At 58.6% G+C, this 41527-nt stretch carries 36 protein-coding genes and 2 pseudogenes (1 of these 38 cut by a window edge); 29 read left to right on the plus strand and 9 right to left on the minus strand.

Annotated elements, in window-relative coordinates; all coding sequences use genetic code 11:
- From A3H92_09320 to A3H92_09330, 3 genes and pseudogenes are all read left to right on the plus strand, one after another.
- Positions 1-257 (plus strand): annotated as a pseudogene (locus A3H92_09320) (hypothetical protein).
- An 80-nt stretch (positions 258-337) separates the two neighbouring features.
- Entirely contained in the window at positions 338-589 is a 252-nt protein-coding gene (locus tag A3H92_09325; GenBank protein ID OHC74111.1) for a hypothetical protein, read from the plus strand.
- A complete protein-coding gene (locus A3H92_09330; GenBank protein OHC74186.1) occupies positions 586-885 on the plus strand; it encodes a hypothetical protein in 300 nt (99 codons plus the stop codon). Before A3H92_09325 ends, A3H92_09330 begins: the two co-directional genes overlap by 4 nt.
- 116 nt (positions 886-1001) lie before the next feature.
- On the opposite strand, the gene A3H92_09335 is transcribed toward A3H92_09330, so the two are convergent.
- The 4 genes from A3H92_09335 to A3H92_09350 are packed head-to-tail and all read right to left on the minus strand — an operon-like array spanning position 1002 to position 5384.
- The gene (locus A3H92_09335) at positions 1002-1763 is read right to left on the minus strand and encodes a hypothetical protein (protein OHC74112.1); all 762 of its coding nucleotides are present in this window, start codon (positions 1761-1763) and stop codon (positions 1002-1004) included.
- Complete coding sequence (locus A3H92_09340) at positions 1763-2245, minus strand: hypothetical protein (protein ID OHC74113.1); 483 nt, start codon at positions 2243-2245, stop codon at positions 1763-1765. The genes A3H92_09335 and A3H92_09340 overlap by 1 nt, the downstream gene beginning before the upstream one ends.
- Before the next feature lie 21 nt (positions 2246-2266).
- A complete protein-coding gene (locus tag A3H92_09345; GenBank protein OHC74187.1) occupies positions 2267-2713 on the minus strand; it encodes a hypothetical protein in 447 nt (148 codons plus the stop codon).
- A gap of 13 nt (positions 2714-2726) precedes the next feature.
- The gene (locus A3H92_09350) at positions 2727-5384 is read right to left on the minus strand and encodes a multidrug transporter (GenBank protein OHC74114.1); all 2658 of its coding nucleotides are present in this window, start codon (positions 5382-5384) and stop codon (positions 2727-2729) included.
- 26 nt (positions 5385-5410) lie between these two features.
- Between A3H92_09350 and A3H92_09355 the strand changes: the two genes are divergently transcribed.
- The 18 genes from A3H92_09355 to A3H92_09440 all read left to right on the plus strand — a co-directional run bounded on the left by A3H92_09355 (position 5411) and on the right by A3H92_09440 (position 28542).
- Positions 5411-6628, plus strand: coding sequence for a hypothetical protein (locus tag A3H92_09355; protein OHC74115.1), 1218 nt, complete (start codon positions 5411-5413; stop codon positions 6626-6628).
- A gap of 22 nt (positions 6629-6650) precedes the next feature.
- Complete coding sequence (locus A3H92_09360) at positions 6651-7880, plus strand: colanic acid biosynthesis glycosyltransferase WcaL (GenBank protein OHC74116.1); 1230 nt, start codon at positions 6651-6653, stop codon at positions 7878-7880.
- Positions 7877-9013, plus strand: a complete 1137-nt coding sequence (locus A3H92_09365) for a hypothetical protein (GenBank protein OHC74117.1) — start codon at positions 7877-7879, stop codon at positions 9011-9013. Before A3H92_09360 ends, A3H92_09365 begins: the two co-directional genes overlap by 4 nt.
- The gene (locus tag A3H92_09370) at positions 9010-9594 is read left to right on the plus strand and encodes a phosphoglycerate mutase (GenBank protein OHC74188.1); all 585 of its coding nucleotides are present in this window, start codon (positions 9010-9012) and stop codon (positions 9592-9594) included. Before A3H92_09365 ends, A3H92_09370 begins: the two co-directional genes overlap by 4 nt.
- Positions 9591-10739, plus strand: coding sequence for a hypothetical protein (locus A3H92_09375; protein ID OHC74118.1), 1149 nt, complete (start codon positions 9591-9593; stop codon positions 10737-10739). The genes A3H92_09370 and A3H92_09375 overlap by 4 nt, the downstream gene beginning before the upstream one ends.
- 50 nt (positions 10740-10789) lie before the next feature.
- Positions 10790-11023 carry a CopG family transcriptional regulator gene (locus A3H92_09380; protein ID OHC74119.1) on the plus strand — a complete coding sequence of 78 codons (234 nt, stop codon included), beginning with the start codon at positions 10790-10792 and terminating at the stop codon, positions 11021-11023.
- A complete protein-coding gene (locus tag A3H92_09385; protein ID OHC74120.1) occupies positions 11016-11330 on the plus strand; it encodes a hypothetical protein in 315 nt (104 codons plus the stop codon). The genes A3H92_09380 and A3H92_09385 overlap by 8 nt, the downstream gene beginning before the upstream one ends.
- Before the next feature lie 167 nt (positions 11331-11497).
- The gene (locus A3H92_09390; GenBank protein OHC74121.1) at positions 11498-15022 is read left to right on the plus strand and encodes a hypothetical protein; all 3525 of its coding nucleotides are present in this window, start codon (positions 11498-11500) and stop codon (positions 15020-15022) included.
- The gene (locus A3H92_09395; protein OHC74122.1) at positions 15019-15789 is read left to right on the plus strand and encodes a hypothetical protein; all 771 of its coding nucleotides are present in this window, start codon (positions 15019-15021) and stop codon (positions 15787-15789) included. Before A3H92_09390 ends, A3H92_09395 begins: the two co-directional genes overlap by 4 nt.
- Positions 15786-17678 (plus strand): ABC transporter ATP-binding protein, encoded by a 1893-nt coding sequence (locus A3H92_09400; GenBank protein OHC74123.1) that lies wholly within the window; start codon positions 15786-15788, stop codon positions 17676-17678. The genes A3H92_09395 and A3H92_09400 overlap by 4 nt, the downstream gene beginning before the upstream one ends.
- Positions 17675-19576 carry a peptide ABC transporter substrate-binding protein gene (locus tag A3H92_09405; GenBank protein ID OHC74124.1) on the plus strand — a complete coding sequence of 634 codons (1902 nt, stop codon included), beginning with the start codon at positions 17675-17677 and terminating at the stop codon, positions 19574-19576. The genes A3H92_09400 and A3H92_09405 overlap by 4 nt, the downstream gene beginning before the upstream one ends.
- A 6-nt stretch (positions 19577-19582) precedes the next feature.
- Entirely contained in the window at positions 19583-20581 is a 999-nt protein-coding gene (locus A3H92_09410; protein OHC74125.1) for an ABC transporter permease, read from the plus strand.
- The gene (locus A3H92_09415) at positions 20578-21732 is read left to right on the plus strand and encodes a peptide ABC transporter permease (protein OHC74126.1); all 1155 of its coding nucleotides are present in this window, start codon (positions 20578-20580) and stop codon (positions 21730-21732) included. The genes A3H92_09410 and A3H92_09415 overlap by 4 nt, the downstream gene beginning before the upstream one ends.
- 87 nt (positions 21733-21819) lie before the next feature.
- Positions 21820-23226 (plus strand): hypothetical protein, encoded by a 1407-nt coding sequence (locus tag A3H92_09420; GenBank protein ID OHC74189.1) that lies wholly within the window; start codon positions 21820-21822, stop codon positions 23224-23226.
- A complete protein-coding gene (locus A3H92_09425) occupies positions 23219-24433 on the plus strand; it encodes a hypothetical protein (protein OHC74127.1) in 1215 nt (404 codons plus the stop codon). Before A3H92_09420 ends, A3H92_09425 begins: the two co-directional genes overlap by 8 nt.
- A 233-nt stretch (positions 24434-24666) precedes the next feature.
- Positions 24667-26148 (plus strand): hypothetical protein, encoded by a 1482-nt coding sequence (locus tag A3H92_09430; GenBank protein OHC74128.1) that lies wholly within the window; start codon positions 24667-24669, stop codon positions 26146-26148.
- On the plus strand, positions 26145-27758 hold the full coding sequence (locus tag A3H92_09435) for a hypothetical protein (protein OHC74129.1): 1614 nt from the start codon (positions 26145-26147) through the stop codon (positions 27756-27758). The genes A3H92_09430 and A3H92_09435 overlap by 4 nt, the downstream gene beginning before the upstream one ends.
- 10 nt (positions 27759-27768) lie before the next feature.
- Entirely contained in the window at positions 27769-28542 is a 774-nt protein-coding gene (locus A3H92_09440) for a hypothetical protein (protein ID OHC74130.1), read from the plus strand.
- Here the strand turns inward: A3H92_09440 and A3H92_09445 are convergent.
- A complete protein-coding gene (locus A3H92_09445) occupies positions 28539-29336 on the minus strand; it encodes a hypothetical protein (GenBank protein OHC74131.1) in 798 nt (265 codons plus the stop codon). The genes A3H92_09440 and A3H92_09445 overlap by 4 nt on opposite strands.
- A gap of 78 nt (positions 29337-29414) precedes the next feature.
- Between A3H92_09445 and A3H92_09450 the strand changes: the two genes are divergently transcribed.
- Both A3H92_09450 and A3H92_09455 read left to right on the plus strand, forming a co-directional pair.
- Positions 29415-29813 (plus strand): hypothetical protein, encoded by a 399-nt coding sequence (locus tag A3H92_09450; protein ID OHC74132.1) that lies wholly within the window; start codon positions 29415-29417, stop codon positions 29811-29813.
- 32 nt (positions 29814-29845) lie between these two features.
- On the plus strand, positions 29846-30406 hold the full coding sequence (locus A3H92_09455) for a hypothetical protein (protein ID OHC74190.1): 561 nt from the start codon (positions 29846-29848) through the stop codon (positions 30404-30406).
- A 220-nt stretch (positions 30407-30626) separates the two neighbouring features.
- On the opposite strand, the gene A3H92_09460 is transcribed toward A3H92_09455, so the two are convergent.
- From A3H92_09460 to A3H92_09475, 4 genes are read right to left on the minus strand one after another with little or no spacing between them, the layout of a single operon-like run.
- On the minus strand, positions 30627-31343 hold the full coding sequence (locus A3H92_09460; protein ID OHC74133.1) for an acyl-phosphate glycerol 3-phosphate acyltransferase: 717 nt from the start codon (positions 31341-31343) through the stop codon (positions 30627-30629).
- A gap of 6 nt (positions 31344-31349) precedes the next feature.
- Complete coding sequence (locus tag A3H92_09465; protein OHC74134.1) at positions 31350-31973, minus strand: hypothetical protein; 624 nt, start codon at positions 31971-31973, stop codon at positions 31350-31352.
- Positions 31974-31975: 2 nt separating this feature from the next.
- Positions 31976-32860 carry a hypothetical protein gene (locus tag A3H92_09470; GenBank protein OHC74135.1) on the minus strand — a complete coding sequence of 295 codons (885 nt, stop codon included), beginning with the start codon at positions 32858-32860 and terminating at the stop codon, positions 31976-31978.
- A complete protein-coding gene (locus tag A3H92_09475; GenBank protein ID OHC74191.1) occupies positions 32860-33561 on the minus strand; it encodes a cell division ATP-binding protein FtsE in 702 nt (233 codons plus the stop codon). The genes A3H92_09470 and A3H92_09475 overlap by 1 nt, the downstream gene beginning before the upstream one ends.
- Positions 33562-33701: 140 nt before the next feature.
- On the opposite strand from A3H92_09475, the gene A3H92_09480 reads away from it, so the two are divergent.
- The 6 genes and pseudogenes from A3H92_09480 to A3H92_09505 form a co-directional block, all read left to right on the plus strand.
- Positions 33702-33968, plus strand: a complete 267-nt coding sequence (locus A3H92_09480; GenBank protein ID OHC74136.1) for a hypothetical protein — start codon at positions 33702-33704, stop codon at positions 33966-33968.
- Between the two features lie 9 nt (positions 33969-33977).
- Positions 33978-34355, plus strand: a complete 378-nt coding sequence (locus A3H92_09485) for a hypothetical protein (GenBank protein ID OHC74137.1) — start codon at positions 33978-33980, stop codon at positions 34353-34355.
- 228 nt (positions 34356-34583) lie between these two features.
- On the plus strand, positions 34584-38912 hold the full coding sequence (locus tag A3H92_09490) for a hypothetical protein (GenBank protein OHC74138.1): 4329 nt from the start codon (positions 34584-34586) through the stop codon (positions 38910-38912).
- A gap of 168 nt (positions 38913-39080) precedes the next feature.
- Positions 39081-39272 carry a hypothetical protein gene (locus A3H92_09495; protein OHC74139.1) on the plus strand — a complete coding sequence of 64 codons (192 nt, stop codon included), beginning with the start codon at positions 39081-39083 and terminating at the stop codon, positions 39270-39272.
- Between the two features lie 134 nt (positions 39273-39406).
- Entirely contained in the window at positions 39407-40381 is a 975-nt protein-coding gene (locus A3H92_09500) for an aspartate carbamoyltransferase (protein OHC74140.1), read from the plus strand.
- A pseudogene (locus A3H92_09505) lies at positions 40381-41527 on the plus strand (dihydroorotase); it runs 170 nt beyond the window's last position. Before A3H92_09500 ends, A3H92_09505 begins: the two are co-directional and overlap by 1 nt.

The following is a 41527-nucleotide window of genomic DNA, read 5'->3' on the forward strand; positions in this document are numbered from 1 at the left end:
AAGAGGCCGGAATCCTGTACGGCAACTATGCCGAACTGGTGATCATGCGCCGCAACCATATCGCCCAATCCATCGCCCGCACGGAAAAGGAAATCGCCGCCGCCCGCGACATCCTGCGCGAGGCCTACCGGGAACTGAAGAAATATCAGGTCGCCCAGGAAAACCGGGAGAAACGCGAAGCCCTGGAACTGGCCCGCAAGGACCAGGCCTTCCTCGACGAGGTAGGCCTGCAAAGCTTCCGCCGCAAACGGGCGTGAAGCCAGTGGCCCCGTCGAAAAATCGTACTAAAAAATAGCATTAAATGCTATACTGCCCTAAACAGGCGGGCGGTTGAATCATGAACTTTACTATTGGCAAACACTTCGAAGAGTACGTTCGCAACAGGGTGGACGCAGGCAAATTCAACGATGCCGGCGAGGTTATAAGAGCCGGGTTGCGTCTGCTGGAAGAACGAGACCAAGCCCTAGAGGCGCAACTGGAAGCTCTGCGCCAGGACATCCAGGCGGGTGTCGCCGACCTCGACAACAACCGACTCGGCAAGCGGACCGTTGCCGACATCATCCGCGATGTCGATGGCGAAACCGCATAAAGGACAGGCCGTTGCGCTATGTTAAATCCCTCTATGCGGAACGGGATCTGGAAGGCATTTATCGGTATACAATCCGGTCATGGGGCAAGCGCCGAGCCGCCCATTATCTCGGCGAGATCGAGAAAAAATTTGAGCGCCTGACTGACGCCCCGGAAATCGGCGCTCCCTGTCCCGAACTTGGCGACGGCGTAAGAAGACTCTCTCATGGGGCGCATGTCATATTTTACAGAATACGTTCAGGCGCCGTCGAGATCATCCGCATCCTGCATGGAATGCGCGATATAAAACATCTGTAGCACTAACTTGGGCCTGTCCTGTTTTTTCTATCTCCCTTACATCTCCATATCCCCTTTTCACATCGGCGCTGTTTTTCGTGCAATAATTAATAGATACCTGATTGGCGTGATGGCCCCTAAACCCGCTTAAGGAACCGTTCCATTCCTGCGGCGTTGTCGCGGTAATAGCGGTGAAATTCCGCCGCCTCGGACATGCCCGCCGTTTTGTCCGCGAACATGGTCAGCACCGGAAACTGCTTTTGAGCGAAGGCGGCCATGTCAATCCGGGGAAGCCGGGACACAATGGCGGTGAAGTTGAGCGCCACAAAGCCCCCTCTCGGCTTATTCGCCGCTTTTTCAAGCGCCGCCGCCACATTGGGGGCGTTGGCCATCAAACCCTCCGCGTAGGCGCGTAAAACAGGCGTCTGATCGCCGAGTTCCCGCCGTTCACGCTCAAAATCCTCACGATGAACTATTTTCTTGTTCCGGTACACGACCGGCGCCTGACCGGATGTTTCGCATAACCATCCCTGTCGGGGAACCAGCAGATCGGATTGGTCCTCCTCTTCACGATAAGGGTAAAAGGGCATGGTCCTGCACCGTGACGGCTTGTCGGCGTGGATGGAGCAGCGGCCATCGGACGCCAACGCCGGGCAAGGAAGCGAAGGCGGCACATAGGAAACCGGAGTGATCTGCACTGCAAACTGCTTGCGTTTCCCCGGTTTCACGGTTGTCCCCAGGCGCGCATTAACCGCAAAGGATTTTGCCCCTTGCCGTATGGTCGTCCACATCATGGCCAAGGGAAACCGTTCGGCGTTGGCAATAGCGTCATTGAGGGTCAGCGGCAACTGGCCGTAGCAGCATTTGCCGCAGGCCGTACAGTGGAAGCGCCGCTCCATCAGGCCCCGCAGCACTTCTTGTATTTCTTGCCCGAACCGCAAGGACAAGGTTCATTGCGGCCGACCTTGACGGTTTGTCGCGGCGGTCCCTTGGGGTCCATCTGTCCGCCTGCGCACATCCAGCGCCCCTGTTCACGGCGGAATTCAGCTAATTCGTGATGAGATCGCTGCTTACCGCGCAACCGGAAGCGGGCTATGAATTCAACAGAGCCGCTTTCATCGCCCTCGCCGCCGTCGGCGACGGCGCGCACTTCCAACCCCTGCCACTTTGCATCGCGGAAGGTGCTCTCGGCCTCGATCCGGTCAAAGTCGCCGCGAATGCCGGGCGACAACGTGTCGGCGAGATAGCCGATATCGCCGAGGACAAAGGCGGTATAGCGCGAACGCAACAACGCTTCGGCGGTGGGCGCGGGCGCGCCGCTGATTATCAGGCCGCAACAAACGTCAAGGTTCTGACCGGAGCCGCATGGACATGGCTTCATGAAAGATATTTCCTTATATGCCTAAGCGCCATCCTTGAGGGCGCGGTATTTTTTATCAAGATCGCCGTAATCATTCATGGCGCGGGCGATTTTATCACTCAACACCTGCATGACGCCCAGCGCCGCGTCCGGGTTTTCGGTGACCATCTTGAGGAACATCGAGCCGTCAATCCGTATCACCTTGAGGCTTCCCCCGGCCTTGACGGTGGCGGTTCTGGTTGAACCGCGAAAGATCGCCATCTCGCCGAACAGGCTGTGTTTGCCCAGGGTGGAGACCGTCATCGCATCCTCGCCTTGTCCGCCGCTGACGACCGCCTCGCCCTCATCGATAATGTAGGCGCAGTCCGCCGCTTCGCCCTCGTAAAACAGAACCTCGCCGTCATCGAAGGTCTGATACTCGCCGGCGAAAGCAAGAAGCTTCAGCTTTGAAATATCCAGTTTCGCAAACATGGGGATGCGCCTGAGCATCCGTACGGATTCATCAAATTCCACGATCCGCCTCCTCTTCTTCCAAAGGCGCCATGAAATGGAGCGGCCTTCCCGGTTGTTTAAGTTCCTTGACGCTTCCCTGTTCGATAATTTTTCCGCCTTCCATGATGACGGCGTAATCAAAGCGGGCGGCCTGATCGGCCTGATCAAGAACCCAGACCAATCCGCGACCATCGACTTCCCTGAACACGTTGTCCATGATCGTTTTCCGGGTTGCCTGATCAAGGGCGGCGGCGGCGGCGTTGACAATCAATATGCCGGGCCGTTTCAGCAGACAGCGGGCGATGGCCAGCTTCTGACGTTGAGCGCCCGACAGGCGGGCGCCGCCGACGCCGACCGGCGAGTCCATGCCTGCCTCCAGGACCATTCCGGTCAGACCCATGGATTCAATTACCTCGCGGATCAATCCGCCGACCTCGCGCTTGCCCTGGGGGCGACCGTAGACCAGCTTGCCGAACAGGATATTGTCCTGGATCGAGGAGGCGGCGTTGTATTCCTTCTCATCGAAAAACGCCACGCTGCCCCTGAGGCCTTCGGGCAGGTTTTCGGCAAACGCCCGGCGCGCCTCCAGAAGCCTCTGTTGCATGTCTTCGTCAATCAGGCCCAGGCGATGGCGCTCCGGCACTATCTTGAATAACAACGACATCAACAAATTGCGTTCCGACGGCTCCAGATCAGCGACCGAGCCGGACCTGGAGCGCGACAGGCAATGCTGAACCTCGGGCAGATCGTCGGCGCCGATAAAGCTGAAGCGTTCAAAGAACTCGTGGCCCGCCTCCATGTTCCGGAAAAGCTCGACCATCAGCGCCGCCAGTTTGACTGCGGTCTTGAGGAAATCCTCGCCTAGGCCGACCTTTTCCAGGGTGGCCTGGACATAGGCGTTCTCGCCGAGACGCTCCAGGTTGAATTCATTGCCGATCGGCGTGCCGAACAGCAGATTCTCGGAAACCGTCATATTGACGTTGTACCTGCTGCGGTCGAAAGGCTCGACCGGCCTGGCCGGCCCAGGCTCATTCAGCCGTCGGCGCAGCTTGGCGCGGGCGTCGAGGATGGCGGCGGCCTGCCTGGGTTTCTCCAGGGGATTAATTGACCCCTGCAAGCCGAAATCGTAGATGTCATCCTTGAGACAGACCGCCTCCAGAACCTGGAATATCCGGGCGGTCAGCTCTTCGGGGCATGAGGCGCCGGCGGCCTGGTAGTCGATCCAGTCGGCATTGATGTCGCGGAGCGAATTGCCGGCGGCCTCGGCTTCGGCCATGAAACTCAGGCGCTTTTCATCTTCGGCGGTTTCGACGGCGGGACGGTGCTTCAAGCCGTAAACCAGATTGTCGCGCACGGTTCCTGCGAACAGGCCGGCGTTCTGGCCGACATAGGCTATGCGCCGCCCGGTGACGGACTCGGGCAAATGGGACAGGTTGCGTCCCCCCAGCTTGATGGAGCCTGCGGTGGGCGACAGCAGACGGGCGAGAAGCAACGCCAATCCGTCGCTGCCCGAACCCTCGGCGCCGATGACGGCGATGCGCCCGTTCAGCTCCAGGGTCGCGTTAATGCCGTCCACGACCTTGATCCCCCCCTCCTCTTCCAGCGTCAGGTTGGTCATGATCGCCGTCCCGCCCGGCGGCATGATGCTGTCCGGCTCAGTCCGCTGCAAAGACTCCTCCATCATGTCCGCCGGCTGAAACTGATCCATGATCTGCCCGTACTTGGTCTTGATGTCCTCCATGGATTGGTAATAGCTCAACAGTTCCCTCCACGGCGACGCCAGGTCCTTATAGGCGGCGAGTACGGCGACCAGGGCGCCGAAGGTGAGATCGCCCTTGATCACCAGATAACCGCCGATTGAAAAGAAGAAAAACGGCGTCACCTGGGCGATGAAGTTGTTGAGAAACTTGATCATGAACTTGCGGCGATAGATTTCGTAACGGATGCCGTAGATGGTCCCCAGCCTGCCGGAAAAATCGGCCAGCTCGAATTCGGAAGTGTCGTGGGCATGAATTTCGCTGATGCCGGTGACCGTCTCGCCGATGCGCTCGGACAGCTTGCGTACGTTCCTTACCCGCTCCCTGGAAAGCAAATTGACCCTCTTTTGCAGCCGGGGAATCAAGTAAATCTGCACCGGATAAAAGGCGACGGCGGCGCCGCCGAGAAAGGGGTCCTGAATGAACATGAAGACCAGAATGGTCAGCAACGTGCCGCCCTGGAAGGCCGGAAGGGCCAAGGCGTCGCCGATGAACCCGCCCAGCGGATCGACCTCGGCGGTAATCATGGAAATGATCTCGCCCTGGGACATCTTGCGGAACCGGGGCAAGGGAAACCGCAGCACCCGGCTGTAAAGCTCATAGCGCAACCGGCGCAACATCCTTTCGCCGAGCTGTCCCTTGGCGACATTGATCCAATACTTGAAGCCGCCGTTGATCAGCACCATGGCGAGAAACATGCCGCACAGAACGAACAGGTATTCTATCTGTTGGAACTCCATGCCCATGAACGGCTGGGGAAAATTCGCGCCGCCGATGGCCTTGTTGATGATTCTTTTGGGCAGTTCCAGCGAGAAATAAAGAAACGGAAACGAGGCCGCGACCAGGAACAGCACAAACAACTGCCGGCGCATGGAATGTCTGAAGATGTATTTGAAAATTGTCGGTTCCATGACTCATTATAGTATACAATCGGGCCATGGGCAGAAAAACCGGACAAACCCGGCTGTTGATATACAGTCATGATTCATTCGGACTGGGGCATCTGCGCCGGTGCCGGGCCATCGCTCATTCGCTGGTCGATCACCGCGAAGATTTGTCGGTGCTGATTCTTTCCGGCTCGCCGATCATCGGCAGCTTCGACTTCCGTTCACGGGTGGATTTCGTCCGCATTCCGGGAGTCATCAAACTGCGCCATGGCGACTATACGTCGCTTAACCTGGGCATCGACATCGACGAGATGCTGACCATGCGCGCCTCGCTCATTCGCCACACGGCGGAGGTATTCGATCCCGACTTCTTCCTGGTTGACAAAGAGCCGCTGGGGTTGCGCGGCGAGGTCAAGGACACCCTGACCATGCTAAAGGCGCGCGGCACGCCGCTGGTTCTCGGGCTGAGGGATATCATGGACGCCCCCCGCCAACTGGCCGATGAATGGTCCCGCAAGAACGTGATGGCGGCGGTCTGCGACCTTTACGACCACATCTGGGTCTACGGTCTCAGCCATATTTACGCCCCCCTGGAAGGCATTCCCATGCCGGAGGCGGCAAAGCGCAAAATGCAATATACCGGCTACCTCCGCCGCGCATGGTCACAACCGAACCTGCCCCAGGCGCGAACGGCGCTCGGCGGCGACCCTTATCTGCTGGTAATCACCGGCGGCGGCGGCGACGGCGCCATGCTGATCGACTGGGTTCTTCGAGCCTATGAGCATGACCCCGATATCCCCCACAAAGCCCATCTGGTCCTCGGGCCGTTCATGCGCACCGTCCTGCAAACGGAATTCATGGAGCGGGTAAGCCGACTGCCCAAGGTCGAGGCCATTACCTTCGACGCCAATATTGAAGACCTGATCGCCAACGCCGCCGGCGTCGTCTCGATGGGCGGCTACAATATCTTCTGCGAGATTCTTTCCTTCGACAAACCCGGCCTTATCGTGCCGCGCACCATGCCCAGGCTTGAGCAGTTCATCCGCGCTTCGCGGGCGCAGGAATTAGGGCTGGCCCGCATGCTTTCCCCCAAGGGCAAGCGCAGCCCGAAGACGATGGCCAGGGCGTTGCGCGAATTGCCGCACCAGCCCAAACCCTCCGAAGTGCGCATCCCCGGCCTTCTCGACGGATTATCGGTCATCAATTCGACGGTTGACGCATGGCTCGGCGATTCGATGTCTCTTTCCGTGGTCAGCCGAGACAATTAACGTGTCTCCATCCCGTCCACGCATGAACGGCGCCGTCGCCTTTGTGGTCAAGGGCTACCCCCGTCTCAGCGAGACCTTCATCGCCCAGGAGATACTGGCGCTGGAGCGGCGCGGCCTTGACGTACGCCTGTTCTCGCTGCGCCGTCCCGCCGACCGCGCCGTTCATCCCGCTCACCGCGAGATATCCGCCTTGCCCGCTTATCTGCCCGAGTATTTATATCGGGAGCCGTTGCGGGTGTTCAAGGCATGGCGGGCGATCAGGCGTCGGCCCGGATATGAAACAGCCCGAAATATATGGCTCAAGGACCTGGCCCGCGACCTCACCCCCAACCGCGTGCGACGCTTCGGCCAGGCGCTGGCGCTGGCTAATGAACTGCCCGCCGGGACGGGATGGATTCACGCCCACTTCCTGCATACGCCGGCCTCGGTCGCCCGCTACGCCGCCATCATCCTCGGCTTGCCGTGGAGCTGTTCGGCTCACGCCAGGGACATCTGGACATCTCCGGAGTGGGAAAAGCGGGAAAAGCTCAAAGACTGCCGCTGGCTGGTGACATGCGCGCAGGCTAACGCCGACCATCTGACCGCCCTGGCGCCCGACCCGAAGCGGGTCGAACTGATCTACCACGGCCTCGATTTTTCCCGCTTCCCCGCCCCGCCGAAACTTCGCCCCGACCGCGACGGCGGCGACGAAAATGACCCGGCAGTCATTCTTTCGGTGGGCCGCGCCGTGGAAAAGAAAGGCTATCGCGACCTGCTGGAGGCCCTGGCCGAACTGCCCGCCGGACTGCACTGGCGCTTCGTGCATGTCGGCGACGGGCCGCTTCTTTCCGGACTCAAGCGTCAGGGGCAAAGACTTGGAATCGACGGGCGCGTCTCGTGGATGGGGGCTATGCCCCAGCAGCAGGTGCTGGAGCAGTACCGCGCCGCCGACCTGTTCGCGCTGGCCTGCCGCCGCGCCGACGACGGCGACCGCGACGGACTGCCCAACGTGCTGATGGAGGCGCAAAGCCAAGGCCTGCCCTGCCTGTCAACCGATGCCGGCGCCGCCGCCGAGTTGATTGCCGACGGCGAGACCGGACTTTTGGCGCCATCCCGCGATATTGACGCTTTGGCGGGCGCCCTTGAACGCCTTATAATTGATCCGCCGTTACGCCGACGCCTGGGCGCCGCCGGCCTGGAGCGGGTGCGCCGGGAATTTTCCATTGAGAACGGCATCGACCGACTGGCCGCCAAATTCGGCATCAGAGCATGAATATCGCCTTCTACGCGCCGCTGAAGCCTCCCGACCACCCCAACCCGTCGGGCGACCGCCGCATGGCGCGGCTGCTGATGGACGCCATGGAAAGAGCGGGACACACGGTGGAGCAAGCCTCCGGGCTGCGCTCATATGACCGCGAGGGCGACGCCGTTCGCCAGCGCAGAATGCGCGATCTCGGAGGCCGCATGGCAAAGCGCCTGATCCGTCGATACCAAAAGCGGCCCGCCCGGAGCCGTCCCCAGGTTTGGTTCACCTATCACCTCTACCATAAGGCTCCCGACTGGCTGGGACCGGCGGTTTCTGCGGCTCTCGGCATCCCCTATGTGATCGCCGAGGCCTCCTTCGCGCCGAAGCAGGAAAACGGTCCATGGGCGGAAGGTCACGACGCGGCGTTACGGGCCATCGCCTTGGCCGACCTTGTGTTCTGCCTCAACTCGAACGACCGCAGTTGCGTGCAACCGATGCTCAAAGACCCGAGTCGCCTGATAGCGCTGGCCCCCTTCATTGATACCGAACATTTCGCCTACGTCGACGGCGCGGACTGCCGTCGGCGCATATCCGAGGTTCACGGCATCGAGCCGAATGTTCCCTGGCTGCTTACCGTCGCCATGATGCGTCCCGGCGCCAAGTCGGCCTCGTATTCTATCCTCGGCGAGGCGCTGGCGAAACTTATGGAGCGCCCCTGGCGGCTGCTGGCCTGCGGCTATGGAACGGCGAGCAAGGAAGTCGCGGCGGCGCTGGCCCCCCTCGGCGACCGGGTCACATGGTTCAAAGAACTGACGATGGAAGAATTGGCTCGCCTTTACGCCGCTTCGGATATTTACGCATGGCCCGCCGTCGACGAGGCCTACGGCATGGCCTTTCTTGAGGCTCAGGCCGCCGGGCTGCCGGTGGTCGCCGGGCGCGCCGGCGGCGTTCCCGATATAGTCAGCGACGGCTTGTCAGGCATACTGGTTCCTGTCAACGATGCGGCCTTGTTCGCCGCCGCCGTCGATGAATTGATCGGCGACGCCGCAAAGCGGCGAGCCATGGGCAAGGCGGCCCGGCGGCTGGCGTTTGATAAACACGACATCAAAACCGCCGTCCGCGTTCTCAACGACGCCCTTTGCAGGTTGACGGCGTCATGATCGAGCTGGCGCTGATCCGCCACGGGCCGACGGAATGGAATGAGCAACGCCGCATCCAGGGCCTGACCGACATCCCGCTAAGCGCCAATGGTCGCGCTGTGGTGAAAAGCTGGAAGCTGCCGGTAGAATTCCACGGCTTCCGCCTGATCGCCGGCCCTCTTGTCCGGGCGATGGAGACGGCCCGAATATTAATCGGCGAGCCGCAACCGGAACCTCGTCTGACAGAGATGAACTGGGGCGAATGGGAAGGCCTGTCATCTAACGAGTTGAACCGACGCTTCCCCCGCGCCGTCAAGGAAAGCGAGCGCCTGGGGCTGAACTTCCGCCGCCCCGGAGGCGAAAGCCCGAGAGACGTGCAAATCCGCCTCGCCCCCTGGCTGGCTTCCCTGAACGAACCAACGGTGGCGGTAAGCCATCAAGGCGTCATCAACGCCGTCTATGCGCTGGCCGTCGGCTGGGACATGATCGGCAAGCCTCCGCTAAGATTAATCGACGGCGCGGCCCACCTGTTTGTCGTCAATGATGAAGGGACGCCTCATATCCGCCGCCTCAACATTCCTCTGAAAGAAGCCGCGCCATGAGCGGGTCGGTGATGTTTTATGTGCAGCACCTCCTCGGCATCGGCCATGTCATGCGGGCCGCCGCCATCGTCCGCGAAATTACCCGTCGGGGCGTTCCGGTAACTCTTGTTTCCGGCGGCGAGGCGGTGGCGATGCTGGACCTGAACGGCGCCGGATTCATCCAGTTACCGCCGGCCAAGGCGGTGGATAAGACCTTCAAGCCCCTCTATGACGAGGAATCCCGGCCCATCAACGACGCCTGGCGCGAGCGCCGTCGCCGTCGGTTGATCGAGGCATTCGAGAACCTGCGTCCGTCGGTGCTGGTGATCGAGCTGTTCCCCTTCGGCCGCCGCCAGTTCCGCTTCGAGTTGATTCCCCTGCTGGAGGCGGCGAAGGCGGCGCGGCCGCGCCCCCATATCATCTCCTCGGTGCGCGATATCCTGGTCGAGAAGAAAAAGCGCGAGCGCAATCTTGAAATGCTGGAACTGGCGCAAGCCCACTTCGACGCCGTCATGATCCACGGCGACCCGGATTTCATTTCTTTCGACGCCACCTTTCCCCTGGCCCGCCGCCTGGATGGAAAGCTGCGCTACACCGGCTATGTGGTCGATAACGCCCGCGCCGCCGCGTCCGGCGGAACTCAGGGAAGCGGCGAAGTCATCGTTTCCACCGGCGGCGGCGGCGTCGGCGAGGAATTATTACGCGCCGCCCTCGCCGCCCGCCCGCTGTGCTCTCTGAGAGACGTTACCTGGAGACTGCTGGTCGGCCACAACCTGCCGGAAGAACGCCTTCGGGCGCTAATCGCCGAAGCCCCCGCCGGATTTATCATTGAACGCGCCCGCGCCGACTTCGGCACCCTGCTCGCCAATTGCCGCCTGTCCATCTCCCAGGGCGGCTACAACACGGTAATGGAGGTTCTCGCCGCCAATGCGCCCAACATTATCGTACCCTACGCCGGCGCTGAGGAAAGCGAGCAAACCCTGCGGGCGCGGCTGCTGGAGGAACGCGGTCTGGCGCGTGTCCTTAACGAGGCGGCGCTGTCGCCGGCAACCCTCGCCGCCGCCGTTGATTCGGCGCCTCCCTCACCGACTTTCAGCAACGCCCCGCTGATCGACATGAACGGCGCAAGCGTCAGCGCCGACTTCATCGTCTGTCGGGCGAAATGAATGGCAATCATTGCCAAACTATGCCATGCTTTATCAAACGGGAGGTGACAATGGCGACGATGAACGTTTCCCTGCCTGATCCCATGCGGGAATGGGTGGAGACCCAGGTGAAAGGCGGCGTGTACGCCAATGCCAGCGACTACATCCGCGATCTGATCCGCCATGACCAACGGCGGCGGCAGGAACTACAGGCAGCCATCGCAGAGGGATTGAACAGCGGGCGCAGCGGGCGCAAAGCTGAAGACGTCATGAAAGCCGCCAAGACCCGGCTGCGGAATGGCTGATTACGTCCTTTCCAACAAGGCGGACGCCGACCTGGATGAAATCTACGTCTATTCCTATCGGACTTTCGGCGAGGCCAAGGCCGACGCCTATTTCCTGTCCTTGAGGGACTGCCTGCAAACTCTGGCCGATAATCCGCACTTGGGGTGTTTTGCCGGTCAAATCCAACCGGAATTGCGCTGCCACCGGCACGCCGGCCACATGGTATTTTACATGGTGGAACCCACGGGCATTTTTGTAATTCGCGTCCTGCATTATGCCATGGATACGCCCAGCCATCTAAACCCGGCGGGTAACGGCGAGCATTGAACTTCATCGATACGCCCCCGCCGCCGGGTTGAGACCGTAACGGCGCAAGCGTCAGCGCCGACTTCATCGCCGGCATTGCTAAAATAAACAAAAACCGTCATTAACAACGCTGAAAAATTATCCCCCTTTCAAAGGGGGAGTTAGAGGGGGTAAAGGCCGAAACGATAATGGAAACCAGCATCTTCAGATATGTGCTGAAGTACAGCATGAGGCAGCAGGTGATATTGCTGTTGATGGCGGCGATCTCGTTTCCGTTCCTTTACATGTCGCTGGACATTCCCAAGACCATCGTCAACAAGGCCATCAGCGGAGCGCAATCCGGCTTCCCGAAAAACTTCTTCGGCTTCGAGTTGGAGCAGATTCCCTATCTGATGACCCTTTGCGCGGCGTTCATCGTCCTCGTCTCGATAAACGGCGCTTTTAAGTACTTTATCAACATCTACCGCAGCATACTCGGCGAGCGCGTCATGCGCCGCCTGCGCTTTCAGCTTATCGAGCGCGTCATGCGCTTTCCGTTGCATCACTTCCGCAACTTGTCCCAAGGCGAGATCGTCGCCCTGGTGACCGTTGAAACCGAGTCGCTGGGCGGTTTTTTCGGCGACGCCTTCTCGCTTCCGGCATATCAGGGAGGCATTCTCCTTACCCTGATCGGCTTTATGTTCGTCCAGGATTCGACCCTCGGCATGGCGGCGATCATCCTTTATCCGGTTCAGGGCTATGTGATCCCTAAACTTCAGCGAAAAGTGAATGCCCTCGCCAAGGAGCGCGTCAGGACTTCACGCAAACTGTCGGAAAGAATCAGCGAAATGACGTCGGGCGTTTCCGAGATTCACGCCCATGACACCGCTCACTATGAGCTGGCCGACTTCAGCAACCGTCTGGGCGTCATCTTCAACATCCGCAACGAGCTGTTCCGCAGAAAATTCTTCATCAAGTTCCTCAACAACTTCCTGGCTCAGTTGACGCCGTTTTTCTTTTTCTCCATCGGCGGATATCTGGTCATTGACGGAGACCTGACCCTGGGGGCGCTGGTCGCCGTTCTTGCCGCCTACAAGGACGTATCGGGGCCGTGGAAGGAGCTGCTGACCTACTACCAGCGCATGGAAGACAACAAGATCAAATACGAACAGATCGTCAATCAGTTCGAGCCGCCCGGCATGTTCGACGAAGCGCACATGGAACTGCGCAAGGGACCGACGGAGCCGATCGAAGGCAAGCTGGTCGCCTCCAACCTGTCCCTCGAACTGAGCGACGGCAACAAGGCCGTCGATGGAGCCTCGTTCTCGCTGGATACATCGGAGCATGTCGCCATCATCGGCTCCGGCTCCGGCGGCAGATCGGAGCTGGCCCGGATGATCGCCCGCCAGGTGCTGCCGTCGGGAGGGAAAATATCCGTCGGCAGCAAAAACCTGACGGCCTTGCCCAATGCCGTTATCGGTCGCCTGTTCGCCTATGTGGACCAGGAATCCTATATCCGTTCCGGCTCCATCATGGATGCCCTTCTGTACGGATTGAAACATTATCCGGTAGATAACGGCTCCACCGTCGCCGATAGCGAAGACCACCGGAAAAAAGCCGAAGAGTCGGCCCTGTCCGGCAACAGCCTCTTTGACATCGACGCCGAATGGGTGGACTTCGAGGCTATCGGCGTCAAGAATCATGACGAACTGATGGACAGGGCCATAGAGGTCATGCGTGTCGTAGACATGGAGGACGAGGTTTTTCAAATCGCCCTCCAGCGGATCGTCAATGCCGATGACTACCCGGCGCTGGCCGAGGGCGTATTGAAAGCCCGCGCCGTCATCAGCGAGCAATTGAAAAACCAGGGATTGACCGGCCTTGTCGAGGTCTTCGATAAAAACCTGTTTAATTCAAACGCCTCGGTCGCCAAGAACATACTGTTCGGAACCCCGGTTGATTCGACGTTCGATATCGAAAAAATGGGAGAGAACCCTCATGTCCTCGCCGTCCTGGAAAAGGTCGGCCTGACTGATGACTTTCTCAGGATCGGTCACTCAATCGCCGGCCTGATGGTAGAGTTGTTTATGGGACTGGCGCCGGATCACGAATTCTTCGAGCGCTTCAGTTTTATTGATTCAGACGATCTTCCTGATTTCCAGCGAATCATCAGCCAGGCGGCTGCGGACGGTCTTAAAAGCCTTGAGGCCCGCGATCAGGCAAGGCTTATCGATCTTCCCTTCAAGATGATCCCGGCCCGCCACCATCTGGATATGATCGATGGCCCTATGCAGAAAAGAATTCTCGATGCGCGGCGCGTGTTTTTCGAGACGTTGCCGGAAGATATGCGTTCGTCCATCGCCTTCTTTGACGCAGAGACCTATAACCCGGCCAGCCGTATCCAGGACAACATCCTTTTCGGGAAAATCGTCGGCGGCAAAGGCGAAAGCGCTGCCCGGATCGGCGAACTGCTGGCCGAGGTGATCGACGAACTAGGCCTGCGCAAGATGATTCTGAAGATCGGGCTTGATTTTGACGTCGGCATCGCCGGCAAGCGCCTGTCGTCGGCGCAGCGTCAGAAACTTTCCATTGCCCGCTGTTTGCTGAAACGTCCCAAGCTGCTGATCTATAATCAGGCGGCCACCTCGCTCGACGCCGACTCGCAGGCTGCCGTCTTTAATAGAATCAAGATGGAAATGAAGGGTAACGGCCTTATCTGGGTCGATGATCAAAACAACTTCACAAATAAATTCGATCATGTACTGCAAGTGGAACGGGGAAAGGTCAAGGAGACGACAAAAACCGGCGGCGTGCGGCAGTTAAGCGAAAGCGAGACGGAACCGGCGCCGACCGGAAGCGAATTGGACGAGGAAGCCGGCGTGTTGGCAAAAATCCCGTTTTTTGCCGAAATGGAACGCTCGCAGTTAAAGCTGCTGGCCTTCACCGCCGAACGGCTGGAGTTCGAGAAAAACCAGTTCCTTTTCATGCAGGGCGACACGGCGAAAGTGGCCTATATGATCCTGAAGGGCACCGTCGATATTCTGGTCGACAGCGTCGAAGGCGACAGGGCGGTGGCGACCGCCGGCAAAGGCGAACTGATCGGCGAGTTGGCCCTGCTGTGCGACGTGCCGAGAACGGCAAGCGTCCGGGCCGGCTCGCATGTAACCGTTCTCAGCATATCCAAGGACATCTTCTTTAAATATATTCAGGAAAACAGCACGGTCAGCGCCGGCCTGACCCGCCTCATCGCCAAACGTCTCGAAGCGTTGATGCGCAAAGTCTTGGGCACAAATGGAATGTATGATGAAAGAACCGGCCTGCCCAACCGCGACCTGCTGAAGGATCGCATAAAATTCCTGGCTTCCGCCAACAAGCGCATAGAGTGCGTTTCCGCCCTTATTCTGATCAATATCGACGACTTCCATACACTGAACGAGGAATTCAGCGACGCCCAGAAAAATGAATTTTTAATTGATGTCGCCCGGCGTCTGAAGGGATGCCTGCGCGAGGCGGACACCCTGGCTTACCTTGAAAATTCAGGCTTCGGAATCATCGCCAATGCCCCGGCGGGCGTTCCCAAGGTCGATACCGACATCATAAAAAAGCGGCTGGCCGGCGCCATGTCCACGCCTTCCATGATCGGCGCCAAGGAAATCAATCTCGAAAACATGGTCCATTTCCATTCATATCCGCTGGATGAAAAAAATCTCTCCCTAGCCTTGGACTTGCTGTGAAAAACGCCGACTGGGATGACCTCGTCAATGAACTTGACGCCTGGCGCAAAGCCGGTCTTGTCGCCGCCATGTGGTGGCGCGACGATGACGCCTGTAAAATCACCGGCGCGTTGGAGCGCCTGCTGGATTTGAGCGAAGAGCATGAAACGCCGCTGACTCTCGCCGTCATCCCCGCCGAAGCCGATCCGGCTCTGCCCGGCCTGCTGGCCAGCCGCCCCATGATTTCCGTTGTGCAACACGGGTACAGCCATATCAATCACGCCCCCGCCGGCGCCGAAAAGTCCGAGTTCGGCCCTGATTGCTCTCCCGGACGCACCCATAACATGATGCTCGCCGAATTGAAGGAAGGCCATCGGTTGATGGGCCGGTTTGCCGACAGCGCGCCTGTTCTGGCGCCGCCGTGGAACCGCATCGATCCGGCCCTGCCGGCAAGTCTGCCCGGCATCGGCATCAAGGGCGTCAGTTGTTACGGCCCCCGCGCCTCGGCCCGTCCGGCGCCGGGCCTCAGATGCGTCAATGCCCACGCCGACCTTATTGCCTGGCGCGACGGTCGCCGCTTTACCGGCGCCGGAGAGGCTCTTTCCCTGATCATCGGGCATCTGTCGGCGAGACGGGCGGGTCTTGTCGACGCCGATGAGCCTACCGGCCTTCTGACCCACCACCTTGACCATGACGAAGACTTATGGACCTTCCTCGGCGATTTCCTGCATTGCGTCCGCGACCACCCCGCCGTTCGTCTGCTGTCGGCGAGGGAGGCCTTTCAATGAGCGATCTGTTACAGGTTAAAAACCTCAAGGTTGAATTCCAGACCCAGGCCGGCGTGGTGCGCGCCGTCGAGAACATATCGCTGCGCGTGCGCGCCGGATCGACGGTGGCGCTGGTCGGCGAGTCCGGCTCCGGCAAGACGATAACGGCGCAGGCCATCATGGGCATTCTTCCGCGCACGGCGCGCATCGCCGACGGTCAGATACTGCTTGCCGACCCCGCCGAGGGCGGCGCCGCCGTCGATCTGGCCAAGCTTAACCCCGACAGTCCGCGCTTCCGCTCCATTCGCGGCAACAGAATCTCGATCATCTTCCAGGAGCCGATGACATCGTTGTCGCCCCTGCACACCATCGGCGACCAAATAAGCGAGACGCTGTTTCTGCACCGCAACATGAGCAAGGCCGAGGGACTTAAGACTACCGTCGAAATGCTCCGGCTGGTCGGCTTCCCCAACCCGGACGAGGCTTTGAATGCCTACCCCTTCGAGCTGTCGGGAGGGCTGCGCCAGCGGGTGATGATCGCCATGGCCCTGGTCTGCCGTCCGGCGCTGCTGATCGCCGATGAGCCGAGCACGGCGCTTGACGTCACCATCCAGGCGCAGATTCTTAAATTGCTCAAAGACCTACAGGCGGAGTTGGGAATGGCGGTGCTGATCATCACTCATGATCTGGGCGTGGTCGCCAATGTCGCCGAGGAGGTGTTCGTCGCCTATAACGGCAATATTGTGGAAAGCGGGACGCTTGAGGATATCTTCCGCACTCCCACTCATCCCTACCTCAAGGCGTTGCTGGCCGCCGTCCCCCGTTTCAACATGAAGCCGGGCGAACGGCTGATCCCCTTGCGCGAAATCACCCACAAGACCGGCCATCTGTTGGTCGCCGACCCGAACTATATTGGAAAAATCAAGACCGCCGCCACGCCGTTGCTGGATGTACAGGACGTATCCAAGTGCTTCACCACTCGCAAAAAAGGCGGCTTCCTGGGATCAAGCCGCTGTGAAAACGCCAGGGTCGTGGACGATGTGAGCTTCCAGGTAAAGCACGGCGAATGCCTGGGCCTGGTGGGCGAAAGCGGCTGCGGCAAAACTACCCTGTCCAAGATCATCATGAGAGCGATCAACGCCGACAGCGGCAAGGTGCTGTTTTGCGACAACGGCAATCAGATAAACCTGCTGGAGCTGAACGACGCCGAGTTGGCGCCGCTCAGGCGTAAATTTCAATATGTGTTCCAGGACCCTTTCGGGTCGCTTAACCCGCGAATGACCATTTTCGACATCCTCAGCGAACCGCTGGTCATCCACAATATCGGCGATGCGGCCTACCGCCGGGAAATGACGATCGAACTGATGAATCTGGCCGGGCTTGACCCGCGCTTTCTCAACCGCTACCCGCACAGCTTCTCCGGCGGCCAGCGCCAGCGCATCGGCATCGCCCGCGCTCTGGCCCTCAAGCCGAAACTGTTGATTTGCGACGAGCCGGTTTCATCTCTCGACGTCTCGATCCAGGCGCAAATTCTTAACCTGCTGAAAGATTTGCAGGATGAGCTGGGGCTTACCTACCTGTTCATCTCCCACAATCTGGCGGTGGTCAATTACATCGCCGACCGCATCGCCGTTATGTGCGCCGGGCGGATCGTCGAGATCGCGCCGTGCGACCTGCTGTTTGAAAACCCCGTTCATCCCTATACTCAAGCCCTGGTGTCGGCGGCGCCGTTTCCGGACCCGGAGCATCGCCTCGACTTCTCGGCACTGGCGGAAGGCAAGGCTTCCGATCCCGACGCCTGGCCGGCGCCGTTCAACATCCGAAGCGGCGAAGACGCCGGCTTTATTGATCTGGGCGGAGGCCACCTCGTGCGCGCCCACGCCATGCCGAAATCGGGAGCCGCCGCCTGATGAACAAGCGCGCCGTCATAGCCCTGATGCTGTCCCTGACCGTGACTGCGGCGCAAGCCGGCGAATACATTGAGCCGCCGTATTTCAGCGATGACGTAGCCTCGGGTAAAATGCCGCCGGTGCAGGACAGATTGCCGGAAAACCCGGCGGTTGTCGCCATGGACGGCCCGAAGATGGAGCCGGGACGCCACGGCGGCACGCTCAGGCTTTTGATGTCCGGCGCCAAGGACACCCGCATGATGGAAGTCTACGGCTATGCCCGTCTGGTCGGCTATGACAAGACATACGCCCTGAAGCCGGACATCCTGGAAAAAATCGATATCGAGGAAGGCCGGATATTCACCATGTATCTGCGCAAGGGACACAAGTGGTCCGATGGCCGGCCCTTTACCTCGGAAGACTTCCGCTACCACTGGGAAGACATTATCCTGAATAAGGAAATGTCGCCGACGGGGCCTCCCATGAGCATGAAAGTAGACGACGAAGCCCCCGCCTTTCAGGTCATTGACGAGACCACGGTGCGCTACGCATGGTCAAAGCCCAATCCCTTCTTTCTGCCGGCGCTGGCCGGCGCCGGTCCCGAATATATCTACAAACCGGCTCATTACCTGAAGCGCTTCCACGCCCGCTACGCCGCCGCCGCCGAGCTTGAGAAATTGATCAAGGAGTATGGCCAGCGCAACTGGGCGGCCCTGCAAACCCTGATGAGTCACCAGTACAAAAATTCCAACCCGGAGCTGCCCAGCCTGCAACCCTGGGTTCTGTCAACCAAGCCGCCGGCGGAGCGCTTTATTTTCAAGCGCAACCCCTACTACTACCGCGTCGATAAAAACGGACGGCAGCTTCCCTACATCGACGAAGCGGCGATGACCATCACCGACAGTAAACTGATCGCCGCCAAGACAGGCTCGGGAGACGCCGATCTGCAGGCCCGCGACCTTCAATTCAACAACTACACCCTTCTCAAGCAGGGCGAAAAGCGCAACGGCTTCAAGGTGCGCCTGTGGCCGTCGGCAAAGGGAGCGCATTTGGCGCTGCACCCCAACCTCAACGCCGCCGATCCCGAGTGGCGCAAGCTGATGCGCGCCGTCGATTTTCGCCGGGCGCTGTCGCTGGCCATCGACCGTCACGAGATCAATAAGGTGATCTATTTCGGTCTGGCCCAAGAAGGCAACAACACCGTGCTGCCCGGCAGCCGACTCTACAAGCCGGAGTACACCACCATGTGGACGCGCTTTGACCTGGCCAGGGCCAACAAGATGCTGGACGAGCTGGGTCTCGCCAAGCGCAACGACATCGGCATCCGCCTGTTGCCCGACGGTCGCCCGATTGAGATTATCGTCGAGACCGTCGGCGCGTCCTCCGAGCAGACGGACGTGCTGGAGTTGATCCACGATAGTTGGCTCAAAGCCGGCATCAAGCTCTACTCCAAGCCGCTGCAACGCGAGGTATTCCGCAATCGCGTTTTCGCCGGCTCGACGCTGGTCTCGGTATGGTCCGGCCTGGAGAACGGCATCGCTTCCGCCGACTCCACCCCTCAGGAACTGGCGCCGACCAGCCAGCAACAATTACAATGGCCGAAGTGGGGCCTCAACTTCGAAAGCGGCGGCAAGGGCGGAGAAGCGCCCGACCTGGAGGAGGCCAGGAAGCTGGCCCGCCTCGATAGGGCCTGGCGCGACGCCGTCGATCAGAAGCAAAAAGAGGATATCTGGGATGAAATGCTGGCTATCCATGCCGATCAGCTGTTCTCCATCGGCCTGATCTCAAGCGTATTGCAGCCGGTGGTGGTCGCTGATCGCCTGCGCAACGTGCCTGAAGAAGGCATCTATAACTGGGACCCCGGCGCCCACTTCGGCATCTACCGTCCCGACACCTTCTGGTTTGCGGAGAAGAAATAAAAGTCCATGATCAACTATCTTGCCCGCCGGATATTGATGATGCTGATGACGCTGGTCGTGATCAGCGTGCTGGTGTTCATCATCATCCAGCTTCCCCCCGGCGACTACCTGACCAGCTACATCGCCGAGCTGGAAAGCCAGGGCGAAATGGTGAACAAGGAAAAGATCGAGTTTCTGCGTCACCACTACGGCCTGGACCGACCGATGATCGAGCAGTACTTCATCTGGGCCGGCGGCCTGATGCAGGGGGACCTGGGCTATTCGTTTGAATACAACCTGCCGGTCAACAAGGTGATCGGCGACAGGTTGTGGCTGTCGATGCTGTTGAACTTCTCCACTATTCTGTTCATCTATCTGGTTGCGTTTCCCATCGGCGTCTATTCAGCGACTCATCAATACAGTTGGGGCGACCACTCGCTGACCCTGATCGGCTTCCTCGGACTGGCGACGCCCAACTTCCTGCTGGCGCTGATTTTGCTTTATCTGGCCAACGTCTATTTCGGCACCTCTATCGGCGGCCTGATGGCCGACGAGTACATGGACAAGCCATGGAGCGTCGGCAAGGCATTGTCGGTCCTTGAACACCTGTGGGTTCCGGTGCTGGTTATCGGCGCATCGGGAACCGCCGGCATGATCAGGCGTCTGCGCGCCAACCTGCTGGATGAACTGCAAAAGCAATATGTAGTCACCGGGCGCGCCAAGGGTTTGCCTAACGGCAAGTTGCTGATGAAATATCCTTTGCGCATGGCGCTTAACCCCTTCATCGCCGACATCGGCAACATGCTGCCGCAAATAGTATCAGGCTCGGTGATTGTCTCGATGGTGATGTCGCTGCCGACGACCGGGCCGATGCTGCTGTCCGCCCTGCAAAGCCAGGACATGTATCTGGCCGGCTCGTTCCTTATGTTCCTGGCCCTGCTGACGGTGGTCGGCATGTTCCTGTCCGACCTGCTGCTGACGGTTCTCGATCCGCGCATCCGCCTGCAAGGAGACGCCAAGCGATGAGCGATCCCCTCGCCCACTACGTCTCGCATGATCCCTTCGACCCCCTCACGGCGGAAAAGCTGACGCCCGAGCAGGAACGCTACTACATGGCGTCGCAGTTCCAGATGATGTGGTGGCGCTTCAAGCGCCACAAGCTGGCGGTAACAGCGGGGGTCATCATCCTGTTGAGTTATTTCTCGATCCTGATTACCGAGTTCCTGGCGCCCTACGAGCTGCACAGCCGCAACACCGAATTTATCTACGCGCCGCCGCAGAAACTTCATATGATCCACGAGGGATCGTTGATCGGGCCGTTTGTCTACCGCCTCGATTACAAACTGAACATGGAGACCCTCAAGCGCGAGTACACGGAGGACAAGACCACGGTCTATCCCCTGCGTTTCCTGTGCGCGGGCGACAATTACGAGTTCTGGGGGCTGTTCAAAGGCAACCTGCATCTGGTCTGCCCGGCCGAGAACGGGACCATGTTCCTGCTCGGCGCCGACCGTCTGGGCCGCGACATAGCGTCACGACTGCTCTACGGCGGACGCATTTCGCTGACGGTGGGGCTGTTGGGCATTTCCATCAGCTTCATACTGGGCATCGTCATCGGCGGCATAGCCGGCTATTTCGGCGGCTGGGCGGATATCGTCATCCAGCGCATTATCGAGATTCTGCGATCCCTGCCCGAATTGCCGTTGTGGATGGCGTTGTCGGCATCGTTGCCGATCACCTGGAGTCCGATCCTGATCTACCTCGGCATCACGGTCATTCTCGGACTTCTCGACTGGCCGGGGCTGGCCCGCGCCGTGCGCTCCAAGCTGCTGGCGCTGCGCGAGGAGGACTACTGCTCGGCGGCCCGGCTGATGGGCGCCAGGCCGGGACGCATCATCGGCCGCCACCTGCTGCCCAACTTCATGAGCCACCTGATCGCCTCGGTGACGCTGTCCGTGCCGTCGATGATCCTGGGCGAGACGGCGCTGAGTTTCCTCGGGCTGGGACTGCGTCCGCCGGTAACCAGTTGGGGCGTACTGCTGTCCGAGGCCCAGAATATCGAGGCGGTGGCCCTCTATCCGTGGCTGATGCTGCCGATGCTGCCGGTTATCATTACCGTGCTGGGGTTCAACTTCCTCGGCGACGGCCTGCGCGACGCCGCCGATCCCTATAATTGATCGGGAGAATCGCCGGTTCAGGTTGAGTTCATACACAAAATGTCATATGGGAGACGGATGAAAAACAGCGTTCCCGCCGGCATTCGCATTCTGGCGCTCGCCGCCTTGTTGGGCGCGTGCGATGCGCCGTCCTATGTCGATTCCGGGGACGGCAGCCGCAAAGCAGGCAACCCGTTTTCAGGTTTGACCTTTCATGTCTATGATTCCTACAAGACCGACCCTCCCAAGTGCGTAGCCATTCTGCCTTTAACCAAAATCGAAGACGGCGGCGCCGATAACGCCGGCATCACCATCGACCAAACCGAGGTGGTTCGTCGCTCCTTCTACGCCCATTTATCGCCTCACGGCAAAAGAGACGTGGAAATTCCCCGCGTTGATTTCGTGCTCAAGGACATGAGCGAAGCCGACCGCAAAAATACCGCGCTGGTCGGCGAAAGGCTTAACTGCGACGCTCTGATTGTCGGGAACGTCACCGAATACGGAAAGCGGTTCCTGGGCCTCTACTCAAGCGTTGCCGTCGGCGCCGAATTGCAGATGGTCCGCGCCGATACGGGAGAACCCTTATGGGAAGGATCATATGAATCGATCTCACGCGGTGGATCGGTCCCCATGTCGCTGATCGGCATCGCCAGCGGCGTCCTGGACGCCGCCTTGAATCTTCAGGAAGAAACCCTGTTCAAGGTGCTCGATAATCTTGCCCGTCACCTGGTGACGACCATTCCCGATAACAGCATTGCCGTATTGGAAGACCCGGTAGCGCCGGTCAATGTCGCCGTGCGGACAAAAAAGGACAAGGCTCTGCCGATCAATGACTTCATCGCCGGGTTGTCGAAAAAATCCGCCGGAGAGCAAAAACAGTCCCTGCTCGCCGCCATCAACGGCGGCCAGTTCAAGGGCAAGAACATGATCACGCTCCACGAAGCCCTGATCCGCATCGCCCCCGGAGAGCCTGAAAGTTATGGTCTGTATGCTCATCATCTGGCGGACGAGGGCGATTACGCCAACGCCCTCGCCTATGCCGACAATGCGCTCGCCCTCAACGGCCAAAACGGCGACATGCACTTCCTGAAAGGACGCATGCAGATCAAGCTTGACGATCTTGACGGCGCCGACGCCTCGCTTGTCCGAGCCGTCGCCATGAATCCGTCAAGTTCCGAATACCTGGCCGGACTGGGCTATTTGAACTCCCTGCGCGGCAACCACGACCGCGCCCTGGCCGCCTATCAGATGGCCGTTGATCTGGACGCGGATAACGGATTCTCCCACTACAACATGGGGGCGACTTTTTATAACGGCGGCGAATTGCAGGCCGCCCGCGACTCCTTTTATAAGGCGGGTCTCGCCTATCTGAAGATCGGCGATTACGGCCAGACCGAAAAGGCCGTCGCCGACTTGCGGGATTTGGCCTCCCAAGGCGTCAAAATGAATAACGAGATCAAAAACCTCGAAGGCGCGCTGGCATCCTTGAAAGAGAAAGGTAAGAATAATGCTTGAGTGGAAACGGCTTTCAACCGTTATGACCATGGCGGCGGCAATGGCCTCATGCCAGACCACCGGATCAACCATTGTCGGCAGCGGCCCCCTGGCGCTGGCCCCGGAAGTCGATAATAACTTCAAGAGCTACCTGAATCTGCCCGACCCCCTGGCTTTCGCCGTCTCGCCCGACGGCAAGTACAGCGGCTGGTATTTTTGCAATGAAAAGAGCGCCTGTTTGGGGGCGAGCGCCAATTATGAAGCCCTCAACTACTGTAACGACAGCACTCCACGGGGAAGCGGGTCCTGCAAACTCTACGCCATGGGCCGTAAAGTCGTGTGGAACGGAACAGTGTCGGTCGTGTCGTCCCAAGGGCCGCAACAGGCCGTTTTGCCCGCAGTCGGCGTCGGCTCTCCGACTGTATCGCCTCAATGGCGGCAACAGGCCGCTCCATCCATGATCGGCAGCGGTCCTCTGCTGCTGTCGCCGGAGGTCAATGAAACCATCGTAAAATACCTGAAGCTGCAAGAACCTCTCGCCTTTGCCGTTTCAATCGACGGCAAACATAAAGGCTTGTTCTATTGCAAGGTTAAGGGAACCTGCCAGGGCATCGACGGCAAAAATGAAGCCCTCAACTTTTGCCGGCAGGACGCCGGCGGCGGCGCCGCCGATTGCAAAATCTACGCAATTGAAAAAGACGTGGTGTGGAACGGGCGGGTGATGGTCGCCGGCGACCAGGGATTACAGTTATCGGAAATATCGCCCCTCATGGGCAACGGCCCGCTGACAATGACCGTGGAAACCAATGAAAATTTCCGGCAATACCAGGGTCGGCCGGAGCCTCTGGCCTTCGCCGTATCAAATGACGGCAGGCACAGCGGCCATTTTTATTGCAAAGAGAAAGGCGCCTGCCTCAATTCGGACGCCAAGGCCGAGGCCCTTGATTTTTGCCGACAGGATGCCGGCGATAGCGGCGTCGATTGTAAAATCTACGCCATCGGCAAGGATGTGGTGTGGAACGGGCGGGTAAGAGTCGCCGCCGCTGCGCCCCTTCAAACGGCGGCCCCTCAGGCCGCTCCCGCCGAGCCGGCGGGCGAGAGGCCCCTGACCGTGGGCGCTGCCCCGGCGACCAGAGGAGACCCGCGCTCCTCAAAGGCGTTCAGGGACCTTGAGGAAGAGATCAAAAGAGCCAGACAAACTGCGGTCGGCGCCGACGGCAGAATGTAAATGTTTCAATGAAAGCAAGGGGGTGAAAGCGTGCAGGAAAATTTCTCCCCCTTGTTTTAAGGGGGAGTTAGAGGGGGTAGATGACTCAAAACGAACCCCTCTGTCATACACGGCCCCCGGACTTGATCCGGGGGCCGGCCAAGACGGTTTTGCGTATGTGTGATATCAACGGTCAATATCAATGACCGTTGGTTCATAGATCAATTATCAAGGCCGATGGTATAAACCACCGCATGAAGATTCTTTTTATCAATCCGCCGTCCGAGAACACGGTCATCGAAAATCCTGATGAGCAGGGTGACGGATTTCTGGACGCCGAAGATTTCGGCGACTTCCCGCCGCTTGGAATGCTTTACGTTTTGACCTACGCCGAGGCGAACACGTCCGGCCATCGATTCTTTTTTCTGGATTGCGTCGGAGAAAGAATCAGTCACGACGATCTGAAACGGCGCGTAGCGGAAATTCAGCCGGACGTAGTCGGGATAACAAGTTTCACCATCTCGCTTGTCGATGTGTGCAAGGCGGCGATGACGGTTCGCGAGACGGCGGGCAACGCCCATATATGCCTCGGCGGCCATCATCCCATTGCCTTTCCCTTCGAGGCGGCGACGCTTCCGCAATTTGATTCAATCATTGTCGGCGAGGGCGAGATCGCCTTCGCCGAACTGATCGAGGCTATTGAACGTAAAGAAGATTTCACCACTATCCTCGGCGTCTATACCAGGCAATCCGTAGAGCGTTATCGCGAACATAAATTTCAGGATAAACGGTTCCTGGCCAGGATCACCTTGCCGCCGGCCTACATCGAGGACATCGATGCAATCCCTATCCCGGATCGTAACTACATCCGCCACATCCGCTACCAAAACATCCTCGGCGTCACCGATGATCTGGCGACGATTTTAAGTTCCAGGGGCTGTCCCTACCAATGCACATTCTGCGATGTTCCCTATAAACGCTATCGTCCGCGCTCGGTAGATCACGTTCTTGACGAGGTCGAGGCCTGCCGGAAAATGGGATACAAAGAGTTCCGATTCTATGACGACCTGTTCAACATCAACGAAAAGAAGGTTCTGGCGTTCTGCGACGGGATTGAACGCCGGGAAATGAACTTCGTCTGGGATTTCCGGGGACGGGTCAACGGGGTGACCCGCGAATCACTGCGCCGCGCCCGCAATAACGGCCTCAGGATGATATCTTTCGGCGTCGAGACGGGGACGAACGAGGGCCTTTCGGCGTTAAAGAAGGGAACCACGGTCGAAAAAATACGGCAGGCTTTCCAATGGTGCGACGAACTCGGCATTCTCACGGTAGCCGATTTCATCATCGGCCTGCCGTTTGAGAAGAACGCCCCTGATGTGCGAAAGAATATTGATTTTCTGATCAGTCTTGATCCCGACTATGCCCAGTTCTCGATCCTCACCCTCTACCCGAATACGGAACTCTATGAAGAAGCCGCCGCCAAGGGCATCATCCGGGCCGACCGCTGGGAAGAATGGGTGGTCGATCCCAGGCCGGGGTTTATTGTTGATCATTGGGAGGAACATTTGAGCCTCAGGGAACTGGTGAAGCTTCAAAAATGGGCCTATCGGCGCTTTTACTTCCGCCTCCGCTATATCCTTCGGTCGGCTCTACGGACCCGATCCCTTGTCGAACTGGGGGCGAAAGCCGCCGGGGCGCTTAAATTGCTGAAGATCAACCGGCGCGCCGCATGACCGGCGTTTGGAAAATAAACATGACATGCCGCCCATGGCTGCTGATAATGGCTCCCTTAGGGGTGTTTTGGGCCTACGCCGTCTTCGTGATTGATCCGGCGTACTGGCACAGTCCCCACGAAGTCGCCAATCTCTCTCTCGGCCACGCCCTCAACATAGATCAATGGCTGGAACATGTCGGCAAGGGACGGCGCTCCCACTTCAATCTGTATGTCCATCCGGGCGTCCCGTTTCAGCTTCTAAGCTGGGCGGTTTACCGGCTTTCTGACCCGTTCGGCTTCCTCCCGGCTCAGGAGCTTATGGTAAAAACCCTGACCGACCCCCAGGCCTTTTATCTTCTCAGCCGCAGCGCCTGCCTTGTTATGACCGGATCGGCCATATATCTTCTTCTCCGTCGCTTGCCGGAGGCGCCGTTGCCGATAGCGCTGGCTATCGGTTTCAGCATCTTCGCTTATCAGCCGGTCTGGCAGTACAGCCTTCTCCTGCTCAACAACCAATCCTTCGGGCCGTTGGCGGCAGTGATCTTCTTTGTGGCCGGGTTGCGGGCGCTGGAGTCCGTGGATGCGGGACGCCGCAGCCCGTGGGTGCTGTTCGGCTTCATCGCCGCCGTTTCTTATACCATTGAGATGGAGTACTTTTCCTGGACCCTGGCCGCCGGCGCCGGGCTGCTTGCCGCCTTGATGGTCCGTCGCCTGACTCTGCGCCAAGCCATGGTATTCGGCGGATTTTTCCTGTTAGGATTCGCTCTGGGCCTTGAACTCGCCTCCTTGATCATGGACGGCAAGTTTACGCATCGGGTGATCGGCAAGATGTTTGCCTTCCAGGTCTCCGTCTTTCTCGACCCTGAATCGCTGGGGACGGCGCCGACGGGGCTTGGTCTTACGGCATTGATCAGGGGGGCATGGTTCCCGGCGGCGACGGCTTTCGGCTTGTTCATGGTTATCGGCGCCGCGTTGATTATCCGCCTTCGGCAGGGCCGTTCCGACCCGTCTTTCCTTGGTTGGGCAGCGCCGCCGGCGGTAATAGTGCTGACGGTTTTCGCCCTCGGCATTGTCGCCTACGTCAAGCTTCCTAATCCCAAGTATCTGGTGTCAAGCGTCAGTTTCATTCCTGTCGGCCTTTATTGGCTGTATCGCTGCGGGGGCGCGGCGACGGTCAAGGCTTTGGCCCTGCCCGTGCTGGCGCTGGCCGCCGTCGCCATGGTCAGAGAAGCCGATGTCGAACGGCTGGCCAAGAAGGAAGAGGCCGCCCTGATCGATGATCGTCGCCGAATCCTGGCATTGCCGCTGGCCCCCGGCCAAAAACGACTGTGGACATACAGGATGCGCATGCCCGAATACGGCACGCGGCTGACGATTCAGTGGTCGGCGGTGCGTTCCTATGACTCTTTGGTCGATGATCGCCTGTTCCCCGACGACAGCGAATACAATATTTGGCGCGGCGGCGTCAGAATCAATAATGTCTGGCATTCCCTGAAGGACATCGACTGGCGCTATGCCGTTTTTAACAGAACGAACGATATCCAAGGCCTGCCTGAAGAATTTCGGGAATCGACAGCCGATTTGATCCAACTGGACAAGGTTACCGTCGCCGTCAGCCGAAACCGATAAAAGGAGCGATATGACCGTTTTTCAGGATTACGCCCGGTACTATGACCTGATCTACCGGGACAAGGATTATAAAGGCGAGGTTGACTTTGTCATAAGTCGTCTTGCCTTCCTGCACCCGACGGCGCGAACCATTCTGGACCTCGGCTGCGGTACCGGAGCGCATGCCGAGGCCTTCGCCGAGGCCGGTTTCCCGGTCACCGGAATCGACCTGAGCGGGCCGATGATAAAAGGCGCAAAACGGCGCCGAAAAAGCCTGCCTGAAGATATTGCAAAAAGGATGGTTTTTCGCCGGGGAGACGCGAGAAACATCCGGCTTGAGGGAAAGCGTTTCGACCTCGCGGCATTTCTGTTCCACAGCCTGTGCTACCAGATCAGCGACGAGGAAGTCATCAACGCGCTGGCGACGGCGCGAGCGCATCTGAACCCGAAAGGCGTCGTGCTGTTTGATTTCTGGCACGGGCCGGGCGTTCTTTCAAAGCCGCCGGAAACCAGGGAAAAGCGCGTGCAGACCGATGATGTCATTATCACGCGAATCTCCGAACCAAGCCGTGACGCAAAGACCAATACCGTCGTCGTGAACTATGATCTTTCGATTGAGGATATAAAAACAGGCGCCGTCGCCAACATAAAGGAAGCGCATCGGGTGCGTTACTTCTTCAAGGAAGAAATCCTGCGCTTCCTGGCAAGCGCCGGGCTGACGCCTGTAGAAATCAGGCCATGGGGCGGCGCCGGGGAGCCTGGGGCCGACGACTGGAACGTCTATTGCGCGGCGCGGGCGCTCTAACGGCGGAACGTCAGGCGCAGAATCGTCTTGAAACAATGCCACGCCGCCCAGGCAAGGCTGTTGACGGTCAGCGCCGTCTTCGAGACGCCTTTGGCGCGCGTTGACATAACGACCGGAATCTCGGAGATCGCCAAATCGGCGCGGTAGGCCTCGACAAGAAACGAAATACAATAATCCAGGTATTTGCCTTTGAGGCGAAGGGTGCGAAGAAGGGGGCGGCGAACGGCGTAGAAGCCGCTGGTGTAATCGCGATACTGCGGATTAAACAGGTGGCGAATAACAAAGTTGCCGAACAGGGAAACCATAATGGCCAACAGAGAATCCTCGCTCTCGAATACATTTTCAAGGAACTGTCGGAACGTATTGCGCCCGCCATCCTTCCCGGCGCCCTTGATCCCCCCGCCGGCGACGTAGCGCGAGCCGATAACGACGTCGGCGCCTTTCCCGATTTCTGAAAGGAAGGCGCGGAGATAACCGGGATGCATGGTAAAGTCGGCGTCCATCCAAACCACCACCTCGCCCTGGGCGGCGTCGATTCCCGCCTGTATCGACTGAACCAGTCCGGGGTCCTCCGTCCGTAAAACAAGACGTAGCGCGGCATGTTTTTTTTGGGACTCGCGAACCGCATCGGAAGTTCCGTCGGGAGAATTATCATCCACCACCAGGATTTCAATATCAATCCCCGCAAGCTCATCATAAATGAGGTCGACCAGCGGGCCGATGTTTTCGACCTCGTTGTAGGTGGGAATGACTACCGACAGCATTGCGGCATTCTCCAAAATATTCATCCCCATTCCCGATCCGGCCTCATTATAATGCCCGTTTCCACGCCCGTGATCATTCGGCTATAACATACCGCCAAGGAGCCTTCCATGCAGCATTCAAAACCCGCGCCGGTCTTCACGGACAATCGGGGATCCATCACCGATATTCTGGCCAAGGTCCCCCTGGATGCGGTCACGATTATCCGTTCCAATAAAGGAGTGGTGCGCGGCAATCATTACCACAAGAATACGGTGCAGTGGATTTATCTGCAATCGGGACGGCTCAAGTCTCTGACCCAGACAGGAGATGCCCCGGTCGTCGCCGGCATCCTGGAACCGGGCGACCTGCTGTTGACGGAGGCCCTCGAAAAACACGCCATTATCGCTCTTGAAGACTCGGAATTCTTCGTCTTTACCCACGGCCCTCGCGGCGGCGACGGTTACGAGGACGACACCTATCCCCTGGAAATCCCCCTGGAGGCCGTGGAGATAAAGCTCCAGGCTTGAATTGTCGACGGTTTTTGAAAGAAAAGGTTTCCATGTCAATTGATCAGTCGGGACGGGTTCGGCTGCCGAAAAGCAAATTCGCATGGCTCGGCATTTTTGTCGCCGGAGGCGTCGCCGGTATTTTATTCCTCAGCGGCTCCGGCATGCTCTTTGATAAAAGCGAGAGCCTTGAATACTGTATTTCATGCCATGAGATGGAGCAGAACGTCTATCAGGAATACAAACAGACCATCCACTATTCAAACCGCACCGGCGTGCGGGTGGAATGCGCGGACTGCCATATTCCCAAATCCTGGTATGGCCGCGTTTATGGTAAAATCGCGGCCCTGCACAAGCTCTATCACAATATCCTCGGCGATGTGGATACTTCCGAGAAGTTCGAGGCCAAACGCCTTGAGCTGGCGCAAACCGTGTGGGCGGAGTTTGAAGCCGACGGCTCCAAGGCGTGCAAAAACTGCCACTCGTTCGAGGCTATGGATTCTCACAGGCAGTCCGAGGACGCCAAGAACGCGATGACGGCGGCCAAAGAAGAAAACATGAGCTGCATCGATTGCCACAAGGGCGTAGCCCACAAACTGCCCGAGGGCTATTAGCCCTGCCTTACCTTGAGGCGCGGGTTGCGCTTGTTGATCACATAGAGGCGGCCATGCCGCCGAACGATACGGCAGTTTTTATCGCGTGACCTTGCCGACTTCAGTGAGTTTCTTATTTTCATGGTCCAAATCCTCTTGTTCCGTCCGCCCGCGTCCGTAGAGCGGCAGAGGCGCGGAAAATAGAGGCAAGCCGACGCTATGTCAACGTAAAGCGGTTGCGCTATTTTACGGCGGTTGATAGCAGACGGTCGGTCGCGGTTTCAATGTCGTTTTTCAGCCGTTCCAGAAACTCCCTGTTATCGAGTCCCGGCGGTATCGGCTTCAGGAATTCGATGGTTATCGTTCCCGGCTGCTTGATGAAGCTTCGGCGGCTCCAGAACAGGCCGGAGTTCAGGGCCACCGGCGTCACCGGAACGCCTGTTTGCTTGTAGACGACGGCCACTCCCGGCAGATAGTCTCTATGCTCTCCCGGCGCGACCCGCGTGCCTTCGGGGAAGATGACGATCTGTTGTCCGTCGGCGAGGGCGCGCTTGGCGCCGCGCACCATCGCCTTGACGGCGCCGGCGCCGGCCTTGCGGTCTACCGCGATGACTCCCATTTTGCGGATGATGGCGCCATAGAGGGGAACCCACAGCAGTTCCCGTTTTACGATATAGGCCGGTTCGTCGATCAAAATATTGAAGATGGCGGTATCCCAGGCTGATTGGTGCTTGCCGGCGAAAATGACCGGACCTTTAGGGATATTCTCGCGTCCCACGACCCGGTAATCGAGGCCGACGATGAGTTTGAGGCCGCCGAAAATAATTCTCGCCCACAGGCTCGCCCCCTTGAGCACGACACTGCGGGGAAAAGGCAGGAAAAAGCAAAGGACGATCATATGGATAATCGTCCATGCCGCCATGAAAGCATTGAAAACCAGCGAACGGAAGACTTTCATCAAGGTCTATCCTTTTACCAGCAGCGTCACGCCGAGCATGCGCAGGCGGACAAGAAGAAACTTGTTGTATTCGCCGATGATCAGGCCGGTGGTCCCCGGCCATATCCACCACAGGTCGCGCTTGACGTGCGTGGGAAACACCGGGTGGGGAATGAATACGGCGTCAGGCAGCGCCTCGCGGAATTCCAGCAGGCTGCGCGGCATATGATAACTTGAGGTGACGATGCGAAGCGAGTTGATCCCGTGCCGTCGCGCCCAGGCGGCGGTCTCGGCGGCGTTGCCGGTGGTATCATCGGCGCTGTAGCCGATTTCGACGCAGCATTTGAACCCTTCGGGCGCGCGCTGTGAAAGCTCAAGCAGCTTGTTGACATCAATGCCGCGATAAACGCCGGAGACAAACAGCTTGTCGGCAAACTTCCCGGCCAACAGTTCCAGGCCTTCGCTCAACCGCCCGCTGCCGCCGGTCAGAACGACGATGGCGTCGGTGCGGGTGGCGGCGTCTTCGACCCGGACAGGGATGGCGGCGGCGAAGGCAAACAAGCCGATCCCCCAAGCGATGACGGCAATAATAATGATCGCCGACAAGCCGATAAAAAATCGTCTGAACTTATATGGTCGTCGATAGAGCATCGTCAGATCATCTTGATCAGTGTTTTGGTTACGGTCAGGTGGGCGGTCAGCATGGCGATTACGGCCACCGCCGGCGGCAGGCCGGCGAGAACCGCCCAGTGCAGCGCGCTCAACGAGAAGTCGGGAAGAAGCCCGGTCTCCATTTGCGTCGCCAGATGGCCGATCCCAAGCAGCGAGGGTATGGCCAGCGCCAGCCCGATGCCGCCCCCCTGTAGCCCCAGCATCAGAGCGCGGGTGGCGAACTGCTCGGCGATATAGGAGTCCTGGGCGCCGATGTGGTGCAGGACCTCTATCGCTTCGCGATGAATCGCCAGACCGGTGCGGGTGGTGAAAATGACGGTGCCTACGGTGGAAAGGCAAACCAGCGCCAGCACGGCGGCGGCCAGTCCCTCCACCGTGCGGATAAGGTTGATCAGTCTTTTGAGCCAGATTCTGTGATCGTCGATGGAAGCGCCCGCCGCCGCCGCCTCCAGCCGCCTGGTCAGCGCCGCCGTATCCGGGTCGGCGCCGTCTTCCAGTTCAACATCAATGAGGTGGGGAAGCGGCAAATCCTTGGCTTTGCCGAGGGCGCCCAGCCACGGCTCCAGCAGGGCCATGATCTCGGCGTCGCTGATGATCTTCGCATCGGCGACGCCGGGGGTCGCGTGCAGAACGGTCAGCGCCGCCTGTAGGCGCATTTCTTCCTTCTCGACGCTGGTTTCCAGAGGCGCAATCTGAACGGTAAGGGCGCCGCTTATGCCCTTGTTCCAGCGCGACGCCGTTGCGTTCAGCGCCATCACCCCGGCCAGGGTCATCACCGCCAGAAAAACCATAAAGGCGATCAACCACGGCAAAAACCGGCTCAAGGAGTCGCTGTCAAGAGGAAGGTCCGTGCGGCGCGTCAACATCAGGTTACAGTCTCAGGGGTTAATCCGAATACCGAAGAAATCTTGGCGTTCATCTCCAGATTGCCTTTTTCCAGGCGCATGCAGTGATGGCCGAGGCGTCTGACCAGAGATTCATTGTGGGTGGCGATGACGATGGTGGTCCCCAGCTTGTTGAGTTCTTCAAACAAATGCATGATGCGCAACGCCATTTGGTCATCGACGTTGCCGGTCGGCTCGTCGGCAAGCAGCAGCTTCGGCCTGGCGATGATCGCCCTGGCGATGGCTACTCTTTGCTGTTGCCCGCCGGACATGGTCGGAGGCCGCGCTTCCAGGTGATCTTTGAGTCCGACCCAGCTTAAAAGCTCCACCACATGTTTGCGGATGTCGTTCTCCTTGACTCCGGCCACGCGCAGCGGCAGAGCCACGTTGTCAAAGGCGGACAGATACGGCAGGAGGCGGAATTCCTGGAAAACAACGCCGATCCGCCGGCGCAGAGCCGGCAGTTCCCGGCGTCCGGTAACGGCGATGTCGCGGCCGAACATGGATATCAGGCCCCTCGACGGCTTCAGGGCCAGATACATCAGCTTGAGCAGCGAAGACTTGCCGGCGCCGCTGGCGCCGATAAGGAAATGGAAGGAGCCTGCCGTCATGGACAACGAAATGTCCTGGAGCACTTCCGGCCCCAGGCCGTAACGCAACCCCACGTTCTCGAAGCGAACCACGCAGTCATCGGCTTTTGTATTCACTCACCCGCTCCTGTCTCATCGGCGAACAATGACACGGTGAAAGACCCGAGGTCCATCCCTTATACTCCGTCTTGCGCGACTTCGATTATTGACTATATATAGCGAACAGCTATACTATGTATATGGCATGGCGCATCGAATATTCCGCTGAAGCATTCGCCACCCTGCGGCGTATCCCCGCCAATCTGGCGCGGACAATCCGGGGAAAGGTTGAACGCCTGGCCGCCGACCCCTACGCGCCCAACAACAATGTTCGGGCGCTCAAGGGGCGATCAGGCTATCGGCTTCGGGTCGGGAATTGGCGGGTGCTTTACGAGCTTCGCGGCGACGCGCTTTTGGTTCATGTGATGGCGGTTGCCCCGCGTGGCGGCGCCTATGATTAAGGATCGGTCATGGTTAAACCGCAAGTAATTACCGGCAAGAACGGCAAACCCGCCTATGCGGTCATTCCGTGGGCGCTGTGGGAGCGGGTGCGCCCCTTCGCCGAGGACATGTCGGACGAAGACTTGTTCGACGCCGCCGAGGCCCGCCGCTCGGAATCATTCCCGTCCGAGGTGGTCAACGCTGTTTTAAACGGCGCCAATCCGATCAAAACGCTGCGCGGATATCGCGGCCTGACCCAGGCCGCCCTGGCCCAAGCGGCGGGCATCGGTAAACTGTACCTCTCGCAAATCGAAACCGGTCGCCGGAAAGGTTCGCTAGACACCCTGCGCGCATTGGCAAAAACGTTGCGGGTGGAACTGGAGCTGATCGCGCCGCCGGCCAAATAGGCGAAATTACGGGGACATCGCTACGCTCACTCACAGCGGTCAATATCAGTGACCCCCGGTATAATGTGTCCCCGTAATTGCCCGTAATTGCGTCCCCGTAATTTGAGAATAATATCGGCGGCTGGTGCTGTCGGCTGACCCTGCAAGAAAGCTTCCTCTTGCAGGCCGCAGTAACATAGGACCATCATGACGTGACCGTGAGCAACAATCCTCGCCGGTAATTAGTAGATGCGCCCAGAATTCATACAGCTCGATAGAAAGTTCGTAAAATACGACCCTGGCCAAGACCAGGAAGGGATAGCCGCACGAAGCTATCTGAGCGACGACTTTCTCAGCCACGACTCGAAATGGACCTGGGAAAAGCTTCTCGACCATGGCCGGGTAGTTGTTCTCGGAGAGGCGGGAAGCGGGAAAACCTGGGAATTAGAGGCTCAGGTTGATAGATTAGCCTCAACGGATAAGTATGCATTCTTCGTGCGTCTTGAAAATCTAGCTGAAAATGAACTGACCAACATCCTATCTGAGGGTAGTCTTGCGCGGTTCAATGAATGGAAGAACAGCACGGTTGATGCGTATTTCTTCCTCGACGCCGTCGACGAGAGCCGCCTCAAGAACTTTCACGCATTTGAACGGGCGCTTGGGAGTTTCGCCCGCTCCTTGGGATATGACGTAGCCCGCGCCCGAACAGTCATTTCGTCACGAGTCACCGAATGGCGTGGCGAAGCCGACAGCACGCTAATAAAGCAACATCTGCCTGTCAGTCCCAAGAAAACGAAAGCAGCATCTGCCGAACCCGGCACGACGCAGGTAGAGACGGCAGACGCCTCAGCAAATGGCTTTGCCATATATGGCGAGGAGACTTTCGCAAACAAAGATGGCGCCGATAAACCACAGCCTGTTCTGGTCGTACAGATAGCCCCTTTGCAGCAAGACCAAGTTCGCAAACTCGCCGCCGCCCGCATCAAGGAGGCGGACGCCTTCGTAGAGGCAATCAAAAATCGCGATATATGGAGTTTCGCACGCCGCCCCCTGGATGTGGAAGACCTGATAGCCTATTGGGCCGAGCGCATAGGACTGGGGTCACTGTCTGATCTTCAGGAATTCAGCGTTACAAGGAAGCTTAATGAGCCGAACCAGCGCCGAACCCAAGACGATCCACTTGACCGGACACGAGCACAGGAAGGCGCCGAAACTCTCGCTGCGGCCGCGATCCTTGCCAAGAAATTATCCTTCGCCCATCCCGAATCGAGCATGACCGGCACCGCCGACAATTCCGCCCTTGATCCAAAACATATCCTGCCGACATGGAAAACGGGAGAACTGAAGGCCCTCTTTGCCCGTCCCCTGTTCGATGGAGCCGCCTTCGAGAAAGTTCGCTTTCATCATCGCAAAACCATCGAATATCTCGCCGCTTGCTGGTTTAGCAGACTCGTAGAGGCCAATCTTCCACTCGTCGGATTGCATCGCCTGATATTTTTAAACAGCCACGGCCTTCGAGTCATCCCGCCATCGCTGGCCCCGGTCGCGGCTTGGCTGGCCGGATGGTTTCCGACGATCCGCAAGGTAGTTTTGGAAACCGACCCGGATATTCTGCTCTTGCACGGCGACCCAAGCTTGATCCCCCTGCCCGAACGGATCACGCTTCTTCAAAGGCTTGTTGACCGGAAGGTGCGGCGTCTGGACAGCTTCGACCCCGCCCAATTCCTCCGGCTTGCCGATCCGGGACTCGCCCCCTACATCGCCGGCGTTCTCCTGGACCCGGATATCCACGATGAAGCATGTGAACTTATGTTGGATATGGTCCGGCATGGAAGACTGATTGATTGCGCGGAAGCCGTCTTAACGGTGGCGACAAAAGCAACGACTCATCATAACCCTCGCTACGCTGCCATTTTAACCTTAAAGGAAGTTGGAAGCTCTCAACAACTTCAGACTCTTGCTGATGCGGCATTGGCCGGTCCGCCGCCGGGCGCCACCGAGGCGGCAATCCTCTGCCGAACGCTCTATCCGTGCGTAATTGACGAAGCCGGATTGGAGATGCTGATTCGTCTCGCTCAACCATCAAGCAGCTCTACATTCGGTGGAATCGATTATACGCTTAAGGAGATTATACGAACGATATCAATGGATCGCCTCCCGGCCCTGATGGCGTTGCTCGTCCGCCTTTCACGAGAAGAACCCTGGGTTCAAGGCGCTGCCCCACAATGTCTAAGCAAGGTTTCGTACCGGTTTCTTTGGGTCTATGAGCCGTTGCTGGTCACGGTCCAGCGCATCCTGCACACGGATGGATATATAGGGTTAACGTCGGTGCAGATTGCGGAAGCTATCGAGCGGTTGTCCCGCCTGCGCCGATACAATTCCAATTATCGCAATAACAAAAAACCACTGCAAGATGACCTTAATGCCCATCCGGAAGTACGGCGCCGATTATACTGGCGGCGCGTCGAAAAGCTTCCCCAACGCAATGACGATGACCAGATTTTGCATTATATGATCGCCGATTATGACGACCTCTGGTACTTGGCGGAGAGAGATTTCACATGGCTTCTGAATGATGTGACAACGGCTGCGGCCATAAAAGATCGCATCATTGCCTTGCGCGTTGTCCTCCAAATGTGGCGGCGAACAAGCAATCGATCCCCACGAATTTTGCGGGATATTCGCCGAGCAGCGCGGCGTGAACGTGAATTGCGCCAAGTTTATCGGCGGGAAAATCCAAATGGCGTCAAGCGTATCTGGCAGTGGACGCACGGGAAGATCGACCACCTGAGACGGTTCGGCTTGCCAAACCATTGGCGGCACAAGGCGAGAAATGAATGGACCCGCTTCCGCATCTTTCTCGGCGCGATCCGATATTACCATGCCCTCCGAACAAAGGGCCACTATGGGTTGCTTCATAACTTGATTCTGGTCGATCAATATACCTTCGAAACCAGTTACGGCAAATTCGATATCGACGCGATCAATCGCCGCTATGGCTCTATCATCGGCAAGGCGGCGTGCGAAGGCCTTAAAATATTCTGGAAACAATGGCGGTCGCCGCCACGCAGCAGCAATCCCAACGTCATCTATCATGCCTCAATCATCGCCTTGATCGGCTTGGAAACCGCCGTCCGGGACGGCCTGGACATCACTTCCATCTCTCCCGATGAGGCGAAAATCGCAGCCGAACACGCCATGTATGAATTAAACGACTTTCCAAGTTGGATGCCAGCCCTGACGAAAGCCCATCCCGAGGTCGTGCGGCAGGTCTTCCACCCGCAGATCGAGGCAGAGTTTAATTTCCCTGCTGCTGCGGAAGGCCCACATGGGCTTCTGTCCAAACTTAGCTATGAAGAGCCGGATGAGGTCCGTCACGTCAGTGCGCCTGACCTTCTCGATTTGCTCAAGCATGGCGACCCGGCCAATCTGATGGTTTTATCCTTTGTGCTGAATATCATGGCGCGATCCGGTCCTGACTTCCTCTTGGAACTGTCCCTTATGGCGCCGACACGAACAACGGCGGCGGCAAGGGGAAAAGAGGAACATTTCGTTCAATGGTTGGCGTTGTGGTTAAAATTGGATGCGCTTCCCGCCCTCAATTTTATCGAATCCCACTTGACCGCCTACCCCGCCGATGCCGACGGCTTCGTCGTTGAGCTTGCGGACAGCCTGTTTGGTGATCGGCATGGAAACGTTTCCATACCGGATCCTGATTATCGTCGTCTACCGACATTAAGGCGTTTAATTCCGATCCTTTGTCGTTATATCCGGACGAAGGACGATTTGGTCCATGAGGGTGTGTACTCGCCGGGGGCCAGAGATGATGCTCAGAGATTCCGCGATATGGCCATTAACCGGCTGGTGAATACCCCAGAGGACCATGTTTACGATGCTATAAAGGAACTGGTTGATGATCCGGCGCTCGCCGGGCATCGTAACTGGTTATTGGCGAAGGCCATAGAACGGGCCAAGACAGACGCCGAACCATCCCCTTGGGAGCCGAAGGATATTGCAGCATTCGTTGACCGGTTTGAACGCCCGCCGAAAACTCCGGATGAACTGTTTGATATCGTAATGGGACGCCTCGACGACATTCGGGAGGGCGCTGAACAAGGCGATTTTTCTTTGAAGGGAATGTTCGCTGAAAACACTGAGGAAGAGTTATTCCAGAAGCTTCTGGCGGACCGACTCAATATAGCCAGCCGAGGCGTTTACCAGGTCGCCCGCGAGATCGAAGTGGCAGAGCATAAACGGCCCGACATCCGCGTTCTACGCACCGGCGCCGGTATCGTCACCATTGAGGTAAAAGTTGCAAACAAATGGAGCTACAACCAGCTTCGCAATGATGCGCTTGAGGGCCAACTTGTCAAACAATACATGCGCATCCGCGAGTCCAGACATGGGGTTCTGCTGTTGGTGAATCTAAAGGCAGGAAGGAAATGGAAGCTATCGGGAGAACCCGGCATTAATTTTGCCGATCTCATCAAGCGCTTGGGAGAAAAATCCGAAAAGCTGGCAAAGTCACGGAGGCGAGAGGAGAAAATCAAAGTGGTTGGGATCGACCTCGCTACCTGATAACGTCAGCAATCTCCCCATTTAACCCCTCCCGGCCTCCCCTTCGTAAGGGAAGGAAAATGTTCCCTTATTATTCTCATACCGCAACAAAGAAGGATAATAATCTTGACAAATCATGATTAACGTATATATTCCTTCTGTTTGCCGAAAATCAGGAGGCCTACGGTCATGATCAAGTTAAATCCCCGGCAGGAAAAGTTCTGGCGGTCCTTTGTTGTTTACGCCAACGCCGTCGAGATGCAGGCCAGGCCGGCCGGGAAAGTGGAGAAAACGGATACTATCCAATTCAGCGAAATGACGATAAATGACGATATTTTACGGGCAATTCAGATGCTGTTTCGTTTTGAATCAATGGGTTAAGGCGGATTTACCATGGTTAATACCGCTATAAACGTGATTAAAACGTCATCCGACCGCATACAAACGTGGTTAAAGCGCGAGGCGGCTTACTCCGCCTTGCGTTGCCGGCGCATCGTGGCGTATAGTGCCGACTTATGAAAAAGGACGCCTCGGGCAATACTCAATTTGCGCACCGCCATCTTCTCGGCATCGAGGGCCTTTCCCCGGACGAAATTACGTTGTTGCTGGACCGTTCGGAACAGTACGTCGGGCAGAACCGCCGGGCCGACAAAAAGAAAACCCTGCTGCGCGGGCGCACCATCATCAATTTGTTCTTCGAGGCCTCGACCCGCACCCTGACCTCGTTCGAGCTGGCGGGGAAGCGTCTCGGCGGCGACGTCATCAACATGTCGGTGGCGTCCAGCTCCATCAAGAAGGGCGAGACCCTGATCGACACGGCGATGACGTTGAACGCCATGCATCCCGACGTGCTGGTGGTGCGCCATTCCGAATCCGGCGCCGTCCAGTTGCTGTCCGAAAAGGTCAACTGCGCGGTCATCAACGGCGGCGACGGCAGTCACGCCCATCCCACCCAGGCGCTGCTTGACGCCCTCACCATCCGCCGCCGCAAGGGACGCCTTTGCGGGCTGTTGGTGGCTATCTGCGGAGATATCGCCCATTCGCGGGTGGCCCGCTCCAATATCCATCTTCTCAACATCATGGGGGCCAGGGTGCGCCTGATCGCGCCCAAAACCCTGATCCCGCCGTCGATCAGGATGCTCGGCGTCGAGGTTTTCCACGACATGAACGAGGGACTCAAGGACTGTGACATCGTCATGATGCTGCGCTTGCAGACCGAGCGCATGCACGCCAACTATTTCCCCTCCATCCGCGAGTACTTCCACTTCTTCGGACTCGATTATGAAAAACTCTCAAACGCCAAGCCGGACGCGCTGGTCATGCATCCCGGCCCGATGAACCGGGGCGTCGAGATCGACTCGCTGGTCGCCGACGACATCGGTCGCAGCGCCATCCGCGAGCAGGTGGAGATGGGAGTGGCGGTGCGCATGGCCTGCCTCGAACTGCTCACCGACAACCTGCCCGGAACCGGGACCGAGGGAGGAGCGTAATGGCAATCAGGCAGGCAATGCCCCTGGGGCGCACGGCCTATGTCAATGCCCGTCTGCTGGACCCCGCCTCCGGGCTGGATGCGCCGGGCGGTCTGCTTGCCGACGGCGAGGCCATCGCCGATTTCGGCCCCGGCCTGTTTGACAATGGAGCACCGAAAGACGCCGCCGTAGTTGATTGCCGGGGCCATGTCCTTTGCCCCGGCCTGGTCGATATCAGGGTGCAGTTGCGCGAGCCGGGCGAGGAGCACAAGGGAACGCTGGCTTGCGCCGGCAAGGCGGCGGCGGCCGGCGGCGTAACGACGATGGTCTGTCTTCCCAACACCGATCCGGTAATCGACGACATGTCGGTGGTCGAGTTCATCGCCAGACGGGCGCGGCTGCTGGGCCTTGCCAAGGTCTACGCCTACGGCGCCGTGACCAAGGGCCTCAACGGCGTGGAATTGGCGGAAATGGGCATGCTGGCCGAGGCCGGCGCGGTCGCCTTCACCGACGGCGTCAAGGCGGTCGGCGACGCTCTGGTGATGCGCCGCGCCCTCAGTTACGCCGGCACCTTCGGCCTGCTGATCGTCCAGCACGCGGAAGAGCCGAGTCTGGCCGCAGGCGGGGCCATGAACCAGGGCGAGACCGCCATGCGGCTCGGTCTTTCGGGAATCCCCAGCGAGGCCGAAGTCATCATGGTGGAACGCGATATCCGGCTTGCCGCCATGAGCGGCGAACGCCTGCATTTCGCCCATCTTTCCACCGCCGACGCCATCGAGGCGGTGCGTCGGGCCAAGGCCGAAGGCCTGCGCATCACCTGTGACACGGCGCCGCCTTACTTTGCCCTTAACGATGCCTCCATCGGCGATTACCGGACCTTTATGAAGCTGTCGCCGCCGCTGCGCTCCGAAGACGACCGCCGGGCGGTAATCAAGGGGCTGAAGGACGGCGTCATCGACGCCATCGCCTCCGACCACGCGCCCCATGACGAGGACGCCAAGCGCCTGCCCTTCGCCCAGGCCGCGTTCGGCGGCGTCGGGCTGGAGACTCTGCTGGCGGTGACTCTTGAGCTTTATCACAACGGCCATATGCCGCTGCCGGACGCAATGCGGAAAATTACCAACGGCGCCGCCGACGTGCTGGGGCTTAAGGCCGGACGGCTGGAAA

It is taken from the genome of Rhodospirillales bacterium RIFCSPLOWO2_02_FULL_58_16 (assembly GCA_001830425.1).
Classification (GTDB): domain Bacteria; phylum Pseudomonadota; class Alphaproteobacteria; order Rhodospirillales; family 2-02-FULL-58-16; genus 2-02-FULL-58-16.

Bases quoted from the DNA above. Each gene is read 5' to 3' on its own strand.
- A3H92_09325 (OHC74111.1), top strand. From the start codon at position 338: ATGAACTTTACTATTGGCAAACACTTCGAAGAGTACGTTCGCAACAGG.
- A3H92_09335 (OHC74112.1), bottom strand. From the start codon at position 1,763: ATGGAGCGGCGCTTCCACTGTACGGCCTGCGGCAAATGCTGCTACGGC.
- A3H92_09340 (OHC74113.1), bottom strand. From the start codon at position 2,245: ATGAAGCCATGTCCATGCGGCTCCGGTCAGAACCTTGACGTTTGTTGC.
- A3H92_09345 (OHC74187.1), bottom strand. From the start codon at position 2,713: ATGCTCAGGCGCATCCCCATGTTTGCGAAACTGGATATTTCAAAGCTG.
- A3H92_09350 (OHC74114.1), bottom strand. From the start codon at position 5,384: ATGGAACCGACAATTTTCAAATACATCTTCAGACATTCCATGCGCCGG.
- A3H92_09355 (OHC74115.1), top strand. From the start codon at position 5,411: ATGGGCAGAAAAACCGGACAAACCCGGCTGTTGATATACAGTCATGAT.
- A3H92_09360 (OHC74116.1), top strand. From the start codon at position 6,651: ATGAACGGCGCCGTCGCCTTTGTGGTCAAGGGCTACCCCCGTCTCAGC.
- A3H92_09365 (OHC74117.1), top strand. From the start codon at position 7,877: ATGAATATCGCCTTCTACGCGCCGCTGAAGCCTCCCGACCACCCCAAC.
- A3H92_09370 (OHC74188.1), top strand. From the start codon at position 9,010: ATGATCGAGCTGGCGCTGATCCGCCACGGGCCGACGGAATGGAATGAG.
- A3H92_09375 (OHC74118.1), top strand. From the start codon at position 9,591: ATGAGCGGGTCGGTGATGTTTTATGTGCAGCACCTCCTCGGCATCGGC.
- A3H92_09380 (OHC74119.1), top strand. From the start codon at position 10,790: ATGGCGACGATGAACGTTTCCCTGCCTGATCCCATGCGGGAATGGGTG.
- A3H92_09385 (OHC74120.1), top strand. From the start codon at position 11,016: ATGGCTGATTACGTCCTTTCCAACAAGGCGGACGCCGACCTGGATGAA.
- A3H92_09390 (OHC74121.1), top strand. From the start codon at position 11,498: ATGGAAACCAGCATCTTCAGATATGTGCTGAAGTACAGCATGAGGCAG.
- A3H92_09400 (OHC74123.1), top strand. From the start codon at position 15,786: ATGAGCGATCTGTTACAGGTTAAAAACCTCAAGGTTGAATTCCAGACC.
- A3H92_09410 (OHC74125.1), top strand. From the start codon at position 19,583: ATGATCAACTATCTTGCCCGCCGGATATTGATGATGCTGATGACGCTG.
- A3H92_09415 (OHC74126.1), top strand. From the start codon at position 20,578: ATGAGCGATCCCCTCGCCCACTACGTCTCGCATGATCCCTTCGACCCC.
- A3H92_09425 (OHC74127.1), top strand. From the start codon at position 23,219: ATGCTTGAGTGGAAACGGCTTTCAACCGTTATGACCATGGCGGCGGCA.
- A3H92_09430 (OHC74128.1), top strand. From the start codon at position 24,667: ATGAAGATTCTTTTTATCAATCCGCCGTCCGAGAACACGGTCATCGAA.
- A3H92_09435 (OHC74129.1), top strand. From the start codon at position 26,145: ATGACCGGCGTTTGGAAAATAAACATGACATGCCGCCCATGGCTGCTG.
- A3H92_09440 (OHC74130.1), top strand. From the start codon at position 27,769: ATGACCGTTTTTCAGGATTACGCCCGGTACTATGACCTGATCTACCGG.
- A3H92_09445 (OHC74131.1), bottom strand. From the start codon at position 29,336: ATGGGGATGAATATTTTGGAGAATGCCGCAATGCTGTCGGTAGTCATT.
- A3H92_09450 (OHC74132.1), top strand. From the start codon at position 29,415: ATGCAGCATTCAAAACCCGCGCCGGTCTTCACGGACAATCGGGGATCC.
- A3H92_09455 (OHC74190.1), top strand. From the start codon at position 29,846: ATGTCAATTGATCAGTCGGGACGGGTTCGGCTGCCGAAAAGCAAATTC.
- A3H92_09460 (OHC74133.1), bottom strand. From the start codon at position 31,343: ATGAAAGTCTTCCGTTCGCTGGTTTTCAATGCTTTCATGGCGGCATGG.
- A3H92_09465 (OHC74134.1), bottom strand. From the start codon at position 31,973: ATGCTCTATCGACGACCATATAAGTTCAGACGATTTTTTATCGGCTTG.
- A3H92_09470 (OHC74135.1), bottom strand. From the start codon at position 32,860: ATGTTGACGCGCCGCACGGACCTTCCTCTTGACAGCGACTCCTTGAGC.
- A3H92_09480 (OHC74136.1), top strand. From the start codon at position 33,702: ATGTATATGGCATGGCGCATCGAATATTCCGCTGAAGCATTCGCCACC.
- A3H92_09485 (OHC74137.1), top strand. From the start codon at position 33,978: ATGGTTAAACCGCAAGTAATTACCGGCAAGAACGGCAAACCCGCCTAT.
- A3H92_09490 (OHC74138.1), top strand. From the start codon at position 34,584: ATGCGCCCAGAATTCATACAGCTCGATAGAAAGTTCGTAAAATACGAC.
- A3H92_09495 (OHC74139.1), top strand. From the start codon at position 39,081: ATGATCAAGTTAAATCCCCGGCAGGAAAAGTTCTGGCGGTCCTTTGTT.
- A3H92_09500 (OHC74140.1), top strand. From the start codon at position 39,407: ATGAAAAAGGACGCCTCGGGCAATACTCAATTTGCGCACCGCCATCTT.